The organism is Cryobacterium inferilacus (assembly GCF_019599185.1).
Classification (GTDB): domain Bacteria; phylum Actinomycetota; class Actinomycetes; order Actinomycetales; family Microbacteriaceae; genus Cryobacterium; species Cryobacterium inferilacus.
In genome coordinates this window covers 1-47,938 of record NZ_JAIEUL010000026.1, presented here as the reverse complement: position 1 = coordinate 47,938, position 47,938 = coordinate 1, and the positions used below count along the sequence as shown (strand labels likewise).

General features: G+C 69.0%; 43 protein-coding genes. 20 read left to right on the top strand and 23 right to left on the bottom strand.

The window, feature by feature from the left end; all coding sequences use genetic code 11:
* Window positions 1-390 precede the first annotated feature (390 nt).
* The 6 genes from K2F54_RS17285 (at window position 391) to K2F54_RS17260 (ending at window position 10,775) form a co-directional block, all read left to right on the top strand.
* Entirely contained in the window at window positions 391-1,410 is a 1,020-nt protein-coding gene (locus K2F54_RS17285; RefSeq protein WP_220607100.1) for an adenosine deaminase, read from the top strand.
* Window positions 1,407-5,036: a proline dehydrogenase family protein gene (locus K2F54_RS17280; RefSeq protein ID WP_220607099.1), complete on the top strand. Its 3,630-nt coding sequence runs from the start codon at window positions 1,407-1,409 to the stop codon at window positions 5,034-5,036. Before K2F54_RS17285 ends, K2F54_RS17280 begins: the two co-directional genes overlap by 4 nt.
* A gap of 279 nt (window positions 5,037-5,315) precedes the next feature.
* Window positions 5,316-6,317 carry a 3-oxoacyl-ACP synthase III gene (locus K2F54_RS17275; RefSeq protein ID WP_220607098.1) on the top strand — a complete coding sequence of 334 codons (1,002 nt, stop codon included), beginning with the start codon at window positions 5,316-5,318 and terminating at the stop codon, window positions 6,315-6,317.
* A complete protein-coding gene (locus K2F54_RS17270) occupies window positions 6,311-9,046 on the top strand; it encodes an alpha/beta fold hydrolase (protein WP_308287725.1) in 2,736 nt (911 codons plus the stop codon). Before K2F54_RS17275 ends, K2F54_RS17270 begins: the two co-directional genes overlap by 7 nt.
* On the top strand, window positions 9,043-10,026 hold the full coding sequence (locus tag K2F54_RS17265) for an NAD-dependent epimerase/dehydratase family protein (RefSeq protein ID WP_220607097.1): 984 nt from the start codon (window positions 9,043-9,045) through the stop codon (window positions 10,024-10,026). Before K2F54_RS17270 ends, K2F54_RS17265 begins: the two co-directional genes overlap by 4 nt.
* Window positions 10,027-10,334: 308 nt before the next feature.
* Complete coding sequence (locus K2F54_RS17260; RefSeq protein WP_220607096.1) at window positions 10,335-10,775, top strand: YdeI/OmpD-associated family protein; 441 nt, start codon at window positions 10,335-10,337, stop codon at window positions 10,773-10,775.
* A gap of 60 nt (window positions 10,776-10,835) precedes the next feature.
* Here the strand turns inward: K2F54_RS17260 and K2F54_RS19395 are convergent, their stop codons facing one another.
* The 3 genes from K2F54_RS19395 to K2F54_RS17250 all read right to left on the bottom strand — a co-directional run bounded on the left by K2F54_RS19395 (window position 10,836) and on the right by K2F54_RS17250 (window position 12,697).
* A complete protein-coding gene (locus K2F54_RS19395) occupies window positions 10,836-11,225 on the bottom strand; it encodes a GntR family transcriptional regulator (RefSeq protein WP_308287724.1) in 390 nt (129 codons plus the stop codon).
* Entirely contained in the window at window positions 11,222-12,190 is a 969-nt protein-coding gene (locus tag K2F54_RS19390) for a hypothetical protein (RefSeq protein ID WP_255577249.1), read from the bottom strand. Before K2F54_RS19390 ends, K2F54_RS19395 begins: the two co-directional genes overlap by 4 nt.
* 69 nt (window positions 12,191-12,259) lie before the next feature.
* Window positions 12,260-12,697: an Lrp/AsnC family transcriptional regulator gene (locus tag K2F54_RS17250; protein WP_220607094.1), complete on the bottom strand. Its 438-nt coding sequence runs from the start codon at window positions 12,695-12,697 to the stop codon at window positions 12,260-12,262.
* Window positions 12,698-12,970: 273 nt separating this feature from the next.
* Between K2F54_RS17250 and ddaH the strand changes: the two genes are divergently transcribed.
* Both ddaH and rocD read left to right on the top strand, forming a co-directional pair.
* Complete coding sequence (gene ddaH, locus K2F54_RS17245; protein ID WP_220607103.1) at window positions 12,971-13,798, top strand: dimethylargininase; 828 nt, start codon at window positions 12,971-12,973, stop codon at window positions 13,796-13,798.
* Window positions 13,795-15,054: an ornithine--oxo-acid transaminase gene (gene rocD, locus K2F54_RS17240; protein WP_220607093.1), complete on the top strand. Its 1,260-nt coding sequence runs from the start codon at window positions 13,795-13,797 to the stop codon at window positions 15,052-15,054. Before ddaH ends, rocD begins: the two co-directional genes overlap by 4 nt.
* A 183-nt stretch (window positions 15,055-15,237) precedes the next feature.
* Here the strand turns inward: rocD and K2F54_RS17235 are convergent, their stop codons facing one another.
* The 9 genes from K2F54_RS17235 to K2F54_RS17195 form a co-directional block, all read right to left on the bottom strand.
* Window positions 15,238-16,512: an alpha-hydroxy acid oxidase gene (locus K2F54_RS17235; RefSeq protein ID WP_220607092.1), complete on the bottom strand. Its 1,275-nt coding sequence runs from the start codon at window positions 16,510-16,512 to the stop codon at window positions 15,238-15,240.
* Between the two features lie 48 nt (window positions 16,513-16,560).
* Window positions 16,561-17,337 (bottom strand): FadR/GntR family transcriptional regulator, encoded by a 777-nt coding sequence (locus K2F54_RS17230; RefSeq protein ID WP_220607091.1) that lies wholly within the window; start codon window positions 17,335-17,337, stop codon window positions 16,561-16,563.
* 116 nt (window positions 17,338-17,453) lie between these two features.
* Window positions 17,454-17,825, bottom strand: a complete 372-nt coding sequence (locus K2F54_RS17225) for a LysR family transcriptional regulator (protein ID WP_255577248.1) — start codon at window positions 17,823-17,825, stop codon at window positions 17,454-17,456.
* 41 nt (window positions 17,826-17,866) lie between these two features.
* A complete protein-coding gene (locus tag K2F54_RS17220) occupies window positions 17,867-18,457 on the bottom strand; it encodes a DJ-1/PfpI family protein (RefSeq protein WP_220607089.1) in 591 nt (196 codons plus the stop codon).
* Window positions 18,458-18,554: 97 nt separating this feature from the next.
* Complete coding sequence (locus K2F54_RS17215; protein ID WP_308287723.1) at window positions 18,555-18,950, bottom strand: sortase; 396 nt, start codon at window positions 18,948-18,950, stop codon at window positions 18,555-18,557.
* Window positions 18,951-18,977: 27 nt separating this feature from the next.
* Window positions 18,978-20,459 carry a rhamnulokinase gene (locus K2F54_RS17210; RefSeq protein WP_220607088.1) on the bottom strand — a complete coding sequence of 494 codons (1,482 nt, stop codon included), beginning with the start codon at window positions 20,457-20,459 and terminating at the stop codon, window positions 18,978-18,980.
* A gap of 124 nt (window positions 20,460-20,583) precedes the next feature.
* Window positions 20,584-22,620 (bottom strand): bifunctional aldolase/short-chain dehydrogenase, encoded by a 2,037-nt coding sequence (locus K2F54_RS17205; RefSeq protein WP_220607087.1) that lies wholly within the window; start codon window positions 22,618-22,620, stop codon window positions 20,584-20,586.
* A gap of 110 nt (window positions 22,621-22,730) precedes the next feature.
* Entirely contained in the window at window positions 22,731-23,897 is a 1,167-nt protein-coding gene (rhaI, locus tag K2F54_RS17200) for an L-rhamnose isomerase (protein WP_220607086.1), read from the bottom strand.
* An 86-nt stretch (window positions 23,898-23,983) separates the two neighbouring features.
* Window positions 23,984-24,328 carry an L-rhamnose mutarotase gene (locus tag K2F54_RS17195; protein WP_220607085.1) on the bottom strand — a complete coding sequence of 115 codons (345 nt, stop codon included), beginning with the start codon at window positions 24,326-24,328 and terminating at the stop codon, window positions 23,984-23,986.
* A gap of 152 nt (window positions 24,329-24,480) precedes the next feature.
* Between K2F54_RS17195 and K2F54_RS17190 the strand changes: the two genes are divergently transcribed.
* Window positions 24,481-25,488, top strand: a complete 1,008-nt coding sequence (locus K2F54_RS17190) for a LacI family DNA-binding transcriptional regulator (protein WP_220607084.1) — start codon at window positions 24,481-24,483, stop codon at window positions 25,486-25,488.
* Between the two features lie 4 nt (window positions 25,489-25,492).
* Here K2F54_RS17190 and K2F54_RS17185 read toward each other — a convergent pair whose 3' ends face one another.
* On the bottom strand, window positions 25,493-26,875 hold the full coding sequence (locus K2F54_RS17185) for an MFS transporter (RefSeq protein WP_220607083.1): 1,383 nt from the start codon (window positions 26,873-26,875) through the stop codon (window positions 25,493-25,495).
* A 5-nt stretch (window positions 26,876-26,880) separates the two neighbouring features.
* Window positions 26,881-27,363: a MarR family winged helix-turn-helix transcriptional regulator gene (locus tag K2F54_RS17180; protein WP_220607082.1), complete on the bottom strand. Its 483-nt coding sequence runs from the start codon at window positions 27,361-27,363 to the stop codon at window positions 26,881-26,883.
* Between the two features lie 229 nt (window positions 27,364-27,592).
* On the opposite strand from K2F54_RS17180, the gene K2F54_RS17175 reads away from it, so the two are divergent.
* Window positions 27,593-28,498 (top strand): alpha/beta fold hydrolase, encoded by a 906-nt coding sequence (locus K2F54_RS17175; protein ID WP_308287722.1) that lies wholly within the window; start codon window positions 27,593-27,595, stop codon window positions 28,496-28,498.
* Between the two features lie 9 nt (window positions 28,499-28,507).
* The gene (gene lplAB / locus K2F54_RS17170; RefSeq protein ID WP_220607080.1) at window positions 28,508-29,557 is read left to right on the top strand and encodes a lipoate-protein ligase LplAB; all 1,050 of its coding nucleotides are present in this window, start codon (window positions 28,508-28,510) and stop codon (window positions 29,555-29,557) included.
* Here lplAB and K2F54_RS17165 read toward each other — a convergent pair whose 3' ends face one another.
* On the bottom strand, window positions 29,558-29,878 hold the full coding sequence (locus K2F54_RS17165; protein ID WP_220607079.1) for a GNAT family N-acetyltransferase: 321 nt from the start codon (window positions 29,876-29,878) through the stop codon (window positions 29,558-29,560).
* Between the two features lie 34 nt (window positions 29,879-29,912).
* On the opposite strand from K2F54_RS17165, the gene K2F54_RS17160 reads away from it, so the two are divergent.
* Together K2F54_RS17160 and K2F54_RS17155 are read left to right on the top strand one after the other, a co-directional pair.
* Window positions 29,913-30,818: a DNA-methyltransferase gene (locus tag K2F54_RS17160; RefSeq protein ID WP_220607078.1), complete on the top strand. Its 906-nt coding sequence runs from the start codon at window positions 29,913-29,915 to the stop codon at window positions 30,816-30,818.
* The gene (locus tag K2F54_RS17155) at window positions 30,815-31,741 is read left to right on the top strand and encodes an LLM class F420-dependent oxidoreductase (protein ID WP_220607077.1); all 927 of its coding nucleotides are present in this window, start codon (window positions 30,815-30,817) and stop codon (window positions 31,739-31,741) included. The genes K2F54_RS17160 and K2F54_RS17155 overlap by 4 nt, the downstream gene beginning before the upstream one ends.
* A 56-nt stretch (window positions 31,742-31,797) precedes the next feature.
* Here K2F54_RS17155 and K2F54_RS17150 read toward each other — a convergent pair whose 3' ends face one another.
* The 6 genes from K2F54_RS17150 to K2F54_RS17125 form a co-directional block, all read right to left on the bottom strand.
* Complete coding sequence (locus K2F54_RS17150) at window positions 31,798-32,826, bottom strand: LacI family DNA-binding transcriptional regulator (protein ID WP_220607076.1); 1,029 nt, start codon at window positions 32,824-32,826, stop codon at window positions 31,798-31,800.
* A gap of 10 nt (window positions 32,827-32,836) precedes the next feature.
* A complete protein-coding gene (locus K2F54_RS17145) occupies window positions 32,837-34,282 on the bottom strand; it encodes a GH1 family beta-glucosidase (protein WP_220607075.1) in 1,446 nt (481 codons plus the stop codon).
* Complete coding sequence (locus tag K2F54_RS17140) at window positions 34,279-35,124, bottom strand: carbohydrate ABC transporter permease (RefSeq protein ID WP_220607074.1); 846 nt, start codon at window positions 35,122-35,124, stop codon at window positions 34,279-34,281. The genes K2F54_RS17145 and K2F54_RS17140 overlap by 4 nt, the downstream gene beginning before the upstream one ends.
* Window positions 35,121-36,110 (bottom strand): carbohydrate ABC transporter permease, encoded by a 990-nt coding sequence (locus tag K2F54_RS17135; RefSeq protein WP_255577247.1) that lies wholly within the window; start codon window positions 36,108-36,110, stop codon window positions 35,121-35,123. The genes K2F54_RS17140 and K2F54_RS17135 overlap by 4 nt, the downstream gene beginning before the upstream one ends.
* 104 nt (window positions 36,111-36,214) lie before the next feature.
* The gene (locus K2F54_RS17130) at window positions 36,215-37,498 is read right to left on the bottom strand and encodes an ABC transporter substrate-binding protein (protein WP_374107314.1); all 1,284 of its coding nucleotides are present in this window, start codon (window positions 37,496-37,498) and stop codon (window positions 36,215-36,217) included.
* Window positions 37,499-37,706: 208 nt separating this feature from the next.
* Window positions 37,707-38,402, bottom strand: coding sequence for an SDR family oxidoreductase (locus K2F54_RS17125; protein WP_220607071.1), 696 nt, complete (start codon window positions 38,400-38,402; stop codon window positions 37,707-37,709).
* Between the two features lie 124 nt (window positions 38,403-38,526).
* Between K2F54_RS17125 and K2F54_RS17120 the strand changes: the two genes are divergently transcribed.
* The 3 genes from K2F54_RS17120 to K2F54_RS17110 all read left to right on the top strand — a co-directional run bounded on the left by K2F54_RS17120 (window position 38,527) and on the right by K2F54_RS17110 (window position 41,346).
* Window positions 38,527-39,309, top strand: coding sequence for a M15 family metallopeptidase (locus K2F54_RS17120; RefSeq protein WP_308287720.1), 783 nt, complete (start codon window positions 38,527-38,529; stop codon window positions 39,307-39,309).
* Window positions 39,310-39,409: 100 nt separating this feature from the next.
* Window positions 39,410-40,543, top strand: coding sequence for an amidase domain-containing protein (locus tag K2F54_RS17115; RefSeq protein WP_220607070.1), 1,134 nt, complete (start codon window positions 39,410-39,412; stop codon window positions 40,541-40,543).
* A gap of 110 nt (window positions 40,544-40,653) precedes the next feature.
* The gene (locus K2F54_RS17110; protein ID WP_220607069.1) at window positions 40,654-41,346 is read left to right on the top strand and encodes an amidase domain-containing protein; all 693 of its coding nucleotides are present in this window, start codon (window positions 40,654-40,656) and stop codon (window positions 41,344-41,346) included.
* Between the two features lie 99 nt (window positions 41,347-41,445).
* Here K2F54_RS17110 and pgm read toward each other — a convergent pair whose 3' ends face one another.
* Window positions 41,446-43,062 (bottom strand): phosphoglucomutase (alpha-D-glucose-1,6-bisphosphate-dependent), encoded by a 1,617-nt coding sequence (gene pgm, locus K2F54_RS17105; RefSeq protein WP_220607068.1) that lies wholly within the window; start codon window positions 43,060-43,062, stop codon window positions 41,446-41,448.
* Between the two features lie 36 nt (window positions 43,063-43,098).
* Between pgm and pheA the strand changes: the two genes are divergently transcribed.
* Together pheA and K2F54_RS17095 are read left to right on the top strand one after the other, a co-directional pair.
* Window positions 43,099-44,043, top strand: a complete 945-nt coding sequence (gene pheA, locus K2F54_RS17100; protein WP_220607067.1) for a prephenate dehydratase — start codon at window positions 43,099-43,101, stop codon at window positions 44,041-44,043.
* Window positions 44,040-44,552, top strand: coding sequence for a hypothetical protein (locus tag K2F54_RS17095; protein WP_220607066.1), 513 nt, complete (start codon window positions 44,040-44,042; stop codon window positions 44,550-44,552). The genes pheA and K2F54_RS17095 overlap by 4 nt, the downstream gene beginning before the upstream one ends.
* Here K2F54_RS17095 and K2F54_RS19665 read toward each other — a convergent pair.
* Complete coding sequence (locus K2F54_RS19665; protein ID WP_220607065.1) at window positions 44,542-45,570, bottom strand: diacylglycerol/lipid kinase family protein; 1,029 nt, start codon at window positions 45,568-45,570, stop codon at window positions 44,542-44,544. The two genes, K2F54_RS17095 and K2F54_RS19665, sit on opposite strands and share 11 nt — an antisense overlap.
* 48 nt (window positions 45,571-45,618) lie before the next feature.
* On the opposite strand from K2F54_RS19665, the gene serS reads away from it, so the two are divergent.
* Entirely contained in the window at window positions 45,619-46,884 is a 1,266-nt protein-coding gene (gene serS / locus K2F54_RS17085) for a serine--tRNA ligase (protein ID WP_220607064.1), read from the top strand.
* A complete protein-coding gene (locus tag K2F54_RS17080) occupies window positions 46,881-47,693 on the top strand; it encodes an HAD-IIB family hydrolase (RefSeq protein ID WP_220607063.1) in 813 nt (270 codons plus the stop codon). The genes serS and K2F54_RS17080 overlap by 4 nt, the downstream gene beginning before the upstream one ends.
* The last annotated feature ends 245 nt before the right edge of the window (window positions 47,694-47,938 follow it).

Below are 47,938 nucleotides of genomic sequence, written 5' to 3'. Positions count from 1 at the left end.
GGCCGAGCCGGTATCGCTGGTCGAGCCCGTATCGCTGGTCGAGCCCGTCGAGACCCCGCAATCGGCAATGCGCCCACATCGCTGGTCGAGCCTGTCGAGACCCCGCACGCGGACTGCGGAACGCACCGCCGGCCGGGGCGCCCGCAGGAACCTCTCCAGGTCTCGACAAGCTCGACCAACGTAGGGAGCGACCCACAAGCATCCGCGACCCGGCCTCGTGGACGTCCCCACGTCGTTGGTCGAGCCTGTCGAGACCCCGCACGCGGACCTGCGGAGCGCAGGTCTCGACAAGCTCGACCAACGTAGGGGTGCGACCCATTCTGCGTTTAACCCGCGGCCGGGCAAGACGGTAGTTTGGGGGATCGACTTCGAGACCCGTGGGAGAAAACTATGACCGTCGCCACCTGGCCCGTCGCCGAACTGCATGTGCACATCGAGGGCACCCTCGAGACCGAACTCCTGGTGACCCTGGCCCGCCGCAACAATGTGGCCCTGCCCAGCTACGATCCCGAGGCGCTCCGCGAGCTCTACCGGTTCACCGACCTGCAGTCCTTTCTGGATATCTACTACGCCAACCTCGCCGTGCTCCGCTGCGAGAACGACTTCTACGATCTGGCGATGGCCTACCTGGCACGGGCGACGCGGGCGGGGGTGCGCCGGGCCGAGATCTTCTTCGACCCGCAAACTCACTTGGCCAACGGCATCCCGCTGGCCGTGGTCTTCGGCGGACTCAGCCGGGCACTGATCGACGCCCGCAGGGACCTCGGCATCTCGGCCGACCTCATACTCTGCTTCCTGCGCCACCTGGGCGGTGAAGCTGCCCTCGAAACGCTCGAGGCGGCCGTTCCGTACCTCGACCAGATCATCGGTGTCGGGCTGGACTCCGCTGAAGTGGGCTTTCCTCCGTCCCTGTTCACCGAGGTGTTCGCCAGGGCCGGCGCCCTCGGCCTGCACCGGGTGGCCCACGCCGGCGAGGAGGGTGGGCCTGACTATGTGCATGAGGCACTCGACCTGCTCGGCGTGGAACGCGTCGACCACGGCATCCGCGCGATCGAGGACCCCGGGTTGGTGCAGATCCTGCGGGAACGCCAGATTCCGTTGACGGTGTGCCCCCTGTCGAACGTGTGTCTTCATGCCACGCCGACCCTGGCCGAGCATCCGCTGCCGGCCATGCTCGCCGCCGGGCTCCTCGTGACCATCAGCAGCGACGACCCGGCCTATTTCGGCGGTTACGTCGACGATAACCTCGCCGCGGTCGAGCGCGAGTTCGCGCTCAGCCCGCACCAGATGGCCGCCCTGGCCCGCAATTCCTTCCGGGCGTCGTTCCTGCCAGAGGCCGAGAAACGCCGACACATCGCCGCTGTAGACGAGCACCTTGAGGGGTTGCTGCGACTAACCTCGGGAGCATGACCAATCCCACTCCGAACGTGCAGCAGGACCTCGGTGCGGAGGTCGTGGCCCTCGTCACCAAGTGGTTGGCGGACAGCGTCGAAATCCCAGCCGACGTCTCCGCGCAGCGCTTGGCCGGTGTGCTCAAGGACCCCAACGGGCTGGATTTCACCGTGGGTTTTGTGGACGGCGTCATGCGCCCGGAGGACGTCATGGTCGCCGGGTACAACCTGCAGCGCGTCGCCAAATTGGCGCCCGATTTCCTGCCGCCGGTGCTTCGCGGAGCCATCGGGGTGGGTGGTGTGCTGGGCCCAGTACTGCCCTGGGTGGTCATCCCCGCGGCGCGCAAGGCACTGCGCCAGATGGTCGGCCACCTCGTCGTGGACGCCACCCCGGACAAGCTCGGCCCGGCCATCGAGCACCTGCGCGAGTCAGGCAACCGACTGAACATCAACCTGCTCGGCGAAGCCGTGCTCGGTGAGAAGGAGGCTCTGCGCCGACTGAACGGAACCAGGGAACTCCTGGCCCGCGACGACGTCGACTACGTCTCGATCAAGGTGTCCGCCATCATCAGCCAGCTCTCGATGTGGGCGTTCGACGAGGCCGTCGACCGGGTGGTGGAGCGCCTCACCCCGCTGTACGAGCTGGCCGCCGCATCACCCACCCCCAAGTTCATCAACCTCGACATGGAGGAGTACCGCGACCTCGGTCTCACCATCGCGGTGTTCGAACGCATCCTCGATCAGCCGCAACTGGCCAACCTCGAGGCCGGGATCGTGTTGCAGGCCTACCTGCCGGATGCCCTGGGCGCACTGCAGGAACTGACCCAGTGGGCGCACGCCCGTCGTGCGGGCGGTGGCGCTGCCATCAAGGTGCGTGTCGTCAAGGGCGCCAACCTGGCCATGGAGCGCGTCGACGCGGTCGTGCACGGCTGGCCGCTGGCCACCTACGGCAGCAAGCAGGAAACCGACACCAACTACAAGCGGATGCTGAACTGGGCCCTCACCCCGCAGAACACCGACGCCGTGCGCATCGGTGTCGCCGGTCACAACCTCTTCGATCTCGCCTACGCGCACCTCCTCGCCCAGCAGCGCGGGGTGGACGACCGCGTCGACGTCGAAATGCTCCTGGGCATGGCCACCAGCCAGGCCGAAGCGGTGAAGAAGGACGTGGGTGGGCTGCGGCTGTACACCCCCGTTGTGGACCCGGCCGAGTTCGACGTCGCGATCCACTACCTGGTGCGCCGGCTGGAAGAGAACGCCAGCGACGAGAACTTCATGTCCGCCGTGTTCGAACTGGCCGACACTCCCGCGCTGTTCGACCGGGAGAAGGAACGGTTCCTCTCCTCGCTGGCCGCCCTCGAAGCCTCCGCACACACACCGGGCTCCGCCACCCCGGCGCCCACCCCCGCCCGGGTGCAGGATCGCTCCGTTGTCGTTCCCCTCGGCCAGACGCCCGGGCTGCCGGACACCCCCGCGCTCACCACCCCACCTGCCGACGAGGACGACCCGAACCTCACCGCCATGGTGCTCGGCCTCACCCGGGGGTCCGTCTCACGGAGTCTGTCGGCGCTGGGCGGATTCCACAACGAACCGGACACCGATCCCTCGCTGCCGGCCAACCGCGCCTGGGGCCGCGCGATCCTGGGCCGGGTGGAGCACTCCCGGCTGGGTATCGACACCATCGGCCAGGCCAGCGTCGACGACACCGACCGGCTCGACGAGATCATCACGACGGTCACCGGAGCTGCCGCCGCGTGGGCGGCACAATCCGGTGCCCAGCGAGCCGTCATTCTGCACCGGGCCGGCCAGGTCCTGGCCGCCCATCGTGCCCGCCTGATCGAAGTGATGGCCTCCGAAACCGGAAAGACCATCGCGGAGGGCGACCCGGAGGTGAGTGAAGCGATCGACTTCGCCCACTACTACGCCGAACGTGCCCGCGACCTCGACCGAGTGCAGGGCGCGACCTTCGTGCCCGCCCGGTTGACCGTGGTCACGCCGCCGTGGAACTTCCCGGTGGCGATTCCGGCCGGCGGGGTCCTCGCGGCCCTCGCCGCCGGATCCGGCGTCATCATCAAACCGGCCTCGCTGGCCCAGCGCACCGGGGCCGTGCTCGTCGAAGCGCTCTGGGAGGCCGGGATCCCGCGGGACCTGCTCGCCCTCATCGACCTGTCCGACCGCGCTCTCGGCAGCCGGCTACTTGCTCACCCCGATGTCGACAGGGTGATCCTCACCGGCGCCTACGAGACCGCCCACACCTTCCGCGGGCTGCGCGAGGACCTCCCGCTCCTGGCCGAGACGAGCGGCAAGAACGCCATCATCGTCACCCCGTCCGCCGACTTCGATCTGGCCGCCGCCGACGTGGTCAAGAGCGCGTTCGGTCACGCCGGGCAGAAGTGTTCCGCCGCCAGCCTGGTGATCCTCGTCGGGTCAGCCGCCAGGTCCACCAGATTCCTGGGCCAGCTGGTGGATGCGGCGACGTCACTGCGCGTGGGCCGTCCGGCCGACCCCGACAGCCAGATGGGCCCGATCATCGAGCCAGCGACCGGCAAGCTCCTGCACGCACTCACCGAGCTCGGCGCCGGTGAACGCTGGCTGGTCGAGCCGAAACTGCTCGACGACCCGCTGGAAACCGGCGTCGGCCAGCTGTGGTCACCCGGCATCCGTTCCGGCGTCACGGCCGGCTCCTACTTCCACCTCACCGAGTTCTTCGGCCCGGTACTCGGGGTGATGCACGCCCGCACACTGGCGGACGCCATCCGCTACCAGAACGCCGTCGAGTACGGACTCACCGCCGGACTGCACTCCCTCGACGAGCAGGAGATCACCGAATGGGTCGACACCGTGCAGGCCGGGAACCTGTACGTGAACCGGGGAATCACCGGGGCGATCGTGCAACGCCAGCCGTTCGGCGGCTGGAAGCGCTCCGCCGTGGGGCCCGGCCACAAGGCCGGCGGACCGAACTACCTCTTCGGCCTGGGCAGCTGGGTCACCGACCCAGGTCGCAACAGTTCCACCCTGCACCTGCGGGGCCTCGAAGACCGGATCACCGACCTCATCGAGGCATCCCAGCCGTCGCTGCCCTACGAGGAATTCGATGTGCTCCGCCGTTCGGCCCTCAGCGACGCCCTCGCCTGGCGTGAGGAATTCAACGCCGTCACCGATGTCTCCGCCCTCGGGCTGGAGCGGAACCTGTTCCGGTACCTGCCCCTGCCCGTCACCGTGCGCCTGGGCGAGGACGGCAACCTCGCCCTGCTGTTGCGGGTCATCGCGGCGGGCCTGCTGTCCAAGTCGAAGTTCACCGTCTCCAGCCCACTCGAGCTACCGGACAGGGTGCGCTCCGTGCTCACCCCGCGCGGGATCCAGGTGATCATCGAGTCGGATGCCGAGTGGCTGGCGCGTGCCGCGGCGGGCGAGCTGACCACCAGCCGCGTTCGACTGGTGGGCGGCGACCCCCTGGTCGGAGCCACCGAAGCCGCCACGGCGCTCGCGCATGCCCTCGGGGGCAGCCCCGATATCGCCGTCTACGCGCAGCCCGTCACCCAGTCCGGCCGGGTCGAGTTGTTGCCGTTCCTGCGGGAACAGGCGATCTCCATCACCGCGCACCGGTTCGGAAATCCCAGCACCCTCACCGACGAGGTCGTGTAGCGCCGCTGACGCCCCAGCAGCGGCCATCCGGGCGTACCGCACCAGCACGTCTGGCCGCACGGGCCCAATCGGGGTACACCGGTCTCAATGCTGGGATGCCTGACGAAAGGGCTGATAATGGAGGGTAGCCGTGGCGGAGCCGACCGGGCGGACGCGGTCGCTGCTGGCTTCAGCTACCACACGGTTGCCGCTCAGACTCCTGAGAGAAAATCGATAGGACTAGATTTGTCGCTACCCAAAACTCGACAGGGGACCCCGTTGGACGGAAACGCAACAACGATGCACCGCAACGTCGCATTGTTGTCGATCGCCACGACCATCGCCCCCAGGGTCACGACGTCGGAGGAGATCGACCGGCGCCTGCAGCCGGCACTCAAACGCCTGCGCCTGCCCAAGGGCCTCCTGCAGCGTGTCGCCGGGGTGCACGAACGGCGCAACTGGGCCGTGGGCCAGGCGTTCGACGACGCCGCCGTCTCCGCAGGCAAGCGCGCCCTCGCTCAGGCGGGGGTGGATCCCAGCGAGGTCGGGCTGATGATCAACACCTCGGTCACCCGCAAGCACCTGGAGCCCTCGGTGGCCGTGCGCATCCACCACGGCCTCGGGTTGCCGTCGTCTGCGACGAACTTCGACATCGCCAACGCCTGCCTGGGCTTCGTCAACGGCATGACCCTGGCGGCCCAGCTGATCGACTCCGGCCAGATCAAGTACGCCGTGATCATCGACGGTGAGGACGCCGACGAGATCCAGACGAACACCATCGAACGTCTCGGCCGGCCCGATATCGGCCGCAAGGACTTCATGAGCGAGTTCGCCAGCCTCACCCTCGGCTCCGGTGCCGCTGCGGCCGTGCTGGGGCGGGCCGACGATCATCCTGAAGGCCACCGCATCCTGGGCGGTGTGACCCGAGCGGCCACCCAGTTCAACGACCTCTGCGTCGGCAGTGTGGACGGCATGTTCACCGATGCCAAGGCGCTGCTCAAGGGCGGCATGGAACTGGTCGTCTCGGCGTGGACCGAAGCCAAACGGGACTGGAGCTGGTCGAATATGGACCGCTACATCCTGCACCAGGTGTCGGATGTGCACACCAACGCCATCGTCAAGGCCACCGGCCTCGACCGCACCCGGGTGCCGCTGACCTACCCCACCTACGGCAACGTGGGTCCAGCCTCCATCCCGATCACCCTGTCGCAGGAAACCGAGCACCTTGTGCCCGGCAACCGCGTGCTCCTGATGGGCGTCGGCTCCGGCCTGAACACGGCCATGATGGAGATCGCGTGGTGAGCTACCGGCTGCCGCGCACCGCGACGGCCCTCGCTCCGGCGAGCGTTCCGCCCAGCGGGCTCCCCGGTCTCGACCCGGACTGGTCGCGGATCGTGGACGTCGCCCAGAGCGACGGCGGCACGCACGCCTGGCACCTGCTCGACAACGCGGAGCAGCTGGCCGCACTCGGCGTCGAACCGGTGGGAACCGTGCTGTGTGTGCACGGCAACCCCACCTGGTCCTACCTGTGGCGTGACCTGGTCGCCCAGGCCACCGAGGCGGCGGCTGCCGGTCAGCCGGCCTGGCGGATCATCGCCGTCGACCAGCTCGACATGGGTTTCTCCGAGCGCACCGGAGCCGCCCGTCCCCTGGCCCGACGGGTGCAGGACCTCGGCGACCTCACCAACACCCTCGGTCTCACCGGGCCCGTTCTCACGTTCGGCCACGACTGGGGAGGCGTGGTGTCCCTGGGGTGGGCGGTCGACCACCCCGAGCTCCTCGCCGGCGTCATGCTGCTGAACACCGCCATCCATCAGAACGAGGCGGAGCCCATCCCGGCGCCGCTGCGGCTCGCCCTCGCCCGCGGCGTCCTCGGCACCGGCACGGTGCTCAGCACCGCGTTCCTCGACACCACCCTGGCCCTCGGCCACCCTGGGCTGACCGGAGCGGTCAAAAGCGGCTACCGGGCGCCGTATCGCACGGCCGCCAGACGCGGCGGCATCGGCGGATTCGTCGCCGACATCCCGGTGGATGCCGACCACGACAGCTACCCCGAACTGGACCGCATCGCCGAGGGGATTCGCGCGCTTGAGGTGCCGGCCCTCATGCTTTGGGGCCCGCAAGACCCGATCTTCAGCGACGGGTACCTGGACGACCTGATCGCCCGGCTGCCGCACGCCGACGTGCACAGGTTCGAGGGCGCGGGGCACCTGATCATCGAGGACGTCGACTATGCCGGGGCAGCACTGACCTGGCTGGCGGCGAATGCGCTGGTCGAGCCGGCGCCGTTGGTCGAGCCGGCGCCGGTGGTCGAGCCCGACCCGCTGGTCGAGCCGGACCCGCTGGTCGAGCCTGTCGAGACCCCCGCCGACGCGCAGTACCAGCCGCTCTGGCACTACCTCGACGAGCTGCAGAACAGCGACGAGACCGCCCTCATCGACATGGCGCCCGGCGCCGGGGCCGGCCCTCGCGTCGTCAGCTGGCGCCTGCTCTCCCGCCGGGTGCGCGAGATCGCGGCCGGCCTCCACCAGGTCGGTGTGCGCCGGGGCGACCGGGTGTCGCTGCTGGTTCCGCCGAGCGCCGACCTCACCGCGGTTCTCTACGCCTGCATCCGCCTCGGCGCGATCGTGGTCGTGGCGGATGCCGGCCTCGGCCTCACCGGGCTGACCCGCGCCGTGCGCGGCGCCCGGCCCGACCACGTCATCGGCGCCGTCCCCGGGCTGATGGCCGCCCGCGCCCTGGGCTGGCCCGGCCAGAAGATCTCCATCGCCCGGCTGCCAGCCGCCAGCCGCCGCGCCCTCGGCGTCTCCTACGCCCTGGCCGATCTCATCTCGCTGGGCCGCGACGAGGAACTGCCCGAACCCCCGCAGCCGACCGATGTCGCCGCGGTGCTCTTCACCTCCGGCTCCACCGGACCCGCCAAGGGCGTCGTGTACACCCACGGTCAGCTGGCCGCGGTCAGCCGTGCGCTGCACGCCCAGTACGGCGTCGGCCGCGGCACCGGTCTGGTCGCCGGTTTCGCACCGTTCGCCCTGCTCGGCCCCGCCCTGGGCGCCCGCTCGGTGACGCCGGACATGGACGTCACCGCGCCGAAGACCCTCACGGCCACGGCCGTCGCCGCCGCTGTGGCGGCCATCGACGCCACCGTGGTGTTCCTGTCCCCGGCCGCCCTGGCCAACGTCGTGGCCACCCAGGATGAACTCGGCCCCGCCGACCACGCCGCGCTCGCCGGGGTGAGGAGCTTTCTCTCCGCCGGCGCCCCGGTGTCAGAGCCGCTGCTCGCCTCGGCCGCGGCGCTCATGCCGGGCGCCAGCGCGCACACGCCGTACGGCATGACCGAGGGCCTGCTGATGACCGACATCACGCTGGAGGGCATCCGTGCCGCCGCGCAGGACGACGTGGCTCGCGGACCCGGCGGCGTCTGCGTCGGCACGCCCACCGCCACCACCCGGGTGCGGATCAGCGCCCTCGACGAGACCGGCGCCGCCGTCGGCGAGCTGTCGGAAACCGCCGGTGTCACCGGCGAGATCGTGGTCTCCGCCCCGCACGTGAAGAACCACTACGACAAGCTGTGGCTCACCGACCTGGCCGCTACCCGTGCGGTCACGGCTGGCGAACGCTGGCACCGCACCGGCGACGTGGGCCACCTGGATGCCGCTGGCCGGCTCTGGGTCGAGGGGCGGATGCCGCACGTGATCACCACGGCGCTCGGCGTCGTCACTCCCGTCGGCCCCGAGATCGCCGTGTCCGCGCTGCACGATGTCGCTCGCTCCGCTGCCGTGGGCGTCGGCCCGGCCGGCAGCCAGCAGATCGTCATCGTGGTCGAGACCGTACCCCCGGCCGCCCGGGTCGGGCTGGCCGAACCCGAGCTCGCCGAAGACGTGCGCATGGTCGCCGGTCATCCCGTCGCCGCGGTGCTGGTGGTGCCGCGCCTGCCCACCGACATCCGCCACAACTCCAAGATCGACCGCACTCGCCTGGCTCGCTGGGCACACGGCATCCTCACCGGCGCCAGGCTCAGTCAGCCATGAAGGTCCTCGTCACCGGCGCGAGCGGCTTCCTCGGCCGCGCCGTCGCCGCGGCAGTCATCGATGCCGGCCACGAGGTGCGCTGCTTCCAGCGCCGGCCGAGCGGTGTGCCAGGGGCCACGGATGTGCTCGGCTCGATCACCGACCCGGTCGCCGTCGCCGAGGCCGTCACCGGCGTCGACGCCATTGTGCACCTCGCCGCGAAGGTATCGCTGACCGGGCGGCCGGCCGAGTTCGAGGCCGTGAACGTGGGAGGCACCCGCACCCTGCTCGACGCCGCCCGCGCCGCCGAGGTGCCCCGCCTGGTCTTCGTGTCTTCGCCATCCGTCGCCCACGCGGGTACCTCGATCACCGGCAGCGACGCGCTGCCCGCCGACCCCGCGCACGCCCGCGGCGACTACGCCCGCACCAAGGCTTCGGCCGAGCTGCTGGCCCTGGCCGCCGACTCTCCCGAGCTGCGGGTCGTCGCCGTGCGGCCGCACCTGGTCTGGGGGCCTGGAGACACCCAGCTGATCGCTCGCATCGTCGAGCGCGCCAGGGCCGGTCGCCTGCCATTGCTCGGTCACGGTGCCGCCCTGATCGACACCACCTACATCGACAATGCCGCTGCCGCGATCGCCGCCGCGCTCGAGCGGGTGGATGCCGTGCACGGCAACGCCTACGTCATCACCAACGGCGAGCCCCGTCCGGTCGCCGAGCTGTTGGCCGGCATCTGCGCCGCCGCCTGCGTCCCGGCTCCCGCCTGGCGGGTACCCGCCAGCCTCGCGCGCGCCGCCGGTTCGGTCATCGAGGCGGTCTGGCGGGTGGCCCCCGGCGACGACGAACCGCCGATGACCCGCTTCCTGGCCGAGCAGCTCTCGACAGCGCACTGGTTCGACCAGCGCCGCACCCGCTCCGACCTGCACTGGACGCCGGCGGTCTCCCTCGACGAGGGCCTCTCCCGCCTGGCCGAGCACTACCGCAGCGCCAGCGCCAGCGCCTGAGCCAGGCCCCTGAGCCCTGAGTCACGTTCCTGAGTCCTGAACCGGGGCCGTGAGCCCGCGCTCCGCCGTTCCCGCGCGACTTGCCGCGAACGCCCCCTTCCAGTGCGCTGAAGGGGAATTTTTGCGGTATCTCGGTGCGACCCTCCTGGCGAGTTGCCAGTTGGTGCCCCTTCGGCTGGCGTGAGAGGGCCTTAACTGCCATCTCGCAGCAGCGCACGCAGCAGTGCACCCCACTGCGCACCCCGCTGCAGACGGGGTGCCGGTGCCGCACGCTTGCCGTCGCCAGCCGCGGGCGGGATACTCGCGTCATGGACTTCCGAACGGTCATCGAGCAATCCGGCCCCACCGCCACGGGCATCCCCGTTCCAGCCAGCGTCGTTGCAAGCCTCGGCCCCGGCAAACGGCACGCCATCACGGTGACGATCAACGGGCACAGCTACCGCAGCTCGGTGGCACCGTACCGGGGAAAGTTCATGATCGCCCTCAGCTCCGAGAACCGCACCAAGGCCGGTGTGGCGGGCGGCGACGACGTGGAGGTCACAATCGAGCTCGACGACCGACCGCGCTCCGTCGACGAGCCCGAGGCCCTTGCCGCCGCGCTGGGCGCTGACCCGGCCGCCCGCACGGCGTTCGACGGCCTGTCGTTCAGCAAGCAACGACGGCATGTTCTCGCCATCGAGGGCGCGAAGACCGAGGCCACCCGGCAGCGCCGTCTCGACGCGGTTCTTGCTGAACTCCGCGGCGACTGACCCTGCCCACCGGCGCCCCAGAAACCGGCGGTGCCTGCCGATTCCCCGACCGGATGCGGTTCAGCCGGCGAGATCCCGCCCCGGCGGGTCTCCGGGCAGGCCGAGGGCGGCGCGCACGATCGCCAGGGCCTCATCGGCACCGACCCCGAGCGATTTCGACCGGTCCGCATAGGCCACGGCGGCCAGCTGCACCTGCCGATGCGTCGCATCCCCGGTCGCGGCGACGAACGAACCCAGCCGCCCGCGGGTCTCGATCACCTCATCCTGCTCCAGCGCGCGGTAGCTGCGCGCCACAGTGTTCGGTGCCAACCCCAGGTCTTCGGCGAGGCGGCGCACCGTGGGCAGCTTGTCGCCCGGGGCGAGGGTGCCCGTGCGCACCGCGTCGATCACCTGCAGGCGGATCTGCTCGTACGGGGCAGTGGTCGAGTGCGGGTCGACGACCAGTCTCACGAGCGGCCGCTCTCGACCGGAGCGACTCCTCGGTGTGTGTCGCGGCGCAGCTCCGCGGCCACGTCCGGCCAGAGCCGACTGAGGTAGTGCGGCGGACGGCGTGACTTCATCGAGAGTAGAGCCACCCCCACCGAGCCCATGATCAGGGGCACGATGGAAAAGGCCAGAGATACGGCGGTTCCGGTTCCAGACGGGCGTGCCACCGCCGAACTGACGGAGGTCAGCACCACGACCACACTGCAGAGCGCCCCCAGTGCGGGAGTCTGCACCAGTGCACGCAGCGTCCAACTTCGGAGCGCGTCGGACCACGCCAACTCCATGTCGTTGCCGGCGGGCTGGCCCCGCCCCACCAAGCGAGTCGACAGGATGCGGCCAACCCCGGCCGATGCGAGCGAGACGATCCACAGCAAAAAGCCTGGCCACCATACGGAAGGAATGCTCGCGTCACTGAGCACGTTTTCGGGATCAACCAGGATCAGCGCGACCACGGCGGCCAGGGTCAGTCCGCTGACACCTATGGCAACGGGACCACACCAGAGGTCGACGGTGGAGAGATAGTCCGCACGGCTCGGCGTGGGCGCCCGCGCCACGCGAGGATGATCGCCGAGCAAGGCGAGCGCCGACCTGAACTCCGCCACGCACAGTCCGACGGCGCCGCCCAGGGCGGTCAGTACGATGATCATCAGCCCGGACCACATGCCGCCGTCCGGTGATTCCGGAAGCGCGATAAGAGAAGCGGTCGCCACCATCAGAGCGATCAAGGTGCCGACCAGCGCAGCGCGGGTTCGCGAGCGGATGCGTGCGATCAGGACAGGCTCGACCTCGGGTGTAATGGCCAGTCCGGCGCGTCGGGCGGTATCTCGCAGCGCATTCGGGCCGATGGCGGCACCTGGCCGAAGCTGCCACGCGAAGACGACCGCCATCAGTCCAGCCACGACCAGAAGGGTGATCTCGTACGTGTCCACGGGCATCCTCGTTTGTTTGGTATTTGTACCAAGCTAACAAGCCGGGTCAACCGCGTCAAGGGCGCCCGGCTACTCCGGGCTGCGGTGGATCAGCCGGGTGAGCACGATCGCGCTGCGGGTGTGGTCCACGTTCGGCGCCAGGCGCACCTTCTCGAGGGCGGCCTCGAGCCCGGGGATGTCGCGGGCTCGGATGTGCACCATGGCGTCGGCGCTGCCGGTGACCGTGCCGGCGTCGACCACCTCTGGGACGCCGGACAGGATGCGGAGAAGCTCGTCTGGCGCGACGGTGCCGCGGCAGAACAGCTCGACGTAGGCCTCGGTGCTCATGCCGTCAATGGCCGGATCGACCTGGATGGTGAACCCGCGGATCACCCCGTCGGCGACCAGGCGGTCGACCCGGCGCTTCACCGCCGAGGCCGACAGACCCACGACCGACCCGATATCGCCGTAGCCCGCTCGGGCGTTCTGGCGAAGAAGGTCGAGAATGCCGCGATCGAGGTTGTCCATGGCCTCAGTGTACGCGTCAAATGTGCGCGGATCTCGGTTGGAACGCGCGTTCCCTGCGCCGATTCGCAGGAAACGTTGATTCGTGCTGTGTGACACTAGGAGTGGCGTCCCTGTGCGATTCGGTACCACCGAATCGTTCCGGGCTCACGAGAGCGACCTGGTCCGCCATACGTACGCGTTCCGTCTCGCGCCAGCCGGCGGAATGCCAACAGAGGAGCTCCCGTGTCACTTGATCTCGCAGCCGCCACCCCGGAGGAATCCGCGGCGTCGGCCATGCCCGTCCGCACCCCGGTCGCGCGCACCGTGCTGATGTGCAAGCCCGACTACTTCACCGTGGTCTATCGGATCAACCCGTGGATGGACCCGGCGCTACCGACCGACACCAGCCTGGCCGTCGCCCAGTGGCAGACCCTGTACGACACCTACATCGAGCTCGGCTTCGACGTGCACCTGATCGACCCCATCGACGGCCTGCCCGACATGGTCTACGCCGCCAACGGGGGGTTTGTCATCGACGGCATCGCGTACGGCGCCAACTTTACCTATCCGCAGCGCCAACCGGAGGGCCCCGCCTACATGGACTGGTTCGGCGCCAACGGTTTCGATGTGCGCGAGCCCGCCGAGATCAACGAGGGGGAGGGCGACTTCCTGCTCGTCGGTGACGTGATCCTGGCCGGCACCGGCTTCCGCAGCGCGTCGAACAGCCACGAGGAGGTCTCGGCCATCTACGGCCGCCCCGTGATCACCCTCACCCTGGTCAACCCGAGTTTTTACCACCTCGACACCGCCATCGCGGTGCTGGATGCGTCGCCCACGTCGGGTAACGGCGAAATCGCCTACCTGCCCAGCGCGTTTGACGAGCGCAGCCTCGCCATCCTGCGTGAGCGCTACCCCGATGCCATCCTCGTCACCGAGGAGGATGCCTCGATCCTGGGCCTCAACTCCTACTCCGACGGCTACAACGTCGTCATCGCCGCCAAGGCCAAGGACTTTGAACGCCAGCTGCGCAACCGCGGTTACAACCCCATCGGTGTCGACCTGTCCGAGCTCCTGCTCGGCGGAGGAGGAGTCAAGTGCTGCACGCTGGAGCTGCGCCGATGAGCGCCCTGACCGATGCGACCGGCCTGGCCGCGCAGGTCGGCCTGACCGACGCGACCGCCGCCATCGCGCTCGAGAACGAGCACGCCGCCCACAACTACCACCCGCTGGCCGTGGTCGTCGCCTCCGGTGACGGCGCCTGGGTGACCGACATCAACGGCAAGCGCTACCTCGACTGCCTGGCGGCGTACTCCGCCGTCAACTTCGGGCACTCCAACCCGGTGCTGCTGGACGCCGCGCGCGCGCAGCTGGGACGGATCACCCTCACCAGCCGCGCCTTCCACAACGACCAGCTCGGCCCGTTCGTGACCGCCCTGGCCAAGCTGGCCGGCAAGGACATGGTGCTGCCGATGAACACCGGCGCCGAGGCCGTGGAGTCCGGCATCAAGGTCGCCCGCGCCTGGGGCTACCGGGTCAAGGGCGTCGCGGCCGGGCTGGCGAACATCGTCGTGGCCGGCGGCAACTTCCACGGTCGCACCACCACCATCATCAGCTTCTCCGACGACGAGTCCGCGCGCGCCGACTTCGGCCCGTTCACCCCGGGCTTCCGCACGGTGCCATACGGGGATGCCGACGCGCTGGAGGCGGCCATCGACGAGAACACCGTGGCCGTGCTGCTGGAACCCATCCAGGGCGAGGCCGGCATCGTCGTTCCACCGGTGGAGTACCTGCCCGCCGTCCGCGAGATCACCCTGCGGCACAACGTGCTCTTCATCGCCGACGAGATCCAGTCCGGCCTCGGCCGCACCGGCGCCACCTTCGCGGTGGAGCAGGCCGGCGTGGTACCCGACCTGTACCTGCTCGGCAAGGCCCTCGGCGGCGGCATCGTGCCCGTCTCCGCCGTCGTCGGCAACACCGACATCCTCGGCGTGCTGCGCCCGGGCGAACACGGGTCCACCTTCGGCGGCAACCCGCTGGCGGCGGCCGTCGGCCTGGCCGTGGTGAACCTGCTCGCCACCGGCGAATACCAGCAGCGCGCCCGAGACCTCGGCGCCCACCTGCACGAACGCCTGCTCGGCCTGGTCGGCCACGGGGTGCTCGAGGTGCGCGGCGCCGGACTCTGGGCCGGCATCGACATCGACCCGGCGCTGGCGTCCGGCCGCGCGGTCTGCGAGGCCCTGATGGAGCGCGGAGTGCTGGCCAAGGACACGCACGGCTCCACCATCCGTCTGGCCCCGCCGCTGGTGGTCTCGGCCGAAGACCTCGATTGGGCGGTCGACCAGCTCGCCGCCGTGCTCGAGGAGCTCGGCGCCGCCTGACCCGCGAGCCGCCCGCCCGCGAGCCGCCCCGGGGTGCATAACTCCTGCAGTTTTTCCGGATGCGCGGCGCCGGCCCCGGAATCACGCGGCGGCGGCGAGAGCGCGGGGAATCTAGCAGGAGTTATGCCTCCCACGGCGGGGGAACCGCGCACGGGCGGGCGGGCGCGGATGCCGCGGCAGCGGTCAGAAGCGGCCGGGCAGCGACTCGACCGCCTGCGCGGCCAGTGGGTCGATGCGGCCCAGCCGGGTGAGCTGGGTCACGTGCGCCGGCTCGAGCTCCTCGAGCGAGCTCACCCCCAGCAGACGCATGGTGCGGGCCACCTGGTCGGACAGGATCTGGATGGCCCGGTCGACGCCGGCCTCGCCGCCGGCCATCAGCCCGTACAGGTAGGCGCGGCCGATCAGTGTGAACCGGGCGCCGAGGGCCACCGAGGCGACGATGTCGGCGCCGCTCATGATGCCGGTGTCCAGGTGCACCTCGAGGTCGGTGCCGACCTCGCGGGCCACGCTGGGCAGCAGGTGGAACGGGATCGGCGCCCGGTCTAGCTGGCGACCGCCGTGGTTGGAGAGGATGATGCCGTCCACCCCGAGGTCGGCGAGCTTCTTCGCGTCGGCGAGGTTCTGCACGCCCTTCACCACGAGCTTGCCCGGCCACTGCGCCTTGATCCAGGCCAGGTCCTCAAAGGTCACGGTGGGGTCGAACATGGTGTCGAGCAGCTCGCCGACGGTGCCGCTCCAACGGTCCAGGCTGGCGAAGGCGAGGGGTTCGGTGGTGAGGAAGTTGATCCACCACTCCGGCCGCGGCAGCGCGTTGACCACCGTGCCGACGGTGAGCTGCGGCGGAATGGAGAAGCCGTTGCGCTTGTCGCGCAGGCGAGCGCCGGCCACGGGCACGTCCACGGTCACCAGCAGGGTGTCGAAGCCGGCCGCGGCCGCCCGCTCGACCAGGGCCATCGACCGGTCACGGTCCTTCCACATGTAGAGCTGGAACCAGTTGCGGCCGTACGGATTGGCTTTCTTGACGTCTTCGATGGCCGTGGTGCCCATGGTGGACAGGGAGAACGGGATGCCCGCCTTCGCGGCCGCGTGTGCGCCGGCGATCTCGCCCTCCGTCTGCATCATCCGGGTGAAGCCGGTGGGGGCGATGCCGAACGGCTGGGCCACGGGTGCGCCGAGCACGTCCCAACCGGTGGACACCGTGGACACGTCGCGCAGGATCGACGGATGGAATTCGATGTCCTCGAAGGCCTGCCGGGCACGGGTCAGCGAGATCTCCGCCTCCGCGGCACCCTCGGTGTAATCGAACGCGGCCTTGGGGGTGCGCTTCTTGGCGATGGCCCGCAGGTCGTGGATGGTGAGGGCGGACTCGAGGCGACGCTTCTTCGCGTTGAGCTCCGGCACCTTGAACTGCATCAGCGGGGCGAGGTCTTTGATCTTGGGTAGGCGTCGGTCAACCATGGGGGTCCTGTTCTCGGCGGGTCGGGCGGCGGGTCGGTTCGGGGCAGGTCAGTGCGGGGCGGGGGAGAGCTGGGTCTCGGCGTAGTAGCCGGAGATGTGTGCGTGCACGAGGCTGTGCGCGCCGGTCGGGTCTGCGGCTTCGATGGCCGCCAGGATGCCGCGGTGTTCGGCGCGCAGCCGGTCGGAGGTATCAGACCAGGAGGCCAGCCGGGCGACCCCTGCCCGCACGTAGCCCTCGATAGCCGTGCGCAGACCCGCCATGGTGGCGACCACCACCTGGTTGCCGCAGGCCTCGGCCAGCGACAGGTGGAAGGCGGCGTCCAGGGCGAGGAATTCGTCTTCGGTCAGCCCAGGGGCATCCATCGCGTCGAGCAGCTGCACACACCGGCCGAGGTCGGGGTCGTGCCGGTCCGGGTGTTGGCGGTCAGGGCGCAGCAGCGCGGCCGAGAGCACCGCCTCGGCGAGTTCGGCGGCGACGGCGGTTTCGAGCACCAGGCGGGTCTTGACGATGTCGGCCACCGGGAAGCCCTGGGCCGCGACCTGCAACCGCATCAGGGCGCTCATCCCGCCGCCGGGCAGTGCCACGATGATGGCGCCGGCGGTGGGTCCCGAACCCACATTGGTGCGTACCAGCCCGAGCACCTCGAGCACCCGGATGGCCTCACGCACACTCGAACGTCCCACGCCGAGGTCGGTGGCCAGGGTGCGCTCGCCGGGGAGCCGGTCGCCCGGCTTGAGCCGGCCGAGCAGCAGGTCGTTCTCGATGTGCGCCAGCACGATCTCCCAGGCGCGGCGTTCGTCGACGGTCACGGTGTCCTCCTCCATTGGTGGGCTGTGGGTCTGACGGGCCGAGGGCCTGCGCTGTGTGGTCTGACCACACAGCTTAGCCAGCGGGCGCGCCAAATGCCACCCCGAGTTCAGGGTGACGGCGGCTGGTCAGCTCAGCGGGACTGGCGGCGCTTGCCGGGGGCGGCCTGGCCCTTGACGGCGGGCGCGCGCCCACGGCCCTTCGAGGCTTTGGCCTTGCCGCCGCCCGAACCGCTGCTGTTGCCGGAGCCCTGCGACGGGCCGCCGGCCGGTGGCATGTGCGCGAGCAGGCCCTTGGACTCGGCGAGCAGCGCGATTCCGGCCTCGGTGAGGTACGGGTTGTCGGCGGCGGGCTCGAACAAGGGCACCCCCAGCTCGGCCTCCAGGGCGGCGACCGATTTCATCAGGGTCGTGCGCGAGACATTGAGGTTCTTCGCGGCGCGCGCGATGTCGAGTTCCTCGGCAACTGCGACGAAGCGCCGGAGCAATGTGGTGTCCACGGGCATCCTCTCTGCCGCACGCGCCGATCGCGTACCTGCAGTACAGGTTACGCGGTGGTGACGGCCTCCACCGGCCTGGCCTGCACCCGAGCGTCGTCGAGGAGCTTCATGAACTCCCGCATCCACTCCGGATGGTCGGGCCAGGCGCGGCCGGAAACGAGGTTGCCGTCGACGACGGCGCCGCCGTTCTCGAAGGTGCCGCCGCCCAGCTCCACGTCCACCTGGAGCGCCGGATACGCCGACGAGGTACGGCCGTGCAGAACCCCGGCCGCCGCCAGCAGCATCGGTCCGTGGCAGAGCGCGGCGACGGGTGCGTTGGTGTCGAAGAAGTGCCGCACGATGCGCTGTGCGTCCGCATCGTTGCGGATGTACTCCGGCGCCCGACCGCCGGGAACCACCGCGGCCAGGTAGTCGGCCGGGTTGACGTCCCTGAAGGCGATGTCGGCGGCGAGGGTGTGGCCGAGTTTCTCGGTGTAGGTGTCGAAGCCGTCCACGAAGTCGTGCACCACGAACTGCAGCGTCTTCTTCTCTGGGGCGGCGATGTGCACCTCGTAACCGGCCTCACGCAGCCGCTGGTACGGATAGAACACCTCGAGGGTCTCTGCGGCGTCTCCGGTGAGGATGATGATCTTGTCCATGGCATACCTCTCTGTCTGGGCCTGCTGGTGCCCCGAGCGGGTCAGGGTGTGTTCGCCAGCATCCGTCTGACCGCACACCCGCGCAACCCCTCCCTGTTCAGACGAAGAGCAGCACGATCCCCAGGATCGCCGAGCCGACACCGATGGCGAGCAGCACGAGCCCGGCCAGGCGCAGGGCCTTGCCGTCCTGCTCGGGCGTGTGGGTGCGGCCGCGGGACGGGACGTGCGCGCGGAACCACACCGGGATGTCGCTGCCCGGTTCGAGGCTGGCCGACTCGACGCTGTCCGCCAGGGCCTCGTGCACCTCTCCGGTGGTGTCGAACCAGCGGATGACCAAGCCCTGTGCGGTCTGGGCGATGACGCCGTCGGTTTTCACCCAACGGCCGCCGAATCCGCGCATCGACAGGCCGACAAGATAGAGCGGAAGGCCCACCAGGAGGCCGACGATGGTGAAGATCTCGCTGAGCATCGAGACGATGTCGTGAAGCTCCACCCGTGCCCGCCGTTTCCGTTGCTCTGCCTAGGGTGAAATGTTATCGTGCCCGACCGGGCCAGACGGTGCGGGGCGAAAGGACCGAGGGGGATACGCCTGGCGAACCAGGTCGCGCAGGCTCTCCAGGCTGCCGGTTGCGAAGCCCTGGGCGCGGGCCTGCACCAGGACATTGCCGATGGCGGTGGCCTCGACAGGGCCCGCCTGCACCGGGAGTCCGGTGTGGTCGGCGGTGAGCTGGCAGAGCAGGTCGTTCTGCGACCCGCCGCCGACGATGTGTACGGTGGCGACCGTGCGGCCGGTGAGCGCCGTGATCGTGCGCAGGGTCCTGGCGTATGCGGCGGCCAGGCTCTCCACAATGCTGCGCACGAGCTCGGCCCGGTTGCGCGGTGGGCGCAGGCCCCGCTCCACGAAGTAGGCCTCGATGCGGGCCGGCATGTCACCCGGGGGCAGGAACCGGGTGTCGTCGACGTCGAAGAGCAGGCCGGGGCCGGGCAGCGCGGCCGCCTCGGCCAGGAGGGTGGGGAGCTCGATGTGCTCGCCATCGCGTTCCCAGCCGCGGATCGACTCGCTGAGCAGCCACAGGCCCATCACGTTGCGCAGGTAGCGCACCCGGCCGTCGACGCCACCCTCGTTGGTGAAGTTCGCGGCCCGGCTGGCCTCGGTGAGCACCGGTGTGGGCAATTCCACGCCGACCAGGGACCAGGTGCCGCTGGAGATGTAGGCGCAGTCGTCGCCGAGCATGGGCACGGCGACGACGGCGGATGCGGTGTCGTGCGACCCGACCGCGACCAGTTCGAGCCGGTCGGACCCGAGCTCTGCGGCGACCTGGGGTAGCACGGCGCCGATCGTCTCACCGGCGGAGACGAGCTCGGGAAACAGTGTGCGCGGCAGCCCGAGCCGGGCGATCAGCGCGTCATTCCAGCCGGCGGAGGCGCCATCCGTGGTCTGCAACAGCCCCGTGGTGGACGCGTTGCTGCGCTCGGCCACCTGTCTGCCGGTGAGCCAGAAGCCGAGCAGGTCGGGGATCAGCAGGAGCCGGTCCGCCACCTGGAGGTCACCGCTTTCGCGGTCGGCGGCGAGCTGGTAGAGCGTGTTGAATGGCAGCACCTGCAGGCCGTTCTGCCGGTACAGCTCCGCGGGCGGCACGAGGGTGTGGGTGGCGTCGACCCCGGCGGCGGTGCGGCCGTCCCGGTAGTGGAAGGGCACCCCGAGCATCCGGTTGCCGCGCATCAGCGCGTAGTCGACCGCCCAAGAGTCGATGCCGACGCTGGCCAGACCGGGTTCCTCGCGCACCGCGGCCTGCAGGCCGGCCAGGGCGTTGCGGTACAGCTCCAGGATGTTCCAGTGCAGGCCGTCGACGGCGCGCACCGGGTTGTTCCCGAACCGGGCCACCGAGTGCAGCTCGAGCCGGTTGGCCCCGACCCGGCCGAGCATGACCCGGCCGCTCGACGCGCCCAGGTCGACCGCGGCGACGACGCCGCCCACCCCGCTCACGGTGCGTCCGCCCATCCGCCACGGCCGTCGCCAACTGTTCCCCGTGCGGACAACTGCACCCGGTGTGCCGGGTGCAGTCGTCCGGAACGGGCACAGTTGGCGGCTGCAGAGCGAGCCGGGCGAGCCGGGGTCACCGGGCTCACCGGAGGAATGCGGCGGCGACGCCGGCGTCGACCGGGATGTGCAGCCCGGTGGTGTGGCTGAGGTCGGCCGTGCAGAGCACGAAGACCGCGTTGGCGACGTTCTCGGGCAGCACCTCGCGCTTGAGCAGGGTGCGCTGGGCGTAGTACTTGCCCAGGTCGTCCTCGGCCACGCCGTAGACCGCGGCGCGCTTGGCGCCCCAGCCGCCGGCGAAGATGCCAGAGCCACGCACGACACCGTCGGGGTTGATACCGTTGACCTTCACGCCGTACTCGCCGAGCTCGGCGGCGAGCAGGCGTACCTGGTGGGCCTGGTCGGCCTTGGTGGCCGAGTAGGCGATGTTGTTCGGGCCGGCGAAGACGGAGTTCTTGCTCGAGATGTAGATGATGTCGCCGCCGAGTCCCTGGTCGATGAGCACCTTCGCCGCCGCCCGGGACACCAGGAAGGATCCCTTGGCCATCACGTTGTGCTGCAGGTCCCAATCGGCCACCGTGGTCTCCAGCAGCGACTTCGACAGCGACAGCCCGGCGTTGTTCACGACCAGGTCGAGTCCGCCGAAGGCGAGCACGGCGGCGTCGACGCCTGCCTGCACCTGCGCCTCGTCGGTCACGTTGGCTTGCACGCCGATCGCGACATCAGCGCTGCCGATCTCCGCGGCGGCGGCCTGGGCCTTCGCGAGGTCGAGGTCGGCGATGACGACGCAGGCGCCCTCGGCCGCGAGGCGGGTGGCGATGGCCTTGCCGATCCCCGAGGCCGCCCCGGTGACCAGGGCCACGCGGGTTGCCAGCGGTTTGGGCTTCGGCATCCGCTGCAGCTTGGCCTCTTCGAGGGCCCAGTATTCGATCCGGAACTTCTCGGCCTCGTCGATGGGAGCGTAGCTGGAGAGCCCCTCGGCACCGCGCATGACGTTGATCGCGTTGAGGTAGAACTCGCCGGCGACCCTGGCGGTCTGCTTGTTCGCGCCGTAGCTGAACATGCCCACGCCCGGAACCAGCACGATCAGCGGATCGGCCCCGCGGATCGCGGGCGAGTCTGCGCCGGCGTTGCGGTCGTAATAGCCCTGGTAGTCGGCGCGGTAGGCCTCGTGCAGTTCCTGAAGACGCGCGATCGAGTCCGCCACGGATGCGTCGGCCGGCAGGTCGAGCAGCATCGGCTTGACCTTGGTGCGCAGAAAGTGGTCGGGGCAGCTGGTGCCCAGGGCGGCCAACCGCGGGTGCTCGGTACGGGAGAGGAAGTCCAGCACCTCGGGCGCATCCGTGAAGTGGCCCACCTTGGCGCCGTCGGTGGAGACCAGGCCGCGCAGCGTGGGCGCCAGCGCGGCCGCCTTCGCGCGGCGGTCGGCCTCGGTCAGCGGACCGAAGCCGTTCAGTACCGCGCCGAACGGTTCGGGGGTGGAGTGCTCGGCGATGTACGTGGTCGCGGTGGTGATGATCCAGAGTGAGTTCGTCTCACACTCGTCGCTGGTGTCGCCCCAGGCGGTGATGCCGTGGCCGCCGAGGATGCAGCCGATCGCCTGGGGGTTGGCGTCCCTGATCGCGGCGATGTCGAGGCCGAGCTGGAAGCCAGGGCGACGCCACGGGACCCAGACCACCCGGTCGCCGAAGATCGTGCCGGTGAGTGCCTCGCCGTCGGCGGCGGTCGCGATGGCGATGCCGGCATCCGGGTGCAGGTGGTCGACGTGGGCGGCGTCGACGAGCCCGTGCATGGGGGTGTCGATCGAGGGAGCGGCGCCGCCTTTGCCGTGCAGGGTGTAGTCGAGTGCCGTGACCATCTCGTCCTCGCGGTCCAGGCCCGGGTACACGTTCGTGAGCGCGCGCATGCGGTCCAGCCGCAGCACGGCCAGGCCGGACTCGGTGAGGGTGCCGAGGTCGCCGCCGGAGCCCTTCACCCAGAGCAGCTCGACGCTTTCGCCGGTGACCGGGTCGATCTCAGTGCCCTTGGCGGACGTGTTGCCGCCGGCGTAGTTGGTGTTCTTCGGGTCGGCTCCGAGCCGGTTGGAGCGGGCGATCAGCTCCTGGGCGGTGGGGTTGGTCATGACGAACTTCTCTCTCTGAGTGGGAAAACGTGGGCCCAACTGTTGCCAATCCGCAACCATTGCGCCCGGTGCACCGGACGCAATCGTCCGCAGCGGGAACAGTTGAGCTGTCAGGCGCCCCAGCCGGCCTGCTGGCCGCCCGCTCGGTCGGCGGCGATCTGCGCCTGGTAGCCGGATGCCGCATAGGCGACCATGGGGTCGGCGGGCAGTCCGCGGGCCTCGCGCCAGGCGGCGAGGTCGCCGCGCACGTCGGTGTAGAAGGCGTCCATCAGGATGCCGTTGGCGCCGAGCACGTCGCCGGCGTCCTGCGCGGCACGGAGGGCGGTGCCGTCCACGAGCAGCGCCCTGGCGGTCATCTCCTGCACGTTCAGCACCGACCGGATCTGGCCAGGGATCTTGTCCTCGACGTTGTGACACTGGTCGAGCATGAAGGCGACGGGGGAGTCTGGTCCGTAGCCGCCGCCGCGGATGACCTCGTAGAGGATGCGGAACAGCTGGAACGGGTCGGCCGCACCGACGATGAGGTCATCGTCGGCGTAGAAACGGGAGTTGAAGTCGAACGAGCCGAGTTTGCCCAGCCGCAGCAGCTGGGCGACGATGAACTCGATGTTGGTGCCCGGAGCGTGGTGGCCGGTGTCCAGGCAGACCAGGGCGCGCTCGCCGAGGGCGCTCACCTGGGCGAAAGATGTTCCCCAGTCGGGCACGTCGGTGTGATAAAAAGCCGGTTCGAAGAACTTGTACTCGAGCACCAGGCGCTGCTCGGCACCCAGTCGGGCGTAGATCGTGGCGAGCGAGTCGGCGAGGCGATCCTGGCGGCCGCGGATGTCGCCCTGGCCCGGATAGTTGGTGCCGTCGGCGAGCCAGATCTTGAGGTCCTGCGAGCCCGTGGCGTGCATGATGTCGATGCAGTCGAAGTGGTGGTCGATGGCCTTCTGGCGCACCGCTGCATCCGTGTGGGTGAGGCTGCCGAACTTGTAGGCGTCGTCCTGGAAGGTGTTCGAGTTGATGGTGCCCAACGCCAGGCCGCGCTCGCCGGCGAAGTCGCGCAGGGCGGCGTAGTCGTCCACCTTGTCCCAGGGGATGTGCAGCGCCACCGACGGGGCCAGGCCGGTGTGCTGGTGCACCGTGGCGGCATCCGCGATCTTCTCCTGTACGGTGCGGGGCGTCCCCGGCGTGGAGAACACCTTGAACCGGGTGCCGGAGTTGCCGAACGCCCAGGAGGGGAGTTCGATGGCCTGCGCGGCCAGCTGGCTGGTGATGGAATCGAAGGTCGTCATGGGGGTCACTTCTCTGTGAGCGATGGTGTCAGCGGGTGGTGTTGACCAGTGGTGAGAGCGAGTCTAAATGAATCGTTTCAATCGAGTCAAGTGGTGATGGCCCGATCGAGCTGGTCGCCGAGGTTGAACACCTCGCGCAGCTGCAGAAAGCCCTGGTCGGGTGTGCCGTCGAGGTCGACGAAAAATTCCGCCATCTCCGCCTGCCAGCGCGCGTTGACCGCGGTGGCGGCCATGCCGGCCTGAGCGGCATCGAGGGATTCGGTTTCGAGGTAGCCGATGAGCAGGCCGTCGTCGCGGAGGAAGAGCGAGTAGTTGGTCCAGCCCGTGTCCCGCAGGGCCGTGAGCATCTCAGGCCAGACCGCGGCGTGGCGTCGGGTGTACTCGTTGATGCGGTCGGGCTTGACCTGGAGCTGGAAGCAGACGCGTTGCATGGCGGTTCATTCCTAACTTCGACATTGAAGGCGGGACGGCGTTGAATCGTTTTAATCGATTGCTGAAGAATATAGGTCGACGACGAGAGACTGTCAAGCAACGACTTTGGTACGGGCGCTAGGGTGGAGCCCAGAGGGAACGGAAGGCTCAGATGACGGTCAGCGTGCGCGAGGTGGCGGCACTGGCGAAGGTGTCCGTCGGCACGGTCTCCAACGTCATGAACCGACCGGAGAAGGTCTCGCCCGACACTGTCGAACGCGTGCAGGCCGCCATCCGCACCCTCGGCTTCGTGCGCAACGACGCCGCCAGGCAGTTGCGAGCCGGCCGCAGTCGCAGCATCGGCCTCGTCGTGCTTGATGTGGGTAACCCGTTCTTCACCGACCTGGCCCGAGGTGCCGAGAACCGTGCCGCCGAGGCGGGTCTTACCGTGTTGCTCGGCAATAGCGACGACGACGAGGAGCGCGAGAACGCCTACCTCGACCTGTTCGAGGAACAAAGGGTGCACGGCGTGCTCATCTCACCGATCGGCGATGCCGCCGACCGCCTGGCCCGGCTGCGCGAGCGGGGCACCCCCACCGTGCTGCTCGACCGTCAGTCCGACAACCACAACTTCTCCTCGGTGTCGGTCGACGACCCGGCCGGGGGCTACACCGCCGCCCGTCACCTGCTCGAGATCGGCAGACGCCGCCTCGCCTTCGTGGGCGGACCGGTGAGCCTGCAGCAGGTGACCGACCGGCTGGCCGGAGCTCGACTGGCTGTTGCCGAGCAGCCCGGCGCCACGCTCGAGGTGATCGAGACCGCCGCGCTGTCGGTGCTGGAGGGGCGCGCGGCCGGCGAGGCGCTGCTGGCCAGGGCCGCCACGGCGCGGCCGGACGCCATCTTCGCGGCCAACGACCTGCTCGCGATGGGTGTGCTCCAGGCCCTCAACATGAACGGGCAGGTCCTGGTTCCCGGCGACATCGCCCTGATCGGCTACGACGACATCGCGTTCGCGTCGGCGGCCGTGGTGCCGCTGTCCTCCGTCCGGCAGCCCAGCGAGCTGATCGGTCACACCGCGGTCGACCTGCTGTTGCGTGAGGCGACCGAGGGGGCGGATGCCGAGCACGAGCAGATCGTGTTCCAGCCCGAACTCATCGTGCGGGCCTCGACCGGCGGCTGAGCGGTCAGCGTGGCCCGGTGGCCTCGGTGACGGCGATCTCGCGGGTCGCCGTTTCGCGGTCGCGCTCCCTGGCTGCGGCGGCCGCCTTGTCGGTGACGACCCGGATGGCCGCGGTCAGCGGATGCCCGTCCCCGCGGTGCCGCACGTGCACCCGCGCCGTGCGGGGTGAGGTGCGGGGGCGGATGCGCACCCGCAGGCGCTGGTACCTGATCATCCAGAACAGCACCGCGGCGGCCGCGAGCAGCCCGGAGACCGCAGCGACGCCGATGGCCCAACGCGGCCCGTACTGGTCGGCCACCCAGCCGACCAGGGGTGCGCCGAGCGGCGTGCCGCCGGCGAAGATGGCCATGTACAGCGCCATCACCCGGCCGCGCATGGCGGGCTCGGTGGTGGTCTGCACGTAGGCGTTCGCCGTGGTCATCAGGGTCAGGGAGGTGAGCCCGACGAACGCGAGGGAGATCGCGAAGGTGATGTAGTTGGGCATCACGGCGGCGATCGCGCAGGTGAGGCCGAAGAAGAATGCACCGCCGATGACCAGGCGCATCCTGGGGCGGCTGCGCCGGGCCGAGAGCAGGGCGCCGGCCACGCTGCCGACCGCCATGATCGAGCTGAGGATGCCGAATTCGCTGGCTCCCATGCCGAACTCGACCGTGGCCATGGTGGCGGTGAAGATGGCGAAGTTGAAGCCGAATGTGCCCACCAGGAACACGGTGATCAGCACCGCGACGATGTCCGGCCGTTTCCAGACGTAGCGGAAGCCGGCCATCAGCTGCCCGCGCTCACGGGGCGCGCGGGGCTGCGTGCGCAGTTGCGTGGTGCGCAGCAGCGTCATGGCGAGGACCGTGAAGGCGAACGTGACGGCGTTGATCATGAACACCCAGCCGGCTCCCACGGCCACGGTGAGCAGGCCTGCCACCGCGGGGCCGATCAGCCGAGCGCCGTTGAACGACGCCGAGTTGAGCGCGACGGCGTTGGACAGGTTGTCGTCGGGAACGAGCTCGGAGACGAAGGTCTGCCTGGCCGGCGCGTCGATGGCGGCCACGATGCCCAGGCCGAGGGCGAAGAGGTAGACGTGCCACAGTTCGACGACGCCGGTCACGGTAATCAGGCCGAGGCCGAGCGCGAGCGCGCCCATCAGGGACTGCGTGAGCATCAGCAGCCTGCGCCGGTTGAACCTGTCGGCGATCAGGCCAGACCACGGCATCAGCACCAGCTGCGGGCCGAACTGCAGGGCCATCACGATGCCCACTGCGGTGGCGTTGTAGTCGGTGAGCTGGGTCAGCACGATCCAGTCCTGGGCCGTGCGCTGCATCCAGGTGCCCACATTGGACACCAGGGCGCCGGCGAACCAGATCCGGTAATTGACCACGCTCAGGGAGCGGAACATTGCACTCAACTGTTGGCGAGCTCCTTCATGATGTCGGTGGCGGCGGCCAGAACCTGGCGTTGGTCCGGGGTGAGTTTCAGGATGCGCCTGGCGATCCAGTCGTCGCGGCGCTTGCGGGTTTCGCGCACGAGGGCCAGCCCGGTGTCGGTGACGGTGAGCACGACCTTCCGGCCGTCCTCGGCCGAGCCGGCGCGATCGACCAGGCCCGCCTCGACGAGCGCGTTGACGGTGCGGTTCATCGACGGCGGGGTCACCCGCTCCTCCTCGCTGAGCGCGCTGAGGGTCATCGGGCCGAGCCTGAAGACCGCGCCGAGGGCGGAGAACTGGCCGCTGGTGAGTTCGTTGTCGGCCTGCTCCTGGCGTACCCGGCGGGCGAGCCTGCCGTTGGCGAGCCTGAAGTCGTGGCTGAGTTCGGCGACGCTGCGACGCTTGGCGTGCGCGGGGGCGGGTGGCGCGGTCGTGGAGGAGGGCGCAGGCAGATGGCTCATAGTTACTTAGCCTAACCAATTAGCCATGCTAATGATTCCCGGTTTGCCGAAATGTCCCGCTCCGACACCCCGAGGCGCCATAACTGTTCCCGAATCGGACATTTGCGTCCGGCGCACCGGACGCAAATGTCCGCACGGGGAACAGTTGGGGCCAATGGGGCCAATGGGGCCGACGGGGCCGACGGGGGCGGGTGGGACGGGGGAGCGGGTTGTGCGGCAGAATGAGGCCGTGCCCACCTTCACTGACGAATACGGCGTGCCCATCGTGTACTACGCCTGGCCGGTCGACCATCCGCGTGCCCTCGTGCAACTCGTGCACGGCGTTGGCGAGCACGCGCAGCGCTACCGCGAGGTGGCCAGGGCGCTCAACGCGGCCGGCTATTCGGTCTACGCCGACGACCACCGCGGGCACGGCGAGACCGGGATGCGCCAACACGGCGGCGACTCCGGCCGACTCGGCACGCTGGGCCCAGGCGGCCTGCGCGCCGCGGTTGCGGCCGTGCACGGCTTCAGCACGGTGATCAGACAGACGGTGGCCCAGCAGGCCGAGCCAGGGCAGCCGTCGGTTCCGCTGGTGCTGGTCGGGCACAGCTGGGGGTCGTTCATGGCGCAAATGATCGTCAACGAATACCCGGATGACTACCAGGCCGTCGTTCTCACCGGTACCGCCTACCGCTGGCCGGGGTACCTCAACAGCGGCGACCTCAACGCCAGGCACAAGCACCTCGGCACGACCGGTGCCGAGTGGCTCAGCCGCGACCCGGCGGTCGCGGCGGCGTTCGTGGCCGATCCGCTCACCACGAGCGTGCCGCTGGCCAAGCTGTTCGGCCTGCGCGACGCCGCCCGCATCCTCGGTCGCCCCGCGAGACGGCTCCCCGCCGGACTGCCCCTGCTCATTCAGGTGGGCGGTGACGACCCCGTCGGCGGAGAACGCAGCGCGCGGAAGCTCACCGAGTCGTACACCCGCCGCTCCGGTCTGACCGATGTGCGCCTGATCGTCTACCCGGGCGCCAGGCACGAGGTCTTCAACGAGACCAACCGCGACCAGGTCCTGGCCGACCTGGTCGGCTGGCTGGACAGCCGACTTCCGGCGGCCGTGCAGCCGGATCCGGCCGAGGATTCGCTCGACGATTAGGCTGGGCTCATGCATGGTGAATACAAGGTTCCTGGCGGCAAGCTCGTGGTGGTCGATCTCGACGTCGTCGACAACGTCATCACCGATTTCCGTCTGGCCGGGGACTTCTTCCTCGAGCCCGATGACGCCCTCGAGGACATCAATGCGGCGGTGAACGGACTCGCCGCCGACAGCGATGCGGCCACCATCGCCGCAGTCGTGCGGGCCGCGCTGCCACCCCAGGCCACCCTGCTCGGTTTCTCGCCGGAGTCGGTCGCCGTCGCCATCCGTCGCTCACTCGCCCACGCCAGCGGCTGGCGCGACTACGAGTGGCAGCTCATCCACACCAGGGCCGAATCACCTGTCATGCAGATGGCGCTCGACGAGGTGCTCGCCGTCGAGGTCGGCGAGGGCCGTCGCCGCCCCACCCTGCGCATCTGGGAGTGGAACGAGCCTGCCGTCGTGATCGGGAGTTTCCAGTCGCTGAAGAACGAGGTCGACCCGGTCAACGCCGAGAAGCACGGTTTCACCGTCGTGCGCCGGGTTTCCGGCGGCGGAGCCATGTTCATGGAGGCCGGCTCCGTGATCACCTACTCGATCTACGCACCCACCGAACTGGTGCACGGCATGACCTTCGCCGACTCGTACGCCTTCCTCGACGAGTGGGTGATCACGGCGCTCAAGTCGCTCGGCATCGACGCGCACTATCAGCCGTTGAACGACATCACGAGCCCCACCGGCAAGATCGGCGGCGCCGCGCAGAAGCGGCTGGGCAGCGGTGCGGTGCTGCACCACGTCACCATGAGTTACGACATGGACGGCGAGAAGATGGTGCAGGTTCTCCGCATCGGCCGGGAGAAGCTCAGCGACAAGGGCATCACCAGCGCCGCCAAGCGGGTCGACCCGCTGCGCAGCCAGACCGGGCTGAGCCGTGCAGAGATCATCGACCGGATGAAGCAGACCTTCACGAGCCTCTACGGCGCCGTTCCCGACGAGATCACCGACGAGGAATACGCCAAGGCCGCCGATCTGGTGCAGAGCAAGTTCAGCACCGACGAGTGGATCGGCCGCGTCCCCTAGCTACCGGCCGCGACTGAGCAGGTCCTGGTACTCGGCGTGCTGGTCGATCCAGTCCGCCACGTACGGGCAGTCCGCCACCACGGTCAGGTCGGTGCTGGTGCGCACGTCATCGAGCGCCTCCTCCACGAGGATGCCGGCCAGCCCGTGATCGCGCTTGGCCGGGTCGACCTCGGTGTGGGTGAACCGGATCTCCTGACCGACGATGCGGTAGTCCGCCAACCCGGCCGGCTCGCCGTCCAGCAGCAGGGTGTACCGGGACAGCTCGGCATCATGCTGCACCTGGGCGCCGGTATCCTCACGGGCCAACTTGTCGATCGTCATCGGATCAGCGTAGGCCGACTGACAGAATGAGGGAATGCCAAACGCGTGGACTCAGGTCTCTCCCAGCCGAGTCATCCAGGCCGACAACCTGGTGGTGCTGCCCACGCTGCCCGACGGTTCCTTCACCCTGATCTACCTCGACCCGCCCTTCAACACCGGCCGCAGCCAGAAACGGCAGGCGACCACCTCGGTGCGCAGCACCCTGGCCAGCGGGGCGCACGCCGCCGGCACCATCACCGGGTTCAAGGGCCAGCGCTACGAGCGCATCAAGGGCGACCTGCTCGGCTACGACGACCAGTTCGAGGACTACTGGGCGTTCCTGGAGCCCCGCCTGATCGAGGCCTGGCGCCTGCTCGCCGACGACGGCACGCTCTACCTGCACCTGGACTACCGCGAGGCGCACTACGCCAAGGTGCTGCTCGACGCCCTGTTCGGCCGGGACTGCTTCCTCAACGAGCTCATCTGGGCGTACGACTACGGCGCGAAGTCGAAAAACCGCTGGCCGACCAAGCACGACACGATCCTGGTCTACGTCAAGAACCCGGCCCGGTACTACTTCGACTCGACCACGGTCGACCGGGAGCCGTATATGGCGCCGGGCCTGGTCACGCCCGAGAAGGTGGCCAAGGGCAAACTGCCCACGGATGTCTGGTGGCACACCATCGTCTCGCCGACGGGCAAGGAAAAGACCGGCTACCCCACCCAGAAGCCCATCGGCATCCTGCGCCGCATCATCCAGGCGTCCAGCCGCGAGGGCGACTGGGTGCTGGACTTCTTCGCCGGCAGCGGCACGACCGGCGCCGTCGCGGCGGCCCTGGGACGCAAGTTCGTGCTGATCGACCAGAACCCGGAGTCGCTGACCGTGATGCACGAGCGGCTCGGCGCCCTGCCCGACGTCGATTTCGTCGACGATGACCGGGCGACAAGACTGGGAGCATGAGACTCCGTATCTTCACCGAGCCCCAGCAGGGCGCCAGCTACGACGACCTCCTCGCGGTGGCGCAGGCCACCGAGAAGCTGGGCTTCGACGCGTTCTTCCGCTCCGACCACTATCTCGCGATGGGTGACCACGTCTCCGGGTTGCCGGGCCCGACGGATGCCTGGACCACGCTGGCCGGCCTGGCCCGCGAGACCGAGCGCATCCGTTTGGGCACCCTGGTGTCGTCGGTCACCTACCGCCCGCCGGGGGTCTTGGCCATCCAGGTGGCGCAGGTCGACCAGATGTCGGGCGGGCGGGTGGAGTTGGGCCTGGGCACCGGCTGGTTCGAACAGGAGCACCTCGCCTACGGCATCCCGTTCCCGGCCAAGCGGTTCGGCATGCTCGAGGAGCAGCTCGAGGTGATCACCGGGCTGTGGGGCACCCCGGTCGGTGAGAGCTACAGCTTTGCCGGTGAGCACTACACCCTCGTCGATTCGCCCGCACTGCCCAAGCCCAGCCAGGCCCGGGTGCCCGTGATCGTGGGCGGTGGCGGCGCCAAGCGCACCCCGGCGATGGCCGCACGGTTCGCCACCGAGTTCAACCTGCCGTTCCCCGACTTCGCCGACATCCCGGCGAAGTTCGCCGGCGTGCGGGCCGCCTGCGAGGCCATCGGCCGTGACCCGCGGGAACTGGTCTACTCCACGGCACTGATCGCGGTGGCAGGCGCGAACGAGGCCGAGGTCGGCCGCCGGGCCGCCGCCGTGGGCCGGGAGCCCGCTGAGCTGCGCGAGCACGGGATCGCCGGCACCACCGCCGAGGTCGTCGACCGGCTGGGCGCCCTCGCCGCCGACGGGGTGGAGTGCGTGTACCTGCAGATCATGGACCTGGCCGACCTCGACCACCTGGACTTCATCGCCCGCGAGGTCGTACCGCAGCTCGACTAGGCCGAGTCGGAAACAGGCCGATTCGAAGCCGGCCGATTCGAAGCCGGCCGGTTCGATCAGGCGGAGTCGCGCTGGATCAGCCGGGTCGGCATGATGTTGCGGTGCGGCACGTCGGTCTCGCCGGCCAGCAGCCGCAGCAGCATGTCGGCCATGGCGAAGCCCATCTCCGCGGACGGCTGGCTGATCGTGGTCAGCGGCACCGAGGCCCCGATTGCGGCGGGGCTGTCGTCGAAGGCCACGATGGCGATGTCGTCGGGTACCAGGTAGCCCTGCTCGCGGAGCACGGCCAGGGCGCCGGTGGCCATCAGGTCGCTCGCTACGAAGAGCCCATCCAGGTCCGGCCGGCGCTCGAGCAGCCGGCGCATGGCCGCGGCGGCGGACAGGGCGGTGAAGTCGGCGTGCTCGACGGCGTCGGCTTCCAGGCCGGCTCGGGCCAGGGTGAGTTGGAAGCCGGTGAACCTGTCGATGCCGGCGGGCATGTCGATGGGTCCGGTGATCGAACCCAGACGGGTGCGGCCGAGGTCGAGCAGGTGCTGAGTGCCCGTCTCGGCGCCGGCGATGTTGTCCACGTCGACGTAGTAGGTGTTCGGACCGGTGTCGTTCGCGGGCCGGCCACCGAACACCAGCGGGATCATCGCTTCAACGTCGGCCAGGAACTTGTCGCGGGTGTGGTGCGAGACCACGAGGGCGCCGTCGAGATTGCCGCTACGCAGGTAACGCATGGTCTTGTGCGTCGGGTCGCTCGACGCGACCAGGAGGTTGAGGATGTACTCGCTCTCGTCCAGACGCTGGGTGATGCCCTGCACGACGGCGGCGAAGTACGGGTCGCCGAAGAACCGGGTGATGTCCTCGGGCACGATCAGTGCCACGGCCTGGGTCTGCCGGCTGGCCAACGACCGGGCGGCCCGGTTCGGCACGTAGTTGAGCCGCTCGATCGCCGCGGTCACCACCGCGACGATCTCGGGGCTCACCTTGGGCGACCCGTTCACCACCCGGCTCACGGTGGCGCGGGACACGCCTGCGGCCTCAGCTACCAACTCGAGAGTCGGATGCGCTGGACGCGTCTGGCGCGTTCCGGTTGTCATGAAGGTCATTCTATTTTGACAACGTGCTCGCTGCTGCCGCCAGCGACCGGGACGCGATGATGGTCGCGTACTCGTGGCCGCTGTCCTTGATCGTGCGTGCCTGGGTGTCGTAATCCACGCGCACGATGCCGAATCGTTTCTGGTACCCCCAGGCCCACTCGTAGTTGTCCAGCAGCGACCAGTAGAAGTAGCCCTTCACGTCGACGCCCTCCTCGATGGCGTCGAGGACGGCACCCAGGTGCAGTTGCAGGAAGCGAGTGCGGTCGGCGTCTCGCACCGATCCATCCGTCGCCACGACGTCGTCGTAGGCGGCACCGTTCTCGGTCACGTACAGGTCGGTACCGGCCGGGCCGGTGTACTCGGCCTGGATGCGCACCAGCAGCTCCCGTAGGCCATCGGGCTGCACATCCCAGTCCATCGCGGTGCGTGGCAGGCCCTGGGAATGGTTGTAGACGCCATCCGCCGCGGGGAACGGTGAGCTGTTCACCCGTCCCACCGGATCGTGCGAGAGCTGGGGTGACTCGTCCGGGCGGTCACTCACTAGGGACCCGTTGTAGTAGTTCACCCCGAAGCTGTCCAGCGGCTGGTGAATCTGGTTGAGGTCGCCGTCGCGCACGAACGCCGCGAAGCCCAGGTGCGCCACGTCTTCGAGCACATCGGCCGGGTAGCTGCCCCGGAAGAGCGGATCGAGGAAGAACCGATTCAGCTGGCCGTCGATACGCCGGGCGGCGTCGACATCGCCGGGGCGGGCCGGGTCGACGGGCTTCGCGACGGTGAGGTTGAGGGTGATGCCGAGCTCGAGCGCGGGGTCGCGTTCGCGCAGGGCCTCAACGGCCAGGCCGTGACCGAGTAGCAGGTGGTGGCCGGCGGCGAGTCCGTCGGTCTTGCTCTGGCGGCCGGGGGCGTGCACCCCCGCGGTGTAGCCGACGAACGCGGAGCACCAGGGCTCGTTGAGCGTTGTCCACACGCCGACCCTGTCGCCCAGCACATCGTGCACCGACAGCGCGTAGTCGCGGAACTTCTCGGCCGTGTCGCGGTTGGCCCAGCCGCCGGTCTCCTCGATCGCCTGGGGCAGGTCCCAGTGGTACAGCGTCAGCCACGGCTTGATCCCCGCACCGAGCAGCTCGTCGACGAGCCGGGAGTAGAAGTCCAGGCCGGCCGGGTTGACCGGGCCGCCGTCGGGACGGATACGGGCCCAGGAGGTGGAGAACCGGTAGGTCTCCAGCCCGAGTTCCTTCATCAGCTCGACGTCGCCGGCATAGCGGTGGTAATGGTCGCAGGCCACGTCGCCGTTCTCGGCGTTCACGACGGCACCCGGGACGCGGCTGAAGGTGTCCCAGATCGAGTCGGTGCGGCCGTCTTCGTGGGCGGCGCCCTCGATCTGGTACGCCGCCGTGGCCGCGCCGAACAGGAAGTCGTCCGGGAAGGTGCGCCGTGCGGGAGTAGGGGCGGTCATCCCTTGACCGCGCCCTGCATGATGCCCGCCACCAGCTGCTTGCCCAGGACGACGAAGACCAGGATGAGCGGGATGATCGAGAGCACGACGCCGGTCAGAACGAGGGAGTAGTCCACGTAGAAGGCGGCCTGCAGCTGCTGCAGCGCCACCGGCAGAGTGGGGCTGCCCGGGTCCAGCACGATGAACGGCCAGAAGAAGTTCGTCCAGGTGCCGATGAAGGCGAACAGGGCGAGCATCGCAGCCGCTGGCCGGGCCGCGGGCAGGCCCACGTGCCAGAAGCTGCGGATCATCGACGCGCCGTCCATCCGCACGGCCTCGATCAGCTCGTCCGGCAGGGCGTCCTTGAGGTACTGGGTCATCCAAAAAACACCGAATGCCGTGACCATGCCGGGCGCGATGACCGCCCAGAGGCTGCCCGTCCAACCGAGGTTCGACATCACGATGAACAGCGGCACGATCCCCAGCTGGGTGGGCACTGCCATCGTGGCGATCACGAAGACGAGCAGGCCCTCGCGGCCCTTGAACTTGAGCTTGGCGAAGGCGTAGCCGGCCAGGGTGGAGAAGGCGACGACACTCAGGGCCACGGCCGTGGACACGATGATGCTGTTCATCAGGGCATTCCAGAACGGGATGCTGTCGATGACGGTGGCGGCGTTGGCGAAGAAGTTGCCACCGGGAACGAAGAGCATGCCGTTCTTGTTGATGGCGGTGGCATCCTGGCTGCCGATCAGGAAGGACCACCAGATCGGGAAGAACGAACCGAGGATGACCGCGACGAGTACGCCGTAGACCCAGAAGCTGGGCCGACGGTCGTGCCCGCCGATTGCAGGTGACTTTCTCATGAGATTCCTCGTGCCTTGATGGGTCGTACTCTGATGGCTTTGTCACTCGTGCTGCTGATCCGCCGGCTGATGTAGAAATTGAGCGCCGCGATCAGGATGATGATGAGGAACAGGAGCCAGGACACGGCGGATGCCCGGCCGAAGTTGCGCTGGGTCCAGCCGAGTTCGTAGATATACAGCGTCAGCGTCTGCCACTGCCGGCTTGCGCCGCCCTGGCCGGCCTGGTCGAACATGCGTGGCTCGTCGAAGATCTGCAGCCCACCGATGGTGGACGTGATGATGACGAAGATGATGGTGGGGCGCATCAGCGGCACCGTGAGCGACCAGAAGGTGCGCCAGCGCCCGGCGCCGTCGATGATCGCAGCTTCGTAGTAGTCCCGCGGAACGGCCTGCATGGCGGCCAGGAAAATCAGGGCGTTGTAGCCGGTCCAGCGGAAGTTCACCATGCTCGCGATGGCGAAGTGGCTGGGGATGATGTCAACGTGCCAGCGGATCGATTCGATGCCGACCGTGTTGAGGAGCTGGTTGATGATGCCGTAGCGGTCACCGAACAGGTCATTGAAGATCAGGGCGACGGCGACGGGAGCGACGACGTAGGGCAGCAGAACGCCCATCCGCCAGAAGGTCTTGCCGCGCAGGTTGAAGTCGAGCACCGCGGCGATGGCGATGGCTGCGACCACCTGGGGAACGGCCGAGAGCAGGAAGATGCTGAAGGTGTTGCGCAGCGAGATCCAGAAGTAGGGCTGAGCCAGCACTGTCTGGAAGTTCTCCAGGCCGACGAAGTCGCCCTGGCCGCCGATCAGGTTCCAGTCGTGCAGTGACACCCACGCCGTGTAGGCCAGCGGGAACAGCCCGATGAGTGCGAAGACGATGAAGAACGGTGAGATGTACAGGTACGGGGAGAGCTTCACGTCCCAGTGGGAAAGGCGGTGGTTGAAGGCGATGCGGCGAATCGCACGGGCATCGACTTCGGTCGCGGCTGTCATTCGAGTCCTTGAGGGTGGGAGCTGGGCGAACATGGGGGAGCCAGGTGGAGGCAGGTGCCTCCACCTGGCGGTACTGCGGATGCGTCAGACGCGAAGCTGTGGAGTTAGCCCAGCGCGTTCACGTCGGTTACCCACTGTTCCCACGACTTTTCGCGGGTCATCGAGCCGTCTTCGACCCGGGTGAGGGCCTGCTGCATGGCGTCGTTGATCGGGAAGTAGTTCACGCCCTTGAACGGGGTGACATCAACAGCGGCGGCACGGTTGGCCAGGATCTGGCCGGTCGGTGCGTTGTTGAAGAATTCCTTCGTCGAGTCGAGCAGCTCGGGGCTCTCGAGAGCGTCGACCTGGCTCGGGAAGTTTCCCTTGGAGGCGAACGCGGAGAGCTGCTGCTCCGGAGCGGTCAACCAGGCGGCCAGCGCCTGGGCCTCTTCGGGGTGCTCGGACTGCGTGGGAACGGTCAGGTACGAACCGCCCCAGTTGCCGCCGCCACCGGGGAAGGTGTCGGCGATGTCCCAGCCGGTGATGCCGTCGGCGTTGCCCTCGATGATGCCGAGCATCCAGCCCGGGCACAGCATGGTCGCGAAGCCGTCGTTCTGGAAGCTCGCGGTCCAGTCGTCGCTCCACTGCTGCAGACCGGCCGACAGGGTTTCACTGGCGTCGAGGACGCTGTTGTACGCGGCCTCCACGTCGGGGTTCTCGGTGGCGATGACGGTGCCGTCATTCTCCTCGTAGGCGTTGTCGAACTGGTTGATGACGCCCTGCCAGGTGGCTCCGGCGGAGTCGAACCAGGGCACGTTCGTACCCGCGGCGGTGAACGTCTCACCGGCGGCGTAGTAGTCTTCCCAGCTGTCGCCGAGCATAGTGGCGACCTCGGCGCGGTCGGTGGGCAGGCCGGCAGCGGCGAACAGGTCGGAGCGGTAGCAGACGCCCTCCGGGCCACTGTCGGTGCCGTAGGCGATCAGGTTGCCGTCGGCGTCGGTCGCGGCTTCGGCCTTCCAGTCGAGCCAGCGGCCCTCGACCTCGTCGTTGGTGAGGTCGACGAACTGGTCGGAGTACTGCAGAAGCTCGGGCAGCCAGTCGACCTCGATGCCCTCGACATCGCTCAGGCCACTGCCCGCGGCGAGGCGGGTGGTGAGGTTGTCGCGGGCCTCGTTCGAGGTGGCGGCCTTCTTGGACACGACGGTGATGTCGGGGTTTTCTTCCATGTACTGCTCGAACAGGCCTTCATAGCCGAATTCGTTGAACGTGGCGACGGTCAGTTTGATCTTGCCGCCGTCCGATCCGCTCGGTTCGCTGGCGGGCGCACAGCCCGAGGCGAGCAGGGCGATAGCTGCGGCGCCGGCGACGGCGGCCACAATCGTGGGGCGCGGGAAACGCTTCACGGTCACTCCTTTGTGTGTGTGGTGCTGGTGGTGGAGCGCCGCCGAGAAATGCTGTGAGAGCGCTCTCACGTGTGATGCCCACCCTAGGACGCACATTCGGAGATGTCAAGAGAGCGCTCTCCCGACTGACCGGATCCGTTCAAGTTGTTACACAAAACGCCGGATCATCCCTCGCGAGAGGGACGATCCGGCGCTGACGTGAACCGGGGCGAGATCAGGCGAAGATCGCCACGGCTTCGGTCACGGTCGCCGGTCCGGAGATGAGGTGCAGCGTGGCACGAACGCCGGCCCCGGTGCGGATGAGCTCGGCCAGCACGGCGGCCACGTCGGCGCGGGGGATGCTGCCGTCCGTCTCCGGGTGCACGACACCGCTCTCGTCCGGTCCGGTGCGTTCCAGGCGCACCATGCCGGTGGGCTCGTCGTCGGTGAGGCTGCCAGGGCGCACGATGGTCCAGGCGAGGTCGCGCTTGACCAGGTCGACCTCGGCGCCGAGCTTGGCCTGCAGGTAGGCGAGGAAGTCCGCTGGCACCTCCTCCGGGGTGGCGCCGTCGCGCACGAGGTCGACGCCGGTGGAGGAGATCTGCACGAACCGGGGCACTCCTGCGGCTTCTGCGGCGTCGGCGAGCAGCACGGATGCGCCCAGGTCGACACTCTTCTTGCGGGCGTCGCCGCTGCCAGGCCCTGCCCCCGCCGCGAAGACCGCCACGTCGGCGCCGTCAAGAATGCGCGCGAGGTCGTCGACCGGGCTGTTCTCGAGATCGATCACCTGCGGCTCGGCGCCATCCAGCAAAAGATCCGCACTCTGCTCCGCCGACCGGATCAGCCCGACGACGGTGTGTCCGTCTCGGGTCAGCTCCCGGGTCAGTGCTCGGGCGATTTTTCCATGTCCACCAGCTATAACAATTCGCATACCGTAGACAACAGGAGCGCGGCCTGCGTAATTCCCTGCTCGGGTGCAGGCTAGGCTCAGCATCGTGCCAGAACAATCGCGCCGGGGGGCGTCGCCGCGAGTACGTCGTCGTCGTTTTTTTGTCGTGGCCGTCGCTGGGCTGCTCGTTCTGGCCGGAGGTGCCGCCGTCATCACCGGCGCCCTGACCGGCCGAGCCGAGCCGGCCGTGACCGCCGAGGAGCCCTCAGCGAACCCGATGCCCACCGAGCCGCCGCGGCCGTCACCGACGGCATCGCCGGATCCGACCGAAGCGCCCACATTCGACCGGGCGGCCCACTCGATCGACGACCCGAACAGCATTTGGGTCGTGGTCGACAAACTGCGACCACTCAACCCCACCGACTACGCCCCCGCGGATCTCGTCGATGTGCCCGTTCCCTTCGCCAACCCGCCCCGGCTGCGGCAGGAGGCATCCGACGCCGTCGTGTCGCTGTTCGCCACCTTCACGGCGGAGACCGGGCTGGCGTTGCAGTCCCAGAGCGCGTACCGCAGCTTCGACGCCCAGACCCGCGTCTACACCGGCGATGTCGCCGCCCTCGGCCAGGCCGGCGCCGACCTGAGCACGGCCCGCCCAGGAACCAGCGAACACCAGACCGGGCTGACCATCGACATCAGCGCCCAACCCGGCCAGTGCTCCCTCTCCGCCTGCTTCGGCGATACACCGCACGGCCAGTGGCTGGCCGAGAACGCCTGGCGGTTCGGGTTCCTGCTGCGCTACCCGGCCGACAAAACCGCCATCACCGGGTACGAATTCGAGCCGTGGCACTACCGCTACATCGGGATCGACCTCGCCACGGAGATGCGCGAAACCGGGGTCACGACTCTCGAGGAGTTCTTCGGCATTCCCGCGGCGCCGTCCTACGGCTGAATCCATGCGCGTGCATGAGTTACGGAGGCTGTGCACAGGTCCCTGCCATGAGCGGATGTTTGTCTGACGGGTCCCCACCCCGTCAACGAGAAACGATTCTGTGCGCCCTGTTCTTCCTCCAGCCTCCCCGTCAGCGACCCGACCACCTCTCACCAGACGCCAACTGAAGCGTCGCCGGCGCCGCACCCAGCACACGATCCACCTCGCCATCGTGGCCTGCCTGACCACCGCCAGCACGGTCGTGGCCATCGTCACGGGGCTCGCCGTCGACGCCTCGGATGTGCGGGCCGCCGCCGAGCCCGCCGTCACCGACACGTCGCAGACACCCGCGCCTGAGGCCACCATCTCGATGCCGGCGGCCGTGGAACCCGCCGCGCCGATCGTGCGCAGCACCGTGATCGCCGCCGACGGCACCCCGACCGGTTCGGTCACCGGTGGCACCGTGGTCACCGTCACGGGAACCGACCTGGCCGCAGTCGCGGGGGCGAGCTTCGGCGACAACCCCGCCACCGTGCTGTCGGCCACCGCGGACACCGTGACCCTGCAGGCCCCCGCCGCCACCGGCCTGGGCACCGGGCCGGTTCCGGTCACCCTGGTCGACGCCGCGGGTGCGCCGGTCACGGTGGCCGCCGCCGACGGGTCCTCGGCCAGCGCCGCGACCGCCGCCCTCACCGAGGCGATCGAACCCACGGCCGACGCCGCGATCACGGTTCCCGGTGCGGCGCCAGTGGCCAGCGCCGCGCCAGAGCTCACCTTCACCTACGTACCAGACCCGAGGGTCACCGTGCAGATCGACTACGTGCTGGCGCACTGGCAGGACTACAACACGGCGGCGTACGGCGTGATCGCCGGCAACGACTGCGTGAACTTCGCCAGCCAGTCGCTCATCGCCCGCGGCTGGACCATGGATGCCGACTGGTCGTTCGGCTCGGGGCAATACAGCGCCGCCTGGGCCAGTTCCACCGCCTTCGCCGCCTATCTGGCGGCGCATCCGGAGCGGGCCACGGCGTTGACCGACACCCAGCGCGCCGAGGTGAAGGTCGGCGACATCGTCCAGTTCGACTGGGACGGCTCCGGCGACAGGGACCACACCGGAATCGTGACCCGGGTGCAGGACACCGCGACCGGAACCGAGATCTACTACGCCGGTCACACCAACAACACCGACTACCGATCGGTCGACGAATCCCTGGCCCTCTCCGGCGGCAGCGTCAGCTACTGGAGCGTGCGGTAGGGCCGCGAGATTCTTTCCCGGCTCATCGTCGCCTGCCCGGCCAGTCCCAGACTGTTCGGGGCATGATGTGGTTGGCTTGAGAATTCACCCCCCGAATAGAGGTAATTGTTGTGGCTGTAGCTCGACCAGCACGGATCGGCGTCGTCGCCCTCGTCCTCGGGGGAATCGTCGTCGGAACCGTCGCCCTGACCGCCTCGGTGAGCGATCGGGCCTCGACAACCGAGTCCCTGACCCCGTCGGCGACCGCGGCGACCAGCCCCTCGGCCACGGCCACCGCCGAGCCCCGCCAGACTCCGGTGGCGACCGCCGAGCCCGTGCCGGTGGATGCCGCTGTGCAGGCACAGCTCAACTACGCGTTGGCCCACTGGACCGACTACAACACCGCCGGCTACGGCGTGATCACCGGCACCGACTGCGTCAACTTCACCAGCCAGACCCTGATCGAACGCGGTTGGAGCATGGATGACGCCTGGTACGCCTCCGGAACCGGCTCGGACTTCGACTTCTCGTCGCCGTGGGTGAGCTCGACGGCGTTCATGAACTACATGATCGACTCGGGCCGCGGCACCGCACTCACCGATGACCAGCGCGACCAGGTGAAGCTCGGCGACGTCGTGCAGTTCGACTGGGACAACTCCGGCGACCGCGACCACACCGCCGTCGTCTCCAAGATCGAGGGCACCGGCGACGACATCGTGATCTACTACGTCGGGCACACCGATGACACCGACTACCGCTCGGTGGACGTCGCCATCACCGAGAAGCATCCGGGCGGCACCGCCTACTACTGGAGCATTCCGTAGCCCATCCGGTCCAGAAAGCCCGGTCGGCCCGCCAGATGCGGCAAAGTGCCCCTTCACCGTCGGTGAAGGGGCACTTTCGCGCAGCTCGTGCGGGCGGCGTCAGCTGATCGCGGCGTCCACGATGGCCTTGGCCTCGGCCTGCACCAGCTTGAGGTGTTCAGCACCCTTGAACGACTCGGCGTAGATCTTGTAGACGTCCTCGGTTCCGCTGGGGCGGGCGGCGAACCAGGCGTACTCGGTGAACACCTTGACGCCGCCGATCGCGGCGCCGTTGCCCGGCGCGTTGCTGAGCGCGCTGATGATCCGGTCGCCGGCCAGCTCGGTGGCCGTGATCGCGGCGCCGTCGAGCTTGCCGAGGGCGGCCTTCTGCGCGGGCGTGGCCACGGCGTCGATGCGCTCGTACGCCGGGGCGCCGAAGTGCTCGGCCAGTTCGGCATACCGCACACTGGGCGACTTGCCGGTCACGGCCACGATCTCCGCCGCGAGCAGGGCCAGCAGGATGCCGTCCTTGTCGGTGGTCCACACCGTGCCGTCGAAGCGCACGAAGCTGGCGCCGGCGCTCTCCTCGCCGCCGAAGGCGACCGAGCCGTCGATCAGGCCGGGCACGAACCACTTGAAGCCCACCGGAACCTCCCACAGCTCACGGCCGAGGAACCCGGCGACCCGGTCGATCATGGTGGAGGAGACCAGGGTCTTGCCGATCGCGGCATCCGCCCGCCAGCCGTCGCGGTGGCTGTACAGGTACTCAATGGCCACGGCCAGGAAGTGGTTGGGGTTCATCAAGCCCGCATCCGGGGTGACGATGCCGTGCCGGTCGGCGTCGGCGTCGTTGCCGGTGAGGATGTCGTAGTCGTCCTTGTGGGCCAGCACCGACGCCATCGCGGAGGGGCTGGACGGGTCCATCCGGATCTTGCCGTCCCAGTCCAGGGTCATGAACGCCCAGGTCGGGTCGACGTGCGGGTTGACCACGGTGAGGTCGAGTTCGTAGCGGTCGCGGATGGCGCCCCAGTAGTTCACGCTGGCGCCCCCCAGCGGGTCGGCGCCGATGCGGATGCCGCTGGCCTTGATGGCCGTCATGTCGATGATGTTCTCGAGGTCGTTGACGTAGTGGCCGCGGAAGTCGTATGTCTCGACGGCGCTCGGCTCGGCCATGCGCACATCGCGCATCTCATCGGCGATGATCTGATTGGCACGGTTGGCGATCCACGAGGTGGCGTCGCTGTCGGCGGGGCCGCCGTGCGGCGGGTTGTACTTGAAGCCGCCGTCCATGGGCGGGTTGTGGCTGGGGGTGACGACGATGCCGTCGGCCTGGTCGTCGTGACCGGCCCGGTTGTAGGCCAGGATCGCGTGGGAGAGCGCCGGGGTGGGCACGTAGTCGTCGAACTCGTCCACGAGCACGCGCACGCCGTTGCCCACCAGCACTTCGAGGGCGCTGGTGGTGGCCGGGGCGCTCAGGGCGTGGGTGTCCGCGCCGATGAACAGCGGGCCGGTGATGCCCTGGCCGGCGCGGTATTCCACGATCGCCTGGGTGGTGGCGAGGATGTGGTTCTCGTTGAACGCGGTGTTCAGCGAGCTGCCGCGGTGGCCGGAGGTGCCGAAGACGACCTTTTGGGTGGACACCGAGACATCCGGTTTGAGGTCGTAGTAGGCCCGAATGAGGCCCTCAACGTCGATCAGATCTGATTTCTGGGCCAGGGTGCCTGCGCGTGCGTTCATAGTGCCCAGTCTTGCACTCCAACTAGGCTGTGAGCCATGCCAGAGACTCCCGATGTGCACTACAGCTTCCTGGGGCCGGCCGGCACCTTCACCGAGGCCGCCCTCGCCCAGGTGCCAGAGGCCCAGGGCCTGCCGTGGCGAGCCGTCAACAACGTGGGCGAGGCCTTCGCCGACGTCGTGAGCGGCCGCAGCGTCGCCGCGATGATCGCGATCGAGAACTCCGTCGACGGCGGGGTGAGCGCCACCCAGGACGCCCTGGCCAGCGTGCCCAACCTGCGGATCATCGGCGAGTACCTGGTGCCGGTCAATTTCGTGCTCGTCGCCAGGCCCGGCATCACCCTCGACGAGGTCAAGATCGTCAACGCGCATCCGGTCGCGTACGCCCAGTGCCGCAGCTGGCTGGAAGGCACGCTGCCCAAGCACGGCCACATCCCGTCGTCCAGCAATGTGGCCGCCGCGGCCGCCCTGTTCGAGCCAGGACCGGCTGATGCCGCCGTGGCGCCGCCGGGTATCGAGAAGCACCACGACCTCACGGTGCTCGCCCGCAACATCGGCGACAACCCCAACGCGGTGACCCGGTTCGTGCTCGTGGGCCGCACCACCGTCATCCCGGAGCCCACCGGTGCCGACAAGACCAGCGTGATCGTGGAGCTGCCTGAGGACCGGGCCGGAGCCCTGCTCGAGATGCTCGAGCAGTTCGCCACCCGCGGCGTCAACCTCAGCCTGATCCAGTCCCGGCCGATCGGTGACTCCCTCGGCCGCTACCGGTTCGTGATCGACGCCGACGGGCACATCCTCGACGAGCGGGTCGCCGACGCCCTGCTGGGCCTGCGCCGGTTCAGCCCCAAGGTGATCTTCCTCGGCTCGTATCCCCGTGCCGACAAGGCGGCCAACGTGTTCACCGACCGGTACGACGACGGCGTCTTCATCGAGGCCAGGGACTGGCTACGTGGGCTGGTATCGGGGGAGCCGAACGCGTGAGCGGTCCGGGGGGAACCGAAGGGCCGACATTCGACCCGAGGCACGACCCGCGGTTCCAGCGCGGCTACCGGCCGGGCGATGCGCTCCCCGACCGGGGGACTCCCGCGGCGTCCGCCACGCCGACGACACCGGCCGCTCCGGTCGCCGACCAGCCGGTGACGAACACTGACGTGGACGCTACTGACGACTTCGACACCCTGCTCTTCGACGGGGACACTTTCGCCGATGAGCCGGAGTCGTCGCGCTGGAACCCGTTCATCACGCTGCTCTGGGTGCTCGGTGTGGTGCTTCCGACGGGGGGCATCACCTTGCAGTGGCAGGCCGTCAACAATATGTTCGGCAGCTCCTCCTATGACGGCACGGGAGACGCGCCGATGAGCGTGGTGATGCAGCAGTTCAGCTACCTTGTCGCGCCGTCCCTGATCACGGCCGGTCTGTTCATCCTGGCCGGCCTGCTGTTCTGGCATGCGGCCGCTTGGCGGGCCCGGCGCCGCGGCGTCACCGGCTGAGCCCGGCGGACACCCGCACCAGGAGGGCTCCGGCATCCGCCCGGAGGAACACGCTCGTGACCAGGCCGAACTCGTCGCCGTCCAGCTCGAATTGCTGCGGCTTCTCCGGCACGATCCGGATGTCGGTGCCGAGCAGTGTGGTCATCGCCCGCTGATCCCCGGAATCGGTGTCGGTTAGTTCGATGATGCGCCGGCCCACCGCTGACCGCCGCAGCACGCCGTTCTGCCAAGTCACCCGTCGCCAGATCTTCAGCCAGCCCACCACGCCCCTGGGCTGCAGTACCGCGATGTCCAGGATCCCGTCGTCGAGGCGGGCCTCCGGCAGAAACTGGATGTTGCCAGGCAGCACGCCGCAGTTGGCGACCAGGATGGTGCTGACCTGCGCCTGATGCTCGCTGCGGGCACCCAGGTTGTAGCGGATGCGGAACGGTTCGGCCTTGGGAATCGCCCGCATGCCGGCATCCACGTAGGCCAGCCAGCCCACCTGCTTCTTCAGGTCGGGGCGGGTGGCCGCGATCATCTGGGCGTCCAGGCCGAGGCCGGCCATCACCAGGAAGACGTGGTCGTCGATCCGCTCGTCGGGGAAGGTCACCGAGGCGACCCCCAGGTCGATGGCCATCGTGTCGCCGGTGAAGGCGATACCGATCGCGTCATCCAGGCTGTTCAACGGCAGCTGCAGGTTGCGGGCCAGCAGATTGCCCGTGCCCACCGGCAGCAGGCCGAGCGGCACCTCGGCGCCGCGCAGCGATTCCGCCACGGCGCGCACGGTGCCGTCGCCGCCGGCGACGAGCACCAGGTCGACGCCCTGGCGCAGTGCCGTGCGGGTGATCCGCTGCCCGGGGTCCTCCACCGACGTCTCGAACCAGAGCGTCTCGGCCCAGCCGGCAGCCGCGGCGGCGGCGGTGACGCCGGCTCGCAGCCGCACGACATCCGTCTTCACCGGGTTGTAGACCACCGCGGCGCGGCTCTGGTTGCGACTCTCGGCGGGGGTATCGGGGGCGGAACTGGTGGACTGCACCCGCACAGGCTAGCAAGGGGGTCGAGGCGGCGCTTGTAGACTGGGCGAGTGATTGATCCGGTGCTGCTACGCGAAAATCCCGACCTCGTCAAGCGATCGCAGGAGGCGCGGGGCGATTCCGTCGACGCCGTCGACGCGGCGCTCGCCGCCGACGCCGAGCGTCGGTCCTCGATCACCAGCTTCGAGGCCCTGCGCGCGTCGCAGAATGCCTTCGGCAAGACCGTGGCCCAGGCCCCGCCGGCCGAGAAGAAGGCCCTCGTGGCCCAGGCGCAGAGCCTGGCCGCCGAGGTGAAGGCGGCCGGAGCGGTCGCCGCAGAGGCCGAGGCGCGGTTCACCAGCGTGATGCGCACCATCGCCAACCCGATCATCGACGGCGTGCCCGCCGGCGGCGAAGACAATTTCGCCACCCTGCGCACCCACGGCGAGATCCCCACCTTCGACTTCGAGGCCCGCGACCACCTCGAACTCGGCGAGATGCTCGGCGCCATCGACATGGCCCGCGGCGCCAAGGTGTCCGGCGCCCGGTTCTACTTCCTGCGCGGCATCGGCGCCAGGCTCGAGATCGCGCTGATGAACATGGCGTTGGACCACGCGCTAGCGGCCGACTTCATCCCGATGATCACGCCCACCCTGGTGCGGCCGGAGATCATGGACGGCACGGGCTTCCTCGGCGAGCACGCCGACGAGATCTACCACCTGCCCGCAGACGACCTCTACCTCACCGGCACGAGCGAGGTGGCCCTGGCCGGCTACCACAGCGACGAGATCCTCGACCTGTCCGACGGGCCGCTCCGCTACGCCGGCTGGTCCACCTGTTACCGCCGTGAGGCCGGCTCTGGCGGCAAGGACACCCGCGGCATCATCCGGGTGCACCAGTTCAACAAGCTCGAGATGTTCACCTACGTGTTGCCGGAGAACGCCGAGGCCGAGCACGACAAGCTCGTGGCCCTGCAGGAGAAGATGCTGCAGGCCCTGGGTCTGAGCTACCGGGTGATCGACGTCGCCGCAGGCGACCTCGGCTCCAGCGCCGCCCGCAAGTTCGACATCGAGGCCTGGGTGCCCACCCAGAACGCCTACCGCGAGCTCACCAGCACCAGCAACTGCACGAGCTACCAGGCGCGCCGTCTCGACATCCGCTACCGCACCGAGACCGGCAAGACCGCCCCGGTGGCCACCCTCAACGGCACCCTGGCCACCACCAGGTGGATTGTCGCGATCCTGGAGACGCACCAGCAGGCGGACGGTTCGGTCATCGTGCCGGAGGCGTTGCGCCCCTACCTCGGCGGGCTCGACGTTCTCACGCCCGTCCGATGACCGCCGAGACCGGCGCCCCCTGGCTCGTCGCCCTCGACATCGACGGCACGACCCTGCACGAAGACGGCACCATCAGTGACGCCGTGATCAGGCAGATCCGTCGGGTGGCGCAGGCCGGTCACGAAATCATGCTCGCCACCGGGCGCAGCGCAGCCGCGACCCTGCCGGTACTCGACCGGCTCGAGATCACACCCCGCTACGTGGTCTGCTCCAACGGTGCCATCACCCTGCTGCGAGACCCGGATGCGCCGATGGGCTACCGACGTGAATGGGTCGAGACGTTCAACCCCAGCGAGGTGCTCCGCTCCATCCGCTCGCACCTGACCGGTGCCAGGTTTGCGGTCGAGGACGAGCACGGCTACTACCGCTACACCGAGCCGTTCCCCGACGCCACCATCGGCATCGACAGCGAGCACGTCGACTTCGACGAGCTGCTCACCCGCGACGCCACCCGGGTCGTGGTGGTGTCCCCTGACCACGACATGGACGACTTCCTCGAGGTTGTGGAGCAGATGGGTCTGAACCGGGTGAGCTACGCCATCGGTTGGACCGCCTGGCTCGACATCGCCCCTGACGGCGTGAACAAGGCCACGGCCATGGAGCGGGTCCGCTCCGAGCTCGGCATCCCGCGTAGCCGGGTGATGGCCGTCGGCGACGGACGCAACGACATCGACATGCTGCTCTGGGCGGGTGCGCAGGGCCGCGGTGTGGCCATGGGCCAGGCGCCCGAGGATGTGCTCGAGGCCGCGAGCGAGCTCACCGTGAGCGTCTACGACGACGGCCTCGCCGTTGTCCTGAGCAGCCTCTAGCCCCCCCGACCCCGCCTGTGGGAGGCATAACTCCTGCAGAATGGCCCGGACCGCCCCGCGTTCGGTCCGGACCGCCCTGCGTCTGTACCGGGCCGGTCTCTCCGCTCCGCGAGGCATAACTCCTGCAGAATCTGGCGACGGATGCACGCATCCGCGTGTTTTCGGGATTGCAGTGACCCGTTTGTTCAGGACAGGGAGTGGAGTTTCATTTTATGCAGCGGCGAGGATGAGCTCGTCGAGTCTTT

Bases quoted from the DNA above. Each gene is read 5' to 3' on its own strand.
- K2F54_RS17285 (WP_220607100.1), top strand. From the start codon at position 391: ATGACCGTCGCCACCTGGCCCGTCGCCGAACTGCATGTGCACATCGAG.
- K2F54_RS17280 (WP_220607099.1), top strand. From the start codon at position 1,407: ATGACCAATCCCACTCCGAACGTGCAGCAGGACCTCGGTGCGGAGGTC.
- K2F54_RS17275 (WP_220607098.1), top strand. From the start codon at position 5,316: ATGCACCGCAACGTCGCATTGTTGTCGATCGCCACGACCATCGCCCCC.
- K2F54_RS17265 (WP_220607097.1), top strand. From the start codon at position 9,043: ATGAAGGTCCTCGTCACCGGCGCGAGCGGCTTCCTCGGCCGCGCCGTC.
- K2F54_RS17260 (WP_220607096.1), top strand. From the start codon at position 10,335: ATGGACTTCCGAACGGTCATCGAGCAATCCGGCCCCACCGCCACGGGC.
- K2F54_RS17250 (WP_220607094.1), bottom strand. From the start codon at position 12,697: ATGGACAACCTCGATCGCGGCATTCTCGACCTTCTTCGCCAGAACGCC.
- ddaH (WP_220607103.1), top strand. From the start codon at position 12,971: ATGCCCGTCCGCACCCCGGTCGCGCGCACCGTGCTGATGTGCAAGCCC.
- rocD (WP_220607093.1), top strand. From the start codon at position 13,795: ATGAGCGCCCTGACCGATGCGACCGGCCTGGCCGCGCAGGTCGGCCTG.
- K2F54_RS17235 (WP_220607092.1), bottom strand. From the start codon at position 16,512: ATGGTTGACCGACGCCTACCCAAGATCAAAGACCTCGCCCCGCTGATG.
- K2F54_RS17230 (WP_220607091.1), bottom strand. From the start codon at position 17,337: ATGGAGGAGGACACCGTGACCGTCGACGAACGCCGCGCCTGGGAGATC.
- K2F54_RS17225 (WP_255577248.1), bottom strand. From the start codon at position 17,825: ATGCCCGTGGACACCACATTGCTCCGGCGCTTCGTCGCAGTTGCCGAG.
- K2F54_RS17220 (WP_220607089.1), bottom strand. From the start codon at position 18,457: ATGGACAAGATCATCATCCTCACCGGAGACGCCGCAGAGACCCTCGAG.
- K2F54_RS17210 (WP_220607088.1), bottom strand. From the start codon at position 20,459: ATGGGCGGACGCACCGTGAGCGGGGTGGGCGGCGTCGTCGCCGCGGTC.
- K2F54_RS17205 (WP_220607087.1), bottom strand. From the start codon at position 22,620: ATGACCAACCCCACCGCCCAGGAGCTGATCGCCCGCTCCAACCGGCTC.
- rhaI (WP_220607086.1), bottom strand. From the start codon at position 23,897: ATGACGACCTTCGATTCCATCACCAGCCAGCTGGCCGCGCAGGCCATC.
- K2F54_RS17195 (WP_220607085.1), bottom strand. From the start codon at position 24,328: ATGCAACGCGTCTGCTTCCAGCTCCAGGTCAAGCCCGACCGCATCAAC.
- K2F54_RS17190 (WP_220607084.1), top strand. From the start codon at position 24,481: ATGACGGTCAGCGTGCGCGAGGTGGCGGCACTGGCGAAGGTGTCCGTC.
- K2F54_RS17185 (WP_220607083.1), bottom strand. From the start codon at position 26,875: ATGTTCCGCTCCCTGAGCGTGGTCAATTACCGGATCTGGTTCGCCGGC.
- K2F54_RS17180 (WP_220607082.1), bottom strand. From the start codon at position 27,363: ATGAGCCATCTGCCTGCGCCCTCCTCCACGACCGCGCCACCCGCCCCC.
- lplAB (WP_220607080.1), top strand. From the start codon at position 28,508: ATGCATGGTGAATACAAGGTTCCTGGCGGCAAGCTCGTGGTGGTCGAT.
- K2F54_RS17165 (WP_220607079.1), bottom strand. From the start codon at position 29,878: ATGACGATCGACAAGTTGGCCCGTGAGGATACCGGCGCCCAGGTGCAG.
- K2F54_RS17160 (WP_220607078.1), top strand. From the start codon at position 29,913: ATGCCAAACGCGTGGACTCAGGTCTCTCCCAGCCGAGTCATCCAGGCC.
- K2F54_RS17155 (WP_220607077.1), top strand. From the start codon at position 30,815: ATGAGACTCCGTATCTTCACCGAGCCCCAGCAGGGCGCCAGCTACGAC.
- K2F54_RS17150 (WP_220607076.1), bottom strand. From the start codon at position 32,826: ATGACAACCGGAACGCGCCAGACGCGTCCAGCGCATCCGACTCTCGAG.
- K2F54_RS17145 (WP_220607075.1), bottom strand. From the start codon at position 34,282: ATGACCGCCCCTACTCCCGCACGGCGCACCTTCCCGGACGACTTCCTG.
- K2F54_RS17140 (WP_220607074.1), bottom strand. From the start codon at position 35,124: ATGAGAAAGTCACCTGCAATCGGCGGGCACGACCGTCGGCCCAGCTTC.
- K2F54_RS17135 (WP_255577247.1), bottom strand. From the start codon at position 36,110: ATGACAGCCGCGACCGAAGTCGATGCCCGTGCGATTCGCCGCATCGCC.
- K2F54_RS17125 (WP_220607071.1), bottom strand. From the start codon at position 38,402: ATGCGAATTGTTATAGCTGGTGGACATGGAAAAATCGCCCGAGCACTG.
- pgm (WP_220607068.1), bottom strand. From the start codon at position 43,062: ATGAACGCACGCGCAGGCACCCTGGCCCAGAAATCAGATCTGATCGAC.
- pheA (WP_220607067.1), top strand. From the start codon at position 43,099: ATGCCAGAGACTCCCGATGTGCACTACAGCTTCCTGGGGCCGGCCGGC.
- K2F54_RS17080 (WP_220607063.1), top strand. From the start codon at position 46,881: ATGACCGCCGAGACCGGCGCCCCCTGGCTCGTCGCCCTCGACATCGAC.